The organism is Enterococcus sp. DIV0970a, assembly GCF_051711265.1.
GTDB lineage: Bacteria > Bacillota > Bacilli > Lactobacillales > Enterococcaceae > Enterococcus_D > Enterococcus_D casseliflavus.
In genome coordinates this window covers 2,177,408-2,235,078 of record NZ_JBIOMF010000001.1, presented here as the reverse complement: position 1 = coordinate 2,235,078, position 57,671 = coordinate 2,177,408, and the positions used below count along the sequence as shown (strand labels likewise).

The 57,671-nt window shown below is 41.6% G+C and carries 50 protein-coding genes and 1 pseudogene (2 of these 51 running past the window's edge); 46 read left to right on the top strand and 5 right to left on the bottom strand.

The annotated features are described in order from the left end of the window. The 9 genes from IGK14_RS10655 to IGK14_RS10615 all read left to right on the top strand — a co-directional run. A protein-coding gene (locus tag IGK14_RS10655; protein WP_010749364.1) for a lipopolysaccharide biosynthesis protein crosses the window boundary here: on the top strand, positions 1-483 show its end. 1,050 nt of this gene lie to the left of the window's left edge; the window shows 483 of its 1,533 coding nt (coding positions 1,051-1,533); its start codon lies off the left edge, out of view; its stop codon occupies positions 481-483. Between the two features lie 61 nt (positions 484-544). After that, on the top strand, positions 545-1,888 hold the full coding sequence (gene mltG, locus IGK14_RS10650; protein ID WP_194186073.1) for an endolytic transglycosylase MltG: 1,344 nt from the start codon (positions 545-547) through the stop codon (positions 1,886-1,888). Positions 1,889-2,003: 115 nt separating this feature from the next. Next, positions 2,004-2,483, top strand: coding sequence for a transcription elongation factor GreA (greA, locus tag IGK14_RS10645; RefSeq protein ID WP_005229556.1), 480 nt, complete (start codon positions 2,004-2,006; stop codon positions 2,481-2,483). Between the two features lie 152 nt (positions 2,484-2,635). Continuing rightward, positions 2,636-3,367 carry a cell wall-active antibiotics response protein LiaF gene (gene liaF, locus IGK14_RS10640; RefSeq protein WP_010749367.1) on the top strand — a complete coding sequence of 244 codons (732 nt, stop codon included), beginning with the start codon at positions 2,636-2,638 and terminating at the stop codon, positions 3,365-3,367. Beyond that, complete coding sequence (locus IGK14_RS10635) at positions 3,364-4,431, top strand: sensor histidine kinase (protein WP_005229561.1); 1,068 nt, start codon at positions 3,364-3,366, stop codon at positions 4,429-4,431. Before liaF ends, IGK14_RS10635 begins: the two co-directional genes overlap by 4 nt. Before the next feature lie 3 nt (positions 4,432-4,434). Then, entirely contained in the window at positions 4,435-5,064 is a 630-nt protein-coding gene (locus IGK14_RS10630) for a response regulator transcription factor (RefSeq protein WP_005236913.1), read from the top strand. A gap of 86 nt (positions 5,065-5,150) precedes the next feature. Next, positions 5,151-5,816: a potassium channel family protein gene (locus IGK14_RS10625; protein WP_005229566.1), complete on the top strand. Its 666-nt coding sequence runs from the start codon at positions 5,151-5,153 to the stop codon at positions 5,814-5,816. 11 nt (positions 5,817-5,827) lie between these two features. Further along, entirely contained in the window at positions 5,828-6,127 is a 300-nt protein-coding gene (locus IGK14_RS10620) for a HesB/YadR/YfhF family protein (protein WP_005229567.1), read from the top strand. Positions 6,128-6,184: 57 nt separating this feature from the next. Beyond that, on the top strand, positions 6,185-7,126 hold the full coding sequence (locus IGK14_RS10615; protein WP_010749368.1) for a glycosyltransferase family 2 protein: 942 nt from the start codon (positions 6,185-6,187) through the stop codon (positions 7,124-7,126). Positions 7,127-7,193: 67 nt separating this feature from the next. On the opposite strand, the gene IGK14_RS10610 is transcribed toward IGK14_RS10615, so the two are convergent. Both IGK14_RS10610 and IGK14_RS10605 read right to left on the bottom strand, forming a co-directional pair. Continuing rightward, on the bottom strand, positions 7,194-8,189 hold the full coding sequence (locus tag IGK14_RS10610; protein ID WP_438712672.1) for a phosphoglycerate dehydrogenase: 996 nt from the start codon (positions 8,187-8,189) through the stop codon (positions 7,194-7,196). A gap of 26 nt (positions 8,190-8,215) precedes the next feature. Continuing rightward, positions 8,216-9,025 (bottom strand): DUF1189 family protein, encoded by an 810-nt coding sequence (locus tag IGK14_RS10605; RefSeq protein WP_010749370.1) that lies wholly within the window; start codon positions 9,023-9,025, stop codon positions 8,216-8,218. Positions 9,026-9,157: 132 nt separating this feature from the next. On the opposite strand from IGK14_RS10605, the gene IGK14_RS10600 reads away from it, so the two are divergent. The 11 genes from IGK14_RS10600 to IGK14_RS10550 all read left to right on the top strand — a co-directional run bounded on the left by IGK14_RS10600 (position 9,158) and on the right by IGK14_RS10550 (position 21,305). Further along, positions 9,158-9,601 (top strand): GtrA family protein, encoded by a 444-nt coding sequence (locus IGK14_RS10600; RefSeq protein ID WP_010749371.1) that lies wholly within the window; start codon positions 9,158-9,160, stop codon positions 9,599-9,601. A 76-nt stretch (positions 9,602-9,677) separates the two neighbouring features. Next, a complete protein-coding gene (locus tag IGK14_RS10595) occupies positions 9,678-10,283 on the top strand; it encodes a superoxide dismutase (protein WP_010749372.1) in 606 nt (201 codons plus the stop codon). Positions 10,284-10,424: 141 nt separating this feature from the next. Then, entirely contained in the window at positions 10,425-10,625 is a 201-nt protein-coding gene (locus tag IGK14_RS10590; protein WP_005229578.1) for a cold-shock protein, read from the top strand. A 254-nt stretch (positions 10,626-10,879) separates the two neighbouring features. Beyond that, positions 10,880-11,905: an LCP family glycopolymer transferase gene (locus tag IGK14_RS10585; protein ID WP_010749373.1), complete on the top strand. Its 1,026-nt coding sequence runs from the start codon at positions 10,880-10,882 to the stop codon at positions 11,903-11,905. A 407-nt stretch (positions 11,906-12,312) separates the two neighbouring features. Beyond that, complete coding sequence (locus IGK14_RS10580; protein ID WP_010749374.1) at positions 12,313-14,433, top strand: peptidoglycan D,D-transpeptidase FtsI family protein; 2,121 nt, start codon at positions 12,313-12,315, stop codon at positions 14,431-14,433. Between the two features lie 188 nt (positions 14,434-14,621). Further along, on the top strand, positions 14,622-14,903 hold the full coding sequence (locus IGK14_RS10575; protein ID WP_010749375.1) for a hypothetical protein: 282 nt from the start codon (positions 14,622-14,624) through the stop codon (positions 14,901-14,903). 3 nt (positions 14,904-14,906) lie between these two features. Next, positions 14,907-16,943: a cation:proton antiporter gene (locus IGK14_RS10570; RefSeq protein ID WP_010749376.1), complete on the top strand. Its 2,037-nt coding sequence runs from the start codon at positions 14,907-14,909 to the stop codon at positions 16,941-16,943. Positions 16,944-17,148: 205 nt separating this feature from the next. Beyond that, complete coding sequence (locus IGK14_RS10565; RefSeq protein WP_010749377.1) at positions 17,149-19,056, top strand: ABC-F family ATP-binding cassette domain-containing protein; 1,908 nt, start codon at positions 17,149-17,151, stop codon at positions 19,054-19,056. 16 nt (positions 19,057-19,072) lie between these two features. Beyond that, positions 19,073-20,020: a thymidylate synthase gene (locus IGK14_RS10560; protein ID WP_010749378.1), complete on the top strand. Its 948-nt coding sequence runs from the start codon at positions 19,073-19,075 to the stop codon at positions 20,018-20,020. A gap of 44 nt (positions 20,021-20,064) precedes the next feature. Then, positions 20,065-20,811 (top strand): hypothetical protein, encoded by a 747-nt coding sequence (locus tag IGK14_RS10555; protein ID WP_010749379.1) that lies wholly within the window; start codon positions 20,065-20,067, stop codon positions 20,809-20,811. 5 nt (positions 20,812-20,816) lie between these two features. Continuing rightward, complete coding sequence (locus IGK14_RS10550) at positions 20,817-21,305, top strand: dihydrofolate reductase (protein WP_005229592.1); 489 nt, start codon at positions 20,817-20,819, stop codon at positions 21,303-21,305. Positions 21,306-21,369: 64 nt separating this feature from the next. Here IGK14_RS10550 and trhA read toward each other — a convergent pair whose 3' ends face one another. After that, a complete protein-coding gene (gene trhA / locus IGK14_RS10545; RefSeq protein ID WP_005229593.1) occupies positions 21,370-22,023 on the bottom strand; it encodes a PAQR family membrane homeostasis protein TrhA in 654 nt (217 codons plus the stop codon). A 126-nt stretch (positions 22,024-22,149) separates the two neighbouring features. On the opposite strand from trhA, the gene IGK14_RS10540 reads away from it, so the two are divergent. From IGK14_RS10540 to lepB, 7 genes are all read left to right on the top strand, one after another. Continuing rightward, positions 22,150-22,992 (top strand): DegV family protein, encoded by an 843-nt coding sequence (locus tag IGK14_RS10540; protein WP_026008095.1) that lies wholly within the window; start codon positions 22,150-22,152, stop codon positions 22,990-22,992. Positions 22,993-23,204: 212 nt separating this feature from the next. After that, positions 23,205-24,191, top strand: coding sequence for an SGNH/GDSL hydrolase family protein (locus tag IGK14_RS10535; RefSeq protein ID WP_010749380.1), 987 nt, complete (start codon positions 23,205-23,207; stop codon positions 24,189-24,191). Beyond that, entirely contained in the window at positions 24,188-24,838 is a 651-nt protein-coding gene (locus IGK14_RS10530) for a YpmS family protein (protein WP_010749381.1), read from the top strand. Before IGK14_RS10535 ends, IGK14_RS10530 begins: the two co-directional genes overlap by 4 nt. Further along, entirely contained in the window at positions 24,838-25,359 is a 522-nt protein-coding gene (gene msrA / locus IGK14_RS10525; RefSeq protein WP_010749382.1) for a peptide-methionine (S)-S-oxide reductase MsrA, read from the top strand. Before IGK14_RS10530 ends, msrA begins: the two co-directional genes overlap by 1 nt. After that, positions 25,352-25,573 (top strand): YozE family protein, encoded by a 222-nt coding sequence (locus IGK14_RS10520; RefSeq protein ID WP_005229600.1) that lies wholly within the window; start codon positions 25,352-25,354, stop codon positions 25,571-25,573. The genes msrA and IGK14_RS10520 overlap by 8 nt, the downstream gene beginning before the upstream one ends. Positions 25,574-25,641: 68 nt before the next feature. After that, the gene (locus IGK14_RS10515; protein ID WP_010749383.1) at positions 25,642-27,072 is read left to right on the top strand and encodes a S41 family peptidase; all 1,431 of its coding nucleotides are present in this window, start codon (positions 25,642-25,644) and stop codon (positions 27,070-27,072) included. A gap of 31 nt (positions 27,073-27,103) precedes the next feature. Further along, positions 27,104-27,652 carry a signal peptidase I gene (gene lepB / locus IGK14_RS10510; protein ID WP_005229602.1) on the top strand — a complete coding sequence of 183 codons (549 nt, stop codon included), beginning with the start codon at positions 27,104-27,106 and terminating at the stop codon, positions 27,650-27,652. Positions 27,653-27,781: 129 nt separating this feature from the next. Here lepB and IGK14_RS10505 read toward each other — a convergent pair whose 3' ends face one another. Beyond that, positions 27,782-29,275, bottom strand: a complete 1,494-nt coding sequence (locus IGK14_RS10505; protein ID WP_010749384.1) for a helix-turn-helix domain-containing protein — start codon at positions 29,273-29,275, stop codon at positions 27,782-27,784. Positions 29,276-29,618: 343 nt separating this feature from the next. On the opposite strand from IGK14_RS10505, the gene IGK14_RS10500 reads away from it, so the two are divergent. The 15 genes and pseudogenes from IGK14_RS10500 to IGK14_RS10430 all read left to right on the top strand — a co-directional run bounded on the left by IGK14_RS10500 (position 29,619) and on the right by IGK14_RS10430 (position 49,491). Further along, the gene (locus tag IGK14_RS10500; protein ID WP_438712200.1) at positions 29,619-33,194 is read left to right on the top strand and encodes a SpaA isopeptide-forming pilin-related protein; all 3,576 of its coding nucleotides are present in this window, start codon (positions 29,619-29,621) and stop codon (positions 33,192-33,194) included. 54 nt (positions 33,195-33,248) lie between these two features. Then, entirely contained in the window at positions 33,249-35,117 is a 1,869-nt protein-coding gene (locus tag IGK14_RS10495) for a SpaH/EbpB family LPXTG-anchored major pilin (RefSeq protein WP_154694524.1), read from the top strand. Positions 35,118-35,139: 22 nt separating this feature from the next. Beyond that, positions 35,140-36,036 (top strand): class C sortase, encoded by an 897-nt coding sequence (locus IGK14_RS10490; protein WP_010749387.1) that lies wholly within the window; start codon positions 35,140-35,142, stop codon positions 36,034-36,036. Positions 36,037-36,456: 420 nt separating this feature from the next. Beyond that, complete coding sequence (gene ylqF / locus IGK14_RS10485; protein WP_005229614.1) at positions 36,457-37,323, top strand: ribosome biogenesis GTPase YlqF; 867 nt, start codon at positions 36,457-36,459, stop codon at positions 37,321-37,323. After that, complete coding sequence (locus IGK14_RS10480) at positions 37,307-38,071, top strand: ribonuclease HII (RefSeq protein ID WP_010749388.1); 765 nt, start codon at positions 37,307-37,309, stop codon at positions 38,069-38,071. Before ylqF ends, IGK14_RS10480 begins: the two co-directional genes overlap by 17 nt. A gap of 68 nt (positions 38,072-38,139) precedes the next feature. After that, positions 38,140-39,018: a DNA-processing protein DprA gene (gene dprA / locus IGK14_RS10475; RefSeq protein WP_010749389.1), complete on the top strand. Its 879-nt coding sequence runs from the start codon at positions 38,140-38,142 to the stop codon at positions 39,016-39,018. A 142-nt stretch (positions 39,019-39,160) separates the two neighbouring features. After that, positions 39,161-41,239, top strand: a complete 2,079-nt coding sequence (gene topA, locus IGK14_RS10470; RefSeq protein WP_005229621.1) for a type I DNA topoisomerase — start codon at positions 39,161-39,163, stop codon at positions 41,237-41,239. 151 nt (positions 41,240-41,390) lie between these two features. Next, complete coding sequence (trmFO, locus tag IGK14_RS10465) at positions 41,391-42,692, top strand: FADH(2)-oxidizing methylenetetrahydrofolate--tRNA-(uracil(54)-C(5))-methyltransferase TrmFO (RefSeq protein WP_005229622.1); 1,302 nt, start codon at positions 41,391-41,393, stop codon at positions 42,690-42,692. A gap of 119 nt (positions 42,693-42,811) precedes the next feature. Further along, positions 42,812-43,237: a hypothetical protein gene (locus IGK14_RS10460; protein ID WP_010749390.1), complete on the top strand. Its 426-nt coding sequence runs from the start codon at positions 42,812-42,814 to the stop codon at positions 43,235-43,237. 13 nt (positions 43,238-43,250) lie between these two features. After that, entirely contained in the window at positions 43,251-44,687 is a 1,437-nt protein-coding gene (locus IGK14_RS10455; RefSeq protein WP_010749391.1) for a flotillin family protein, read from the top strand. 195 nt (positions 44,688-44,882) lie between these two features. Beyond that, entirely contained in the window at positions 44,883-45,821 is a 939-nt protein-coding gene (gene xerC, locus IGK14_RS10450) for a tyrosine recombinase XerC (RefSeq protein ID WP_080646982.1), read from the top strand. A 22-nt stretch (positions 45,822-45,843) separates the two neighbouring features. After that, positions 45,844-46,386 (top strand): ATP-dependent protease subunit HslV, encoded by a 543-nt coding sequence (gene hslV / locus IGK14_RS10445; protein ID WP_005229630.1) that lies wholly within the window; start codon positions 45,844-45,846, stop codon positions 46,384-46,386. A 14-nt stretch (positions 46,387-46,400) separates the two neighbouring features. Next, the gene (gene hslU, locus IGK14_RS10440) at positions 46,401-47,798 is read left to right on the top strand and encodes an ATP-dependent protease ATPase subunit HslU (protein WP_010749393.1); all 1,398 of its coding nucleotides are present in this window, start codon (positions 46,401-46,403) and stop codon (positions 47,796-47,798) included. 13 nt (positions 47,799-47,811) lie between these two features. Then, positions 47,812-48,603 (top strand): GTP-sensing pleiotropic transcriptional regulator CodY, encoded by a 792-nt coding sequence (codY, locus tag IGK14_RS10435; RefSeq protein WP_010749394.1) that lies wholly within the window; start codon positions 47,812-47,814, stop codon positions 48,601-48,603. A gap of 11 nt (positions 48,604-48,614) precedes the next feature. Further along, a pseudogene (locus tag IGK14_RS10430) lies at positions 48,615-49,491 on the top strand (aldose 1-epimerase family protein). 52 nt (positions 49,492-49,543) lie between these two features. Here the strand turns inward: IGK14_RS10430 and plsY are convergent. After that, a complete protein-coding gene (gene plsY, locus IGK14_RS10425) occupies positions 49,544-50,182 on the bottom strand; it encodes a glycerol-3-phosphate 1-O-acyltransferase PlsY (RefSeq protein WP_034695963.1) in 639 nt (212 codons plus the stop codon). Positions 50,183-50,466: 284 nt separating this feature from the next. On the opposite strand from plsY, the gene parE reads away from it, so the two are divergent. The 4 genes from parE to pflA form a co-directional block, all read left to right on the top strand. Then, a complete protein-coding gene (gene parE / locus IGK14_RS10420) occupies positions 50,467-52,494 on the top strand; it encodes a DNA topoisomerase IV subunit B (protein WP_010749397.1) in 2,028 nt (675 codons plus the stop codon). An 11-nt stretch (positions 52,495-52,505) separates the two neighbouring features. After that, complete coding sequence (gene parC, locus IGK14_RS10415; protein WP_010749398.1) at positions 52,506-54,968, top strand: DNA topoisomerase IV subunit A; 2,463 nt, start codon at positions 52,506-52,508, stop codon at positions 54,966-54,968. A 269-nt stretch (positions 54,969-55,237) separates the two neighbouring features. Then, positions 55,238-57,466 (top strand): formate C-acetyltransferase, encoded by a 2,229-nt coding sequence (gene pflB / locus IGK14_RS10410; RefSeq protein WP_010749399.1) that lies wholly within the window; start codon positions 55,238-55,240, stop codon positions 57,464-57,466. A gap of 104 nt (positions 57,467-57,570) precedes the next feature. Further along, positions 57,571-57,671: the 5' end (the start) of a pyruvate formate-lyase-activating protein gene (gene pflA / locus IGK14_RS10405; RefSeq protein ID WP_010749400.1), read on the top strand. It continues 655 nt past the right edge of the window; 101 of the gene's 756 nt are visible here — the first part of the coding sequence; its start codon is at positions 57,571-57,573; its stop codon lies beyond the right edge, outside the window.

Here is a 57,671-nt window from a genome sequence, read left to right as displayed (position 1 = left end):
ATTGTTTTAAATTTTTCTATAACAATTTCAAGGAAAAGTGCGCTTAGCTTTATTGATGCTTATGGATTGGCATGGTACCAGAAGTATAAACCGGTTTTCGAATCTATAGTGAATTTGGGACTTTCTATACTTTTCATCACAGTGTTCCATCTAGGCGTTGATGGGGTTTTGTTAGGAACCATCATATCCAGCATAACGATTTCATGTTGGTTTGAACCATATGTTTTATACAAACATGGTTTTTCTGAACCGTTTAAAAAGTTTGCAATATTAGCTGTTAAAAATTATGGCACAACAGTAATAGGCTTAATATTGGCAATTGTAACAGCTCTATTGACATCAGAGCTTAGAGGATTTCAAGGTTTTATTCTCCAAATTTTAATCACAAGTACAATATTAATATCTTCATTTATTGCTATTAATATTAAACGAAGAGAATTTCGTTGGTTCCTACACCTTGTTTTAAGAAAAAAACATAATTAATTTCTAAAACAGTTTCACAAGTGATATCATTTAATTAAGAAGAATTTAAGGAGGAGTTGTTTTGTCTAAACAACAGCATCCAGAAAAATCGTTTAAAGACGAAGTTTTAAAGTCTTTAGAGTCAAACCAAAACAAAGAACGGGATATAGGAAGCGAATTGAATTCTCAGCAAGAAGAGCGTCAATCAATCATTTCTCGGTCGAATAAAGAAAGCACAGAGAAAGAAAAAGGCTCTAGAAGCCAAAGTAAAGCTTTTGGTCACAATAATAAAATAGACCCAAATAATGACGATTTAACGGGGAAAAACCAACGCAGATTGCAGCGCAGCAAGGAAGACAAAATAGTTAATAAGATCGTGATGATTGTTGTTCTTGTTTTCTTAATAATCGGCGGAATATTAGGTTTCTCAGCTTATCGATATGTTACTTCAAGTTTGCAGCCATTAGATCCCGATGATACTGAGAAGGTGACGATTGTTATTCCAAGCGGTTCTTCGAATAAAGCAATTGGTGAGATCTTAGAGGATGAGAACATTATCAAAAGTGGAATGATTTTTAATTATTACACAAAATTTAATAATCTGACGGGCTTTCAAGCAGGAACATATCATTTTTCACCAAATATGACACTGGAAGCGATAAGTGAGCAGTTGCAAAATGGCGAAGGCTCGGTCACCTCTGATGCAAAAGTGACGATTCCAGAAGGATTTGATGTTGATCAAATCGGTGATGCTCTAGCGGAAGCAACGAATATCTCGAAAGACGATTTCTTAGCTTTGATGGAAAGCGATGAGTTCTTTGAAAAAATGAAAGAAACCTATCCTGAGCTTTTAGCAAGTGCCGGCGATGCGCAAGGTGTGCGTTACCGACTAGAAGGATACTTGTTCCCAGCGACGTATGACTACTATACAGGGAATACCCTAGAAGAAGTCGTTACCCAAATGGTGGATAAATCAAATTCAGTCTTGTCGAAATATTTCGATCAAATCGCTCAAAAAGAAATGACGGTTCAAGAAGTCCTTACTTTGGCTTCACTTGTTGAAAAAGAGGGTAGTAAGCTAGAAGATCGTAAAAATATCGCACAGGTATTTTTCAATCGTTTAGCGATTGATATGCCGCTGCAATCGGATATTTCTATTCTATACGCGTTAGGTGAGCACAAAGAGCTAGTTACTTATGAGGACACTCAAGTTGACTCTCCTTATAATCTCTATGTGCATACTGGCTACGGACCTGGACCATTCAACAATCCAAGTGAAGCAGCGATCCAAGCGGTCTTAGATCCAACACCGAACAACTACTATTATTTCGTTGCTGATATTCATACCCAAGAAGTTTACTTTGCGGAAACCTATGAACAGCATATGCAATTAGTGGAACAATATGTAAACAATACCTCAAATTAAATTTTCATAGGTTTATAGTTTACATTTAAAAAAAAGCATGGTAATCTTTTGTGGACTCATCGCAAAAGATTACCTTTTGCGATTTAATAGAAGTTACTAAAAGGAGAAAAGAACTATGGTAGAAAAAGTTTACCCAATGACACTTGAAGGAAAAGAAAAGCTAGAACAAGAATTAGAAGAATTGAAAACGGTAAAACGCGGCGAAATCATTGAACGTATCAAGGTAGCCCGCAGTTTTGGCGATTTATCCGAAAACTCAGAGTATGAGTCTGCTAAAGATGAACAAGCGTTTGTCGAAGGCCGAATCACTACTTTAGAAAATATGATTCGTTTTGCAGAGATCATTGATAATGAGGGTGTAGACTCTGATGAAGTTTCCATCGGAAAAACAGTGATTTTTGTTGAGTTGCCTGATGGTGACGAAGAAGAGTACATGATCGTCGGTAGTGCTGAAGCAGATCCGTTTTCTGGGAAAATTTCAAATGATTCACCAATCGCTCGTGCCTTGATTGGGAAAAAAGTCAATGATGAAGTGACGATCTCAACGCCAGGCGGAGATATGCAAGTAAGAATCACAGAAGTAAAGAAAAGCTAATTGCTTGATCACTCGATCAATCTAGTTGACCCTGTTGTTCATTCTCCTTTAGGGAATTTGATCAAACAGGGTCTTTTTTCGGACCAGCGACGGATGGACAAACCATTTTTTTCAGGTATGATAGAGTAGAATTACTAGGAGGAGGAGCTTGAATGAAAAGTCCTTGGCGTTTTTTCTTTATTGTTGAAGCGCTCTTACTGCTTTTTGCGGTATGGCAAATTTTATCTAATCCGCCATTATTATTTTTATTAATACTTGGTGTGACGTGCTTGGTCCTTGTGAACCGAAGTGAGCGCAAGAGCAATTTTAAAAATTTCTTGATGGTCTCAAGTTCCATTGCTATTTTGATCAGTTTGTTAAATAGTCCAGCACTGTGGCTGATGCTGATTTTTGCGATTTTATTTATTGGTTTAAAAGGAGTCGAGATTACCGGAATCGACTTAACTAAAAATTCATTCTGGCGCAAAAAACAAATGATTATCGTTGAAACTGAAGAACCCAAAGCTGATCATCCACTGAAACAAAAGCAGCAATGGTTAGGTAATGAACGGATCGGCAGTCAAGTCTATGAATGGGACGATATCAATTTAGATATCTTGACGGGGGACACTTTTATCGATTTAGGCAACACTTTATTGCCTAAGAAAGAAAACGTCGTGATCGTACGAAAAGGCTTTGGCAGAACTCGTATTTTAGTGCCTGCTGGTATAGCGATCAAATTAGAGCACAGTACTTTTATTGGCTCCGTTATTTTTGAAGGCGAAGAAACGAGCTTGAAAAATGAAAAAGTGACGATCTACAGCCCGGATTATGGCGAAAATAGTCGGCGTTTGAAAATCTTGACGAATACCCTTGTTGGTGATGTTGAGGTGATTCGGGTATGATCGGGAAATTTTCAAGAGGCATGATCGCTTTTTATGCAGGATTAGCAAGTTTTTTCACCATGATTTTGATGCTGTTTTCCTATTTATATGCCAGTGGGAAAAATAATTGGCTGATAGAAGTCTTTCAAATCAAGCTCTTCTTTATCCCAATCGTCTTTCACTTACTTGTAATATCTGCATTGATTGCTTTAGCTGTCTTTTTACTGATTTCTTTTTTTCGCAACCGTCAATACGGTCCGGTGGAAGAAAAGTTAAGACTGTTAGCCAGCGGCTATATCGATAGCCCTTTATTGGAAACAAAAATCCCCCATGCGTCTGAAAACCATTTGATTGCGAATGTGGATCGTGATATTGCCAGTATCCAATCGAAGATGAAACAGATGTCGATGGAATTACAGCAATTGAATGCGAAACCGCAGTTTGTTGATGGTCAGACGAAAGAAGAGATTTTAGAAGCAGAAAGGCAGCGTCTGGCTCGTGAATTGCACGACTCTGTTTCTCAACAGCTGTTTGCCGCCATGATGATGATGTCTGCACTAAATGAGCAAGCGATTCGAACAGATGCGCCAGAAAGCCAAAAGAAACAGTTAGCTATGGTCACAGACATTATCAATGCTTCGCAATCTGAAATGCGAGCGCTCTTGCTTCATCTACGACCTGTTACTTTGGAAGGGAAGAGTCTAAAGCAAGGAATCGAGCAATTGTTAAAAGAATTAGAGACCAAAATCAAAATTCTATTGACTTGGGATATTGAAGACTTTACGATGCCTAGTTCGATTGAAGATCAACTCTTTCGTGTGATCCAAGAACTCTTATCTAATACACTGCGTCACGCCAAGGCCAATGAGTTGGAAGTTTACTTGCATCGCATTGATAATAACGTGTTGTTGCGGGTGATCGATGACGGTGTTGGCTTTGATCCACAAGATCAAAAGGCCGGCAGCTATGGCTTGATGAATATCCGAGAACGGGTAAGTGCCGTTGGCGGAACGTTGAAAATTATTAGTTTTAAAAATCAAGGAACCAGTATTGAAATTAAAGTTCCACTGTTGAAGGAGGCATAAGGTATGATTAAAGTGTTGTTAGTTGATGACCATGAAATGGTTCGTCTGGGGGTTTCTTCTTATCTATCGATTCAAGACGATATAGAAGTAATTGGGGAAGCGGAAAATGGTCGAGTCGGGTATGAAAAGGCATTGGAATTACGTCCAGATGTGATTTTGATGGATTTGGTGATGGATGAAATGGATGGGATCGAATCTACGAAATTGATTTTAAATGATTGGCCCGAAGCAAAAATCATTATTGTCACTAGTTTTATTGATGACGAAAAAGTCTATCCTGCTATTGAAGCGGGTGCGGCAGGTTACCTGTTAAAGACGTCTACTGCTCATGAGATTGCGGAAGCCATTCGTGCAACCCAGCGAGGAGAGCGGGTCTTAGAACCCGAAGTCACCACGAAAATGATGGATCGTTTGACGAATCGGACACCGATCCTACATGAAGATTTGACCAATCGGGAACAAGAAGTGTTACTGTTGATCGCCGAAGGAAAGAGCAATCAAGAGATTGCGGATTCACTCTTCATTACGCTGAAAACAGTGAAGACACATGTGTCAAATATCTTATCAAAATTAGAAGTAGAAGATCGTACACAAGCTACGATATATGCTTTTAAACATGGTTTGATAAAATAAAGTCTTAATAATCATACCTCCTCATGGCAAGCAGAGGAGGTTTTTGTTATACTAAATTATGATCTGGTAAAAAAGGAGCGTTTGTGGTGAAGCAAAATTATGCAATAATCGGTCTGGGCCGTTTTGGTGGCAGTATTTGTCGTACGTTGATTGAATCTGGACAAGAAGTACTGGCGATCGATAGCAACGAAGATCGTGTCAATGAGTATATGAATATCGCCACCCATGCGGTGGTCGGTAACGCACAAGATGAGATGACGTTACGCTCATTGGGTATCCGTAACTTTGACCATGTCATTGTTGCGATTGGTGAGGATATTCAAGCTAGTATTTTGGTGACTTTGATGGTCAAAGAAATGGGTGTACCTAATATCTTAGCGAAAGCCCAAAACGAATACCATGCCCGTGTACTGGAAAAACTCGGCGCAGACCGTGTCGTTCATCCCGAACGTGACATGGGGATTCGCATCGCCCATAATCTAGTTTCCAAAAATATCTTAGATTATATTGAACTATCTGACGAATTTTCTCTAGCAGAGATTCGCGTGTCCAATCCACGCTTTTTCAATAAATCCCTGATTGAGCTGAATTTTCGACAAAAGTATGGTCTGACAGTCGTTGCGATTCGTCGGGGACCAGGACAAGTGATCGTTTCGCCTGATGCAGAGGCGATCGTGCGTGAAAATGACAATTTACTCGTGATCGGCAATACAGATGATGTAGATATACTTGATGAACATATGAATGATTAGGAGTGAAGAAAATGAACTTAACAATAAGTCCTGAAGCAATGCAATGGTTTAAAAAAGAATTGGTGGTAGACCAAGGAAGCGGGATTCGTTTTTTCGGAAAAATTTATGGCAAAACACAAGTGCATGACGGATTTTCCGTGGGAATGTCAGTCGATAAACCAGAACGTCCGATCGTCGAACAAACCATTGATGGCTTGCTTTTTTTTATTGATGAAGCAGACGAATGGTTTTTCAAAGGCTATGATTTAACTGTAGATTATGATGAAACGTTAGATGAACCGAAATATGATTTTAGCGAAGATAAAAAATAATGTGGATTCGGTCACAGCTGACCGATTTCCCACGATTGGCTCTAGGAGATGAAACCGATGTTATCAATTGTTGTACCTTGTTTTAATGAAGAGGCAAGCTTGCCGATTTTCTTTGAAGAAACAGAAAAAGTGAAGAAACACTTAAATATGCCTTTTGAATATATTTTTGTTAATGACGGGTCTTCAGATCAAACTCTGTCTGTTTTAAGAGACTTGTATCACGCCCACCCTGAAAGTGTTCGCTATCTATCTTTTTCGAGAAACTTTGGCAAAGAAGCTGCTCTTTATGCGGGGCTACAAGCTGCTAGAGGCGATTTTGTCACTGTAATGGATGCAGATTTACAAGATCCGCCGTCATTACTACCTGAAATGTTTTCTTTGCTAAGAAGTAAACCAGAGCTTGACTGTGTGGGTACGAGACGTGCCGATAGAAAAGGTGAGCCAAAGATTCGCAGTTTTTTTTCGAACTCGTTCTATAACATCATCAACAAAATTGCCGATACTGAAATGGTAAACGGTGCGCGAGATTTTCGCTTGATGCGCCGCAATATGGTTGATGCAGTTTTACAGCTGTCAGAGTACAATCGCTTTTCAAAAGGGATCTTCAGCTGGGTTGGGTTTGATACAGAATACATCGCCTATGAGAATCGAGAAAGAGTAGCGGGTGAGACGTCCTGGTCATTCTGGAAGCTATTCCAATATTCGATCGATGGCATCGTCAATTTTTCAGATACACCTTTGAATATCGCCTCGTTTATTGGTGCGCTTTCCTGTTTTGGTTCTCTGATTGCTTTGATCTTTATTGTGATAAGAACCTTTATTTTTGGAGATCCGACATCAGGGTGGCCTTCAATGGTCAGTATCTTCTTATTTGTTGGTGGATTGCAATTGCTTTGTTTAGGGATCATCGGCAAGTATATCGGAAAAATTTTCTTAGAGACTAAAAATAGACCCTTGTACTTCTTGAAAGAAACCGAAAAAGACCAAGAAAAACAATGATAAAATAAAAGTGTACAATTTGAAGGGGTTGCCTTCAACTGTACACTTTTTTTTCGGAAAGAATTTGTTAGTATCCCTTATCCAAGTTTATCTCATTTTTAACAAGTTCTTGTTTTGTTAAAAATTGTTGGAAATTCGCTAAGAAAATATCCATAAATGCCTTTTGAAAATGAGGCGTGTGTCCTGAGATATGAGGAGTAATCAACAGGTTTTCGGTATGCCATAGCGGATCATTTTCTGGTAGAGGTTCCTCTTCAAAAACATCTAGTGCGGCAAATGCCAGCTGCTTTTTCTCTAATGCCTTTGTTAATGCGGCAGTATCCACGCTAGGACCGCGAGCGACATTATAAAATGAAGCAGAAGGCTTCATTTGTGCAAAAAAGGCTTCATCATACAAATGTGCGGTTTCTTCTGTCAGTGGAAGAATATTGATGATGCAATCGGCGGTTTTTGCGCAAGTGTGTAAGTCAGATAACGCAAACGTTTTTTCAAAACCCGCCACCTCATGGGCGCTTGTATTAATGCCGATCGGATGTACACCAAAAAAGGTTAATGCTTTGGCTAATCTTTGGCCGATTTGTCCCGTACCAACGATCAAAATCTCTTGATCAGATAGCTTTGCATAAGGAATCGTATCCGGTGCCCATTGCTGTTTTCTTTGTTGTTGGATTGCTTGGAAAATCCCGCGGTTTTCCATAAAGAGCAAAGCCAATAAATGGTCTGTAATCGATTCTGCGTGGATGCCACTGCCATTTGATAAGAGAATGTCGTATTTTGCAAACTCTTTTAATGGCAAGGTGTCCACACCAGCCGAAATCGCTTGGACCCATTTCAAATTTGTTTTTTCGGTTAACAGGTGTTCGTTCCATGCTGGTTTCCAACCAATAGTGATTTCTACTTGTGACCAATCAATTGCTTGGTCCTTTGAGTACACGAGAAATTGATAGTCTTTTTCCATTTGTTCCACATAAGTGTCGCGAAAGTTGCGAGTGGCTAAGATTATTTTTTTCATTGCCAAGCCTCCTTGTATCTTAAGTGTAGCAAAGATTGAGAAAAAAGCCATGTTCAATGAATTGAACATGGCATAGATCATTTTTTTAATTGTATTTTTTGGGAATCTTTGACACCTTGTGTAAATAAGAATAGGGAACCAAACAAAATAAAGGTGGTAGCATCAAAGGAAGGCAGCGCTAGTTGTACAATAACACTAATGAGTGTAGGCAATGCAGCACAGACAATGAGAATCTTTAAATTTTCGAAAAAGGTATAAGAGAATAGCTTCAATTTCGTATAGATCGTTGCAATAAAGGTTCCCATGATTAAGGTGATCAGTAAGCTGACAAACGTGGGATATAAGGCGACAAAAAAGACAATGATTTTTATCAGCCATGGGATCGCTTGGTTGGATAAGGTTTCACGAATCGCCTGACCGTTAAGATTACGCAGTGCTGGTTCACTATAATCAAATTCTAATTGGTTTGAGTCTAACATAGACGTTGAGAAACCAGAAGAAGGGATACGAATGACCAGCTGATCTTTTAACAAACCTACTGCGATCACCGAGCCGGTGACATCAGATGCAATATCCGCTGGTGTACGATTGCCATCAGGATCAAAAGTAAAGATGATCGAATCGGTTTGATAGATGAATCCTTGCGTATTTGGAGCGGCAGAAAGCTGTCCATTTTCGATCGTGAAATCAGGAATTGTTTCTCCGATTTTTTGTCCATCTGCTTGCACATCACGAAAGACGCCTAAGACATTGATGGTAATTGGCAAAGCCATCATCACGGCTGCACCTAATAGAAAAACGATCACTTTGGAAAACTCTGCTTTTTTGACGAATTTTAGTTCTGGTATTCGAAAAAAAGCAATTTTAAATAGTTGGACGATAGTCATTTGCTGATAAACTCCTTTGTGGTATAACTAGAGTAATTGTAACGAAGGGTTCTTAGGATTACAAGGAATTCACAAAAAAAGAGCCAAATATCTATTGAATAAGTAAATAAAGTAATGAAAGTAGGCATATGTATGCAAAAGTTAATTGAATACAAACAAATCTTACAACAAAAAAAACTGTGGGAGCCACTCACGTATTTATTTTTTGGTGGTTTGACCACCGTAGTCAATATTGTCGTCTATCTTATTTTTCGTGAAGGGTTTGGTTTTTATTACCAGACAGCGAATGTGATTTCTTGGATCGCTTCTGTTTTATTCGCTTACTTTACAAATAAGTTATGGGTCTTCGAAGCAAAAACAAAAACGAAGCAAGAGTCTTGGGCGGCATTTGGAAAGTTCATTTTTTTTCGCGTTATATCATTAGGCTTGGACATGCTCTGTATGTATTTCTTTATCTCAGTTTTAGCTACCGGCGATCTTGTTGCCAAGCTGGTCACCCAAGTCGTTGTTGTTTTGGCAAATTATGTGTTTAGTAAATTTTTGATTTTCAATACGAAAAAAAGTGAGAAAAAGTAAGCATATTTTTTGAACAAAGTCTGATAGTCTGATAATGTTACTTATGTAAACATTATCATTGAGGAGGATTTTTTTTATGACTTACACATTACCAGATTTACCTTACGCATACGATGCATTGGAACCATATATTGATGAAGAAACGATGCATTTGCATCATGATAAACACCACAACACTTATGTAACAAACTTAAATGCAGCGATTGAAAAACATCCTGAATTAGGTGAAAAAAAAGTTGAAGAATTATTAGCAGACTTTTCTTCTGTACCTGAAGATATTCAAACAGCGGTTCGCAACAATGGCGGCGGCCATGCTAACCACACGTTCTTCTGGGAAATCTTAGGCCCAAATGCTGGTGGCGAACCTACTGGGGCAATCAAAGAGGCAATTGAAGAAACATTCGGCAGCTTTGAAGACTTTAAAGAAGAATTTAAAACTGCTGCAACTGGACGTTTTGGTTCAGGTTGGGCATGGTTAGTCGTTAAAGACGGTAAACTAGCAATCACTTCAACAGCGAATCAAGATTCACCATTGATGGATGGTCAAACACCTGTTTTAGGTTTAGATGTTTGGGAGCATGCGTATTACTTAAAATATAAAAATGTTCGTCCAGAGTACATCAATGCTTTCTGGAGTGTTGTTAACTGGGATAAAGTGAACGAATATTTCGCAAAAGCTTAATCAAACTATTAGGAAGAAGCCTGTCTAAGGGCTTCTTTTTTGTTGATGGAAAGAAATTTCGTTATTGCTAACGCTTACATATTCCGCTATAATGAAATCGACGGAATCGTCGGATTATAATTATTGGAGGCTTTACACACTATGGAACATGGGAAAGTAAAATGGTTCAACAACGAAAAAGGGTTTGGTTTTATTACAGTCGATGGTGGCGATGATGTATTTGTTCACTTCTCTGCCATTCAAGGAGATGGTTTTAAATCGCTTGAAGAAGGACAAGAAGTTGAATTTACGATCGTTGAAGGTGCCCGCGGACCGCAGGCAGCGGAAGTAACCAAAGTCTAATTACTTAATTACAGAATCGACTGAAAACCTTGCAGCTAAGCAAGGTTTTTTTCGTCCTAGCTAGTTTCTGGCAAAACCATGAAGGAAAAGAATGAGAAAATTATTTCTTTCCTTCAAGTGAGGGATACTTTCGTTTTGTTTCATTTACATTACATTTTTATTAAAACAAAAGTTTTATAACAAATGAGATTGCTGTATGATATAAATTATGCGAAAATTTAGTCGATTGTTATTTTTATCGGACGAGGTGCAAGATGCGAAAATATCAAAGAATAGTAATAGGAACATTAGGGATTTTAGTCCTGGGAATTATCGGATTAACTGTGTACGGCTTGCAAGTTTATAAAGATACAAGTTCAACTTTTGAACATATTTCTAAACCAGTAGATCGAAAAACAAAAAGGCGTTCAGAAACTGTCAACATTGAAAAAAGAGAACCTTTTTCCATCTTGTTACTAGGAATTGATACCGGAGCTTTAGGAAGGACCGAACAAGGCCGTTCAGACAGCATGATGGTTGTTACAGTAAATCCAGAAAAAAAGCAATCTACGATTGTTAGCTTGGATAGGGATATATTTACTCAAATCGTCGGGTATGGAACGCTAGATAAGTTAAATCACGCATATGCTTTTGGCGGAGAAGCCATGGCAATGGATTCTGTGGAAAATCTTTTGGATATACCGATTGATCATTATGTGACAATCAACATGCAAGGCCTGAGAGATTTGATTGATGCAGTTGGTGGGATCAAAGTAACGAATGATATCGACTTTACGCTAGAGGGGGTTCATGTTCCAAAAGGAAAAATCACTTTAAATGGGAAAACTGGTCTAGCTTATGCACGCATGCGTAAAGAAGACCCAGAAGGAGATATTGGTCGGCAGAAAAGACAACGTGAGGTCGTAACAAAAATTCTAAAAAAAATAATGAGTTTGGATGGAGTCAATAATTATCAGAAATTATTAAAAGCAGTTGAGAAAAATTCAAAGACGGATCTGACATGGGACGATATGCTGGATATCGGAAAAAACTATTTACCGGCTTTTACGACGATTCATCAAGAGCAGCTGCAAGGGGAAGGGCAAATGTTGAATGATGTCTACTATCAGCTTTTAGGGGTCAATCAGCTCTTACACATGCAAAATACACTCAGAGAACAACTGGCCCTCCCTCCAAACAATCAGCTTTCACAAGGAGATGAACATACGCAAGGCTATGTGAACTATCAGTTCTATGATGACAGTGCAGTGTTTTCCGATGGTGAGGATGCGAGTGAATAAAACCATATAGCTGTCTTTCGATCATTTGAGGGTGTGTCGCTTTACACATCTCCTTCAACTGTTTGATAGGATAGCGGAATCGATGCATGGGCAACTGCTTGTGTGTCGATTTTTCGTTTATATGAAAGATCCCATCGCTTCAATCGATCTAGTTTTCCACAAAAACTGAAATGTATATCTTGTTTCACGAAATCAACAAATGAAAAAACATAAGAAAGCTTAAAAAAACAATTTTTTCATGAAAGAGTGAAAATGAAACAATCTATCTGTGAAACATTCAGGCAGATATCGTTGAGTTTTTATAGTTTTTTCTAAGGATTAATGGATATTTTTTGTTTTTTCTGTTTCAGATCGAATTTTTTGGTAAAATAGGACAGTAGTCATTATAGATTGGAAGGATAGATGAGATGAAGAATTTGAAAGATAAAGTTGTCCAAGGGATACGCAAGGGGCCAGAAGAACCAAAGGCCAAATCGTATCGCAAATCTCATGTTCCATTTCGATTGAACTTTTTGTTTTTTATTATTTTTGCTTTGTTTGTGTCCTTGATCGTTCAATTAGGCTATCTACAGATCGTCAATGGCGATAATATTGAGCAGCAGTTGAAAGCCTCATCTGTAGTGGAAGTAAAAGGAAGTGCCCCTCGTGGGATGATTTACGATGCTTCTGGGAAAGCGTTAGTGGAAAATCAAGCCAATGCAGCAATCACTTTTACCCGGGGAAACAAAATGACCGCTCAAGATCTGTTAGAAACGGCCAAAAAATTGAGCGAGTTGATCGAAGTTCCTGTGGACAAAAACTTGTCTGATCGTGATCTTAAGGACTTTTGGCTGGCCGATGAAGAAAATCTTGAAGCAGCAACTGACCGATTGAGTGATGAAGAGCGTTCTTTAGGTACTTCTGAACAATATGCGGCAACCGTTGATAAAGTGACAGAAGATGAAATCAATTTTTCTGATGCAGAATTAGAAGCAGCCACGATTTTTAAGCGGATGAATAGCGCCCAATCTTTGAGTACGGTCTTTATTAAGAGGTCGGATGTGTCTGACCGTGAATTGGCAGTTGTTGCTGAAAACATGGTCGATTTACCAGGAATCTCCACCGGGACCGATTGGACACGAAAGATCGTTGAAGGAAGTTCTCTGGCTAGTTTGATCGGAACGGTGACTAGTGAAGAACAAGGAATACCTGAAGAAGTTCTAGACGAATTCTTAGAAAAAGGTTACGCACGTAATGATCGCGTTGGCCGTAGTTATTTGGAACAACAATATGAAGAAGTTTTACAAGGAACAAAATCCATCTCTGAAATATCGCTTGACAACAACAACAATATTGAAAGTCAAAAAGAAACCTTTGCAGGCGCAAAGGGGGATAATCTGGTTCTAACACTCGATGCTGAATTTCAAGCGAAAGTTGACAAGATTTTGCAAGACAATTTTCAAAAACTGATTGATTCTGGTGCTGCAGAGTATTCCCCAGGGGTATACGCAGTGGCGTTAAATCCGAAAACCGGCGGTGTCCTTTCCATGTCCGGGTATCATCATGACACGGGATCAAATGAAATGCAGGAAAATGCCATTGGTACCTTTATTAATTCCTTTGTACCAGGGTCCGTCGTCAAAGCAGGAACCTTGGCTGCCGGTTGGGAAAACGGCGTCTTAAACGGCAACGAAGTGCTGCTGGATCAACCAATCAGAATCGGCTCCGATGTAAAAGCTTCTATTTTCAACCCAACTGGGGCAAATAATCGCAATCTTTCTGCGGAGCAGTCATTGGAAGTTTCTTCTAACTCCTATATGATGCAAGTCGCTTTACGTTTGATGGGCATCAATTATCAGTCAGGCATCTCGATTCCAACAGTGGATCGTCAAGGGGATGTCTACGAAAAACTCCGTTCCTCTTTTGCCTCTTTTGGTATGGGAACTGAAACAGGGATCGATTTACCAGGAGAAGCAACTGGTATCAGCACATCCATTGAGAACATGGACCCTGTCAGTGATGGCGGAAAGATCCTCGACTTAGCATTCGGCCAGTTTGATACTTATACGACACTGCAACTGGCACAATATGCAGCAACTGTTGCTAATGGTGGCAAAAGATTGCAGCCTCACATCGTTGACGGAATCTACGACAATGATGAAACAGGCGGACTAGGTTCGCTGATTGAGGACATCGAACCAACGGTATTGAACGAGGTTGGTTTATCAGATGCGCAAATGCAAATTATCCAAAATGGCTTTTACGATGCGGTTCATGGAACGGATGCTTGGGCAACTGCCAAAGGCTTGGCTTCTGCGAAAATGGAAGTCTCTGCCAAAACAGGTACTGCCGAAACACCCATCGTGGATAGTAATGGCAATACCATCAGCTTAGTTAACTTAAACATCGTTGCCTACGGGCCAAGCAGTGATGCGGATATTGCGATTGCGATCGTGATGCCTCAATTAAAAGGAGACACCAATACGCATCCCAATATTCAAATCGCGAAAGAGATCATGGATGCTTATTACGACTTGTATATGAAATAAACAAAAAATCGCAGTGAAAGCTGCGGTTTTTTTAGTTTATAAGAATGCGGATAGAAAACCATCTTTTAGTGAGAAAGACTTGCTATTTTTGAATGATTGGCTTAGAATACTAGCGGTCAAGAGATAATTTTGATTTATACGATAAATAAAAAGATAAACTGATAATAAAAGGGGCCCAAAGCACAATCATGAACAAGGAATGTTTAAGCAAACAAGAACTGATGAAACAGTTGGGACAATTTACACCAGCTGAAAAAAAAGAGATTCGTGAATACTTGCAGCGGAAAAATCCATTGCTCTTCCGTAAATTTGAGCGAATGAAACACGATCTTTACCGCTTGGAATCACGGCGTGTCCAATGCGAAATTGAAAATAACGAAAAGGAGTTAGATCTTTTAAACGATAAGATCCTTTTGAAAAAAGAAGATTTTCTTGAGCTGTTATTAGCTATTCGAAAGAAAAGAGGGTAATGGATGGAATTTATTGAACTCGTCATTATCATTGCAATTCTCGTCACGTTATCAAATGTGGCGAGCAAAATATTACCCTCGGTACCGATCTTTTTTATTCAAATCATCTTAGGGATTTTACTAGGTTTAACAGAAATGGGACAGGAAATCGCTTTTGAACCGGAAATGTTTTTAGTAATGATCATTGGACCATTGCTGTTTCGTGAAGGAGAACGAGCAGATGTACCTGAAATCCTCAAAAACAGCAAGATCGTGTTGTTTTTGGCTTTTGGCGGCGTTCTAATGACACTGTTTGCTGTCGGCGGAACGCTCCATTGGTTGATGCCCACGATTCCTCTGGCTGCTTGTTTCGCTTTTGGTGCTGCGTTAGGACCAACTGATGCAGTGGCAGTCTCCTCATTAGCAAAACGTTTGAAAATTTCCAAAAACATTATGCACATTCTGGAAGGCGAGGGCTTACTGAACGATGCTTCAGGGGTTACCGCATTGCAGTTTGCTATCGTAGCTTTGACCACCGGGAGCTTTTCAGCAGCCAACGCAGGGTTCCAGCTCCTATTCTCTAGTATCGGCGGCGGGCTTGTCGGTTACTTGATCGTGTGGCTGAAACGTCGAATTTTGCGCTTTATTGAAAAAATCTCGGCACAAGATGTCACAGTATACTTATTGATCGAACTGCTCTTGCCATTTGCTGCCTATTTGCTGGCCGAAATGATCGGGGTCTCAGGCATCATCGCAGCCGTTGTGGCAGGTGTAGCCCAAGCCCAAAGAAAACGACGGATCTCGTTGTTTGATGCAGAGCTGGCGAATATTTCAGAAAGTACTTGGTCGACCATTGTCTTTACATTGAATGCATTGGTGTTTCTTTTTCTAGGAATCGAGTTGTCACAAGTATTTTCACCAATCTGGGAGAGCAATAATTATGCAAACTGGCATCTAGTGATTACGATTTTGGTGGTCACGGCGGTGATCTTCCTCGTTCGTTTTCTCTTTTTGTTGTTTTACTATTGGTTTTTACAGTCAAAAAAACAAGTATCTATGAATCAAGTCGCCTTGTTGACTTTTGGTGGAGTCAAGGGAACAGTCAGTTTGGCAGCCATCTTTATTTTGCCAGTGATGGTGCATGATGCACCCTTTCATGAAAGAGGCTTGCTTCTGTTTTTGACCGCTTGTGTGATCTTGCTGACATTGATCATAAGTGTGATGGTCTTGCCATACTTGGCAGATGGGGAAGCTGCCGAAAGCGTCGACTTCAATCACTTGCTGATCTTAGAAGACGTCATCGAACAATTGGAAGCAGAAGAGAAGCAGGAACTCTCGGATAAAGGCCGTTTAGCGATCGATGCTGTCATCAATTCTTATGAAAATCGGCGCTGGGAATTGTATCGCAATAGTCTGACTGATTCAGAAAAACAAGAAATCCAAGAGATTCAAGGATTGATCCTATCGATCGAACAAGACGGCTTGGATGAAGCTTATCGAAATGGGAAAGTCAGCTTAAATGGCTACCGTTTTTATTCACGGTTTATTTCTCAGCAGCAGCATTCCCTCGCAAAACAAATTCTCTCATTCTTTAGTTTTTGGCTCTTCTTTATTCAGCGATTTATCCGTATTTTGATTCATCCTCGCTTGTTTTTACAGCGACAGCAGCAGCTAAAAGCTGCCTTGAAGCAACGAGACATTTCTGAAGTACAAAAAATCTACTTAAAGAACAGTGAATATATTTTTCACAGTTTGAGCAATTTAGAAGATGTCTATGATTCCTCGCTGATCAATTTCTTTATTCGTCAACGAGAAATGAGCATCAAACGGTTTGAACACAGCAATTTCATTGAAACGATCATGATCGAGCAAGACCCGATTTTTGTTAAGAAAGTCCTTTGGGGCTATTACCTTGAGCGCAAGACGATCGATGAATATGAAGTGGCTGAAAAAATCTCAACGATTTCGGCAAATGAATATCGACGCAATGTCAATCTGTTAGAATCGTATGCGATGTCTCGAGCAGAAGAACAGCCGAAGCAGCGAATGTTTCGCCGATAATACGTCTCAAGAGGCGCACAACTTGAGGCACGTTTTATGGAGTGTCTTCGTCAGGTTATTTTCCTAAACAATGATCAACATCGATGATCAGAGGGAGTAGACTGACGAAGGCATTCTTTTTTTACAAAAATTGATTTTTTTCTCTCATCGTTTCCGCTGATGAAATGTGGTACAATGAGCGAAGAAAAAACTCAGGAGGGATTCTGTGAAAGAATTAAAAGTAAGTGAATTAACCAAAACATATGGTGAAAAAACACTGTTTGATCAGCTTTCTTTTCTGATACATGAAAAAGATCGAATCGGTTTGATCGGTGTCAATGGCACGGGTAAATCGAGTTTGTTACGGATCTTGGCCGGTTTGGATCGCGGTGATGGCGATCGCCAAACGGTATTTGCCGCCCAAGATTATCGCATCGGTTTCTTGACTCAAGACAATCAGTTACAAGAAGAATTATCTGTTGTAGATGCTGTTTTTCAAGGCACCAGTCCGCTGATTCGCGTTGTTCGTGACTATGAAAAAGCGCTGATTGCCTTAGAGAATAATGGCTTGGATCAACAAACGCAACGGAATTATCAGTTGGCAGAAGAAGCGATGAATAAAGCCGATGCTTGGAATACAGATACAACTGCCAAGATCATTTTACAAAAACTTGGGATCAATGAGTTAGAAAAAAAGGTCAGTGAGTTATCTGGAGGTCAAAAGAAACGAGTGGCTATGGCTCAAGTATTGATCGATGAACCAGACTTGTTGTTATTGGATGAACCGACTAACCACTTGGATTATGATGCGATCCAATGGTTGGAAGGCTATCTAAAAAATTATCGGGGTGCGTTACTGATGGTGACCCACGATCGCTACTTTTTGGATCGAGTCGTTAATCGGATTTTTGAATTGTCTTTTGGCAAGCTACATGAATATCAGGGCAATTACGAGACGTATCTTCATGCTCGAGCAGAAAGAGAACGTGTGGAGGAGACGCAAGAAGACAAGCGCAAGCAGTTGTACAAACATGAGTTGGCTTGGATTCGCACTGGAGCGAAGGCCCGTACAACGAAACAACAGGCACGGATCGATCGTTTCGATGATTTAAAAGAAAACCTACATCAAGTAAAACGAAACGGCGAAGTGGCCATTGATGTTGCTACGACACGCTTAGGCAAACAAGTCTTAGAGCTAAAAGATGCGAGTTATCAGATTGAAAACAAAACGATTTTGTCTCACTTTGATTTGTTGATTCAATCAAGAGAACGCTTAGGGATCACAGGAGAAAACGGTGCGGGCAAATCGACGTTGCTCAATATTTTAGCTGGTCGCCTGCCTTTAGAAGAAGGGGAGCGTACGATGGGCGTGACTGTGAAAATGGCTTATTATACGCAAACGATTGAAGCGATGAACCCTGATCAGCGAATGATTGCTTATTTGCAAGAAGCAGCCGAGGAAGTGCAAAAAGTGGATGGCTCCCAAGTCAGTGTCGCCGAAATGCTGGAACAGTTTTTATTTCCGCGATCCATGCATGGCACCAAGATCGGCAAGCTGTCTGGCGGGGAAAAACGACGACTATTTTTACTCAAGCTATTGATTGGACAGCCAAATGTTCTCTTGTTAGATGAACCGACCAACGATTTGGATATTGATACCTTGACGATTTTGGAAAGTTATTTGGAAACATTTCCAGGTGCAGTCATCACTGTTTCCCATGACCGCTACTTTTTAGATAAAGTTGCCCAAAAATTGCTGATCTTCGAAGGAAATGGCAGGATTACGTCCTACTTTGGTTCCATCAATGAATATCTAGCAGCCAATACCAATAAAGCTAGTTCGAGTGTACTAGAGCCAAAAGAAACAAAAACCGATTCACTTTCTGCTGAAAGTGAGGCGTCTGCTGCAGCGCCTGTCAAAAAGAAACTGAGTTATATGGAACAAAAAGAGTGGGCGACGATTGAAGATGATATCGCAGCATTAGAAGAAAAAGCAGCCGCCTTGACCGAAGAAATGAATCATCAAGGCGCGGACTTTACGAAGCTGCAAAAATTACAGCAAGAAATCAGCGAGGTTGAAACGCAACTGGCAGAAAAAATGGATCGTTGGGAATATTTGAGCGAATTTGTGTAGAGTAAAGGAGAGAACGATGGAACAAGCATATTTAGATCTAGGAAGAAAAATATTAGCAGAAGGCAATGATAAAAGTGATCGTACAGGAACGGGAACACGCAGTGTCTTTGGTCATCAAATGCGTTTTGATCTGTCCCAAGGCTTTCCTTTGCTGACAACAAAAAGAGTTCCTTTTGGCTTGATCAAGAGCGAATTATTGTGGTTTCTAAAGGGAGATACCAATATCCGCTACCTGCTGGAACATAATAACCACATTTGGGATGAATGGGCGTTTGAACGCTACATTAAAAGTGATGCTTACACAGGTCCTGATATGACAGACTTTGGTCGCCGTTCATTAGTGGATGAAGCTTTCAATGAACAGTATCAACATGAGTTGAAACTATTTTGTGAAAAAATCTTAGCCGATGATGCTTTCGCTGAAACTTTCGGCGATTTGGGCCATGTATATGGGTATCAATGGCGGCATTGGGAAAAAAGTACCGGCGGGTTTATCGATCAAATCAAAGAAGTGATCGACATGATCAAAACGACGCCGGATTCTCGCCGTCTGATCGTCTCCGCATGGAATCCTGAAGATGTACCGACGATGGCGTTGCCACCTTGTCACACAATGTTTCAATTTTATGTTCATGAGGGTCGCTTAAGCTGTCAGCTGTATCAACGCAGTGCCGATGTCTTTTTAGGCGTTCCCTTCAATATTGCTAGTTATGCGCTATTAACGCACCTGATTGCTCATGAAACTGGACTAGAAGTCGGGGATTTTGTCCATACATTAGGCGATGCTCATCTGTACAGCAATCATATGGAACAGATGAAGGAACAGTTGACTCGTTCGGTACGTCCTGCGCCAACCTTACAGTTAAATCCTGAAAAACAGTCGATCTTTGATTTTGAAATGGAAGATATTACCTTGGCAGGGTATGATCCGCATCCAACGATCAAAGCACCGATCGCAGTTTAAGTGGTTGTTTGGGTTTCATTTCATAAAGAAAGGAATGAGGCGTAATGGTAAATACCCACAAGCGAGGCTTTGCGGCGACCTTTCATCAGAGTCATGCTGGATCGATTACTGTAGCGCTCATTGAGCAAGTCATCGATTTCTTGCATCAGCACTATGCTGCAGTTTGGCTATCCGTATCCGAAGAAACAGTGCCAGAGCTAAAGGAAGCCATTCGATCAAATCAGCAGTGTACTGCCATTTTTATACCAGCAAAAGGAGCAGCGGATGCCCGCAGAAGGCTTGTTTTTGCTGCCCAGCACCACCTGCCAGCTCTGGATTCGCTGCATATTTGTGATTTTGATCGCGTGGTGACGTGGATTCAGACCTATCCAGAAGAACTAGTGGCAATAAGCAAAAAGCCTTTACCTGCGAATACGTATTGTATCCTTGGACGAACTGCAAGGGCGTTTGCGAGTCATCCGCAAACGTGGCAAAGAACGGAGCGCCTGATCAACGAGATCGCTGCTGACTTCTTTCAAATAGAAGAAGTTGATGTCGCAGCTGGCAGTGCTCTCTTTCCAATCTCCCTGATACCGACCTTGCTGAAAAACAACAACGCGCATTTAAACGATGGGGAATGGCCGCGAAATGTCCAAAGAAGCGGCGGCACAATTGTTTACCAAGCCTGTGATGGCTTGCGCTTTGAGGAGCGCAACAAAGATCCATTTGAGCATGAATCAGCTTTTCAGCTGATGCAGCGGCTGCAGGTTGCTGCTATTATTTCGGAATCATTTTATACAGAAGGGATGTAATTTTTATGTTGATCGCACTTTGGGCACAAGATCAAAAGGGGTTGATCGGAGCGGATGGTACACTGCCGTGGCATTTGCCGAATGATTTGAAATTTTTTAAAGAGCAAACTATCAATAATACGATTATAATGGGGCGCAAAACCTTTGAAGGCATGGGAAAAAGATTACTGCCACAGCGTACGACGATCGTTTTGACGAGTGATCGGGATTATCAAGCCAACGGCGCCTTAGTGATGCATGACCGTGAGGAAATTTTGGCGTATGTGAAGCAGCAAGAGCATCCCGTTTTTTTAACTGGTGGAGCAGGTGTTTTTGAAGCGATGATTGACGATTGTGATCAATTGTACCGTACAGTGATCGCTGCGGAATTTAACGGAGATGTGTATTTCCCAGAGATTGATTGGACGCAATGGAAACTTGATCATGTGATTGATGGGATCGTCGATGAAAAGAACCATTATCCCCATCAATTTGAATTTTATCGTAGAAAATAAAAGAACAGGAAGCTTTCTGCAGCGAAAGTTTCCTGTTCTTTTTTTTGTAAGCAGTGCTTCATTTTTAGGTATACAACAAGACGGAAAAGTACATCAATCCAGCACCTAACATAACGAATAAGTGCCAAACCACATGCATGAACCGAACGGATTTTAAACTATAGAATAGCGCACCTACAGTATAAGAAACACCACCGCTTGCTAGTAAAAATGTTCCCCAGTAGCCTAAATGTTCGATCAGAGGTTTAAAGGCAATAACACATAACCAGCCCATGATGATGTAGATCAGGGTGGAGATTTTTGAGACGGTCTCTTTTTTATGAAGAGTCAGTGACTTATAAACGATGCCGCTAATTGCTAGTAGCCAAATCAAGACAAAGAGTGACCAGCCAAGCCAGCCTTGGATACTAAGCAAGCAAAAAGGTGTATAACTTCCAGCAATCAGCAAGAAAATGGAGGCATGATCAAAGACTTGGAAGACCTTTTTTGCTTTGGTAAAAATCAAACTGTGAAATAAGGTAGAAAAGAGGAAGAGCAAAATCATCATCGATCCATAAATGGCATAGGAAACGATGTGGATAGGTGACCCTAGATTTGCCCCCTTGATTAAGAGAATGACCAGTCCTGCGATACTCAGTCCTAATCCGATCCCGTGGGTTACTGCATTTAATACTTCATTGACGATCAAATATCTGCGACTAAACTTCATGTGCTGCATTCGGCACCGTCCTTTCGAATCGAAATTAGATGAAAAAAAATTTTCTCTCTGTTATACTTAGTATAAATGGTCTGTGGTTATTTTACCACGAAAAAAGACTTGATTTAAAGAGAGAGTGAATATATGATGGCAAATCTTAAAATTGTGACAGATTCTTCCAGTACGATGGAACCAAGTGTCCGTGATGCTTTGGCTATCCATGTCGTGCCTTTATCTGTAATGATCGATGGTGTCGTTTATCCAGATGATGAAACGCTGCCGGGAGAAAAATTTATGCAAATGATGGCGCAAGCCAAAGAATTACCTAAAACTAGCCAGCCGCCGATCGGTCATTTTGTAGAACTGTATGATGAATTAGGCAAAGATGGCAGTGAAATACTATCGATTCATATGACCAAAGGTCTTAGTGGAACTGTGGAAGCGGCTCGTCAAGCAAGTCATTTATCAAAAGCCAAAGTCACCGTGATCGATAGCGACACGACAGACCAAGCGTTGGCTTTTCAAGTGATTCGGGCAGCAGAATTGGCTAAAGCCGGTAAGACATTAGAAGAAGTTTTACCAGAAGTGGATCTGGTGCGTGAGCATACGAAATTATTTATCGGCGTTTCAACGTTAGAAAACTTAGTAAAAGGTGGGCGCATCAGTCGCGCCAAAGGTCTTTTATCGAGCTTACTGAACATGAAAGTGATCATGGATTTTGATCATTCAGAACTGATTCCAGTCGTCAAAGGACGCGGCGTCAAGACGTTCAATAAATGGTTTGAGGAATTAAAAGCAGAATTGAAGAATATGCCAAAAGTGACGAAAATTGGTATTTCTCATGCAGAAGGGTTAGAAATCACGGAACGTTTCCAAAAAGAACTAGCAGAATTGTTTCCTGACTTGGAGATCCCATTGCTTCACACAACACCGATCATCGCCACTCATACAGGTAGAGGTGCGTTTGCGATCACTTACAGTACGGAATAAAAAAGGTGCTTCCTTTCAGCGATTCGTTTGACGACGAATCGCTTTTTGGTGTATGAAAAGCTGAAAGGAAGAAAAAGCAGAATGAAGCTGCGATTCTTTGTCTATTCAGAGAGTAGGGAGCTGTTTTCTTTCTTAAGTTTGAAGGATTGCGACTAGGAATTTTATGAGAATTTTGTTAAAATAGCAAAGATTACAAAGGAGTTTGAATACCTGTGAAATGGAAGAAATTAGTAACTTATTTGATCGTTGTGGGACTGATAGCCGTTGGAACGGGTGTACTGTTTCATTTAGCTGTTCCCAAAGCGCAACCACTGCTGACCCCTGTGGATAAGCTAGCAGCCAATGATTCGAAAAAATCCGCCATTGAATACCTCGCACTTGGGGATTCATTGACAGAGGGTGTTGGGGATGAAACAGCTCGGGGCGGCTTTGTGCCTATTTTGGCAGGAGATCTAGAGGACCGCTATGATCTGAGCAATTTAGTAACCAAAAATTATGGGGTCGCTGGTGAACGAAGCGACCAGATTTTAAAACGAGTCAAAAATGATGAAGACTTGCGCCAAGACCTTAGTCAAGCGGACCTGATTACTTTGACCGTCGGCGGAAATGACGTCTTAAAAGTGATCCAAAGCAATTTCTTCGGTCTGAGTATCGAGACGTTTACGGAACCGATGGCAGAATATAATGAACGCTTAAAAGATTTATTCGCTCAAATCCGTGAACTAAATAGCGATGCCCCAATCTATGTTTTGGGTATTTACAATCCATTTTATCTGAACTTTCCAGAGATCACCGACATGCAGACGATCATTGATAACTGGAATAAACAGACGGAAACGTTCGTCAATCAGCAAGAAAATGCCTTTTTTATTCCTATCAACGATTTGCTCTATAAAGGGTTAAGTGATGAGGTCGGTATTGCGGATACAGAAGAAGACGCAACTGAGGAAACAACACAAACAACCGACACTGGAAGTTTACCTGAGTCATCGGCGCCAAATGCTGATGAGACACAAAGCAGCACGTCGGCGACTACCGACTCATCGCAAGCTGTCGGGAATAATATCACCAACAATGTTTTGTATGAAGGCGACCGCTTCCATCCCAATAATCTTGGGTATCAACTGATGGCGAATGCCGTTCGCGATGAAGTGATCAAAACACAAAACTATTGGTTGCTAGAGGAGGAAGCAAAATGAAACCAAGCGAATCAACGAAGCAGCCGGAAAAAACAGCTGCAAGCACTAAAAAATCGATCAACTACTGGAAAATTGCTTTTCTAGTTCTGGTCGGCATCCTTTTGGGGACAACGGTTTTCTTTGCTTCAAGAATTTTTCAGCAGCGAGAAACTGGCTTAAATGAAAGTGCTGAACTTGTTCAACGGGAGGGCAGTCCTGTTCTGACCGTTAACAGCAACAAAAGCCAAGTCAATCAATTGATTGATTTTTATCTATCTGATTTTCAAAAGGATCAAGAGGTAAAATATAATTTTGAGCTGAGAAACGAAGCACTCTTAACAGGCGAGTTTCAAGTATTAGGGTTTCCTATCACGTTTTATCTCTATTTTGATCCTTATGTGACAGAAGAAGGCAATGTCCAATTAAAAGCCAAAAGTCTATCGATTGGCACCTTGGATTTGCCCACCAGTGAAGTAATGAAAATGATCAAACGTAGTTTTAAATTTCCCGAATGGATCGATGTCAATGCCGATGAACAAATTATACTGATACGATTGGATCAATTCCGCATGCAAAACGGATTGTTCATCAAGGCAAACAAAATCAATCTTGTAGATGATGAAATTCAAATGAGCTTATATTTACCAGCTGAAACGGAGGATGAATAATGGAACGAGCAATTTTTGCAGGTGGGTGTTTCTGGTGTATGATCCAGCCCTTTGATGAACTCGAAGGGGTGCATTCGATTTTTTCTGGCTATACCGCAGGACATACCGAAAATCCAACCTATGAAGAAGTCAAAAGCCATCAAACAGGGCATACCGAAGCAGTAGAAATCATTTTTGACCCAGAAAAAATCAGTTTTGAGGAGCTCTTGACGATTTATTGGCAGCAAACAGATCCAACCGATGCTTTTGGCCAATTTGAAGATCGCGGCGACAATTATCGTCCGGTTATCTTCTATTTTAACGAAGAGCAGCGAAAAAAAGCCGAAGCCAGCAAAGCAGCACTTCAGGCTTCCGGTCGCTTTACCGATCCGATCGTGACTACGATCGAACCAGCGCAACCCTTTTATTTAGCGGAAGAAGAACATCAAGAGTACTACAAAAAGAATCCTGAAAATTTTGCTCGCAATCATTCCCGTCGAGCAGCCTTTTTAGAAGATCATTGGGAGCAAGAACATGCGTAAAAGTTTTTATAGCTATTTAATGGCAGTCAAAGGTCCGAGTCATACAGATGAGGCTCAGATCTTTGCCACTCATGCGAGTCATGATATTCAGTTTCCAAAGCACAGTGATGATTATGATGAAGTCTCTTCTTATCTGGAACTAAACGTTGATTATTTGCCATCCATGGATATTTTTGATCGTATCTGGGCAGAGTATCTCGAAAATAACAAATAAAAACGTCCTTCGTTTTGCCTGCACAAATGCTCAGAACGAAGTTGTTTTTTCTCAGAGAGGTGTTGTGAATGAAAAATGTAACGACAAGCCGATATATCGTTTCTCTTGTCTGTGTCGCGATTTTGTCGGGAGGCGGTGTCTATTTATGGCAAACAGCCCAGCAAAATCAGCAGACGACACAGCCGGCGACAGAAACGACGACAGAAGCCAGCGGGATGGAGAAAATCCAGTCGTTGTATGACCAGATCCTTGCGAATTATTACCAAGAAGTCGATGAGGATGCATTGATTGAGGGTGCTCTTCAAGGGATGACCGATGCGCTTGACGATCCTTACACGACGTATCTAAACCAATCAGATGCGGATAACTTGGATCAGTCCCTCTCAGGAAGTTTTGAAGGGATCGGTGCTACTTTGTCGATCGTGGAAGACTATCCCGAGGTCGCACAAGCGCCAATCAAAAACACCCCTGCAGAAAAAAGTGGTCTGCGCATGAATGATCGAATCGTCAAAGTCGATGGGGAAGATACGCAAGGACAGGAATTGTCTGAAGTCGTGAGTAAGATTCGAGGGGAAAAAGGCACGCAGGTGACCTTAACGATTCAGCGTGGAGCAGATACCTTTGATGTGGAAATCACTCGGGACGTGATCCCAATCGAAACGGTCCATGGTGAACTGGTTGAAAATGATGATACGATCGGTCGAATTGATATTACCTCCTTTGCCGAAAACACAGCAGCTGAGTTGAAAGAAACGATCACCGAGTTGCGGGAAGACGGTGCGAAATCGTTTGTTCTTGATCTAAGACAAAATCCTGGTGGATTGCTGGATCAAGTCCAGATCATGGCAAGTATGTTTTTAGAAAATGGTCAAACGATCGTGAAGTTTGCCAACAATCAAGGGGTTGTCAGTGAGACCAAAGCGAGCGAAGCATTGGATGAAGGATTCAAAGTCACAGAGCCAGTCGTTGTTTTAGTCGACGGCGGCAGTGCCTCCGCAGCTGAGATTTTTGCGGCAGCCTTGCAAGAATCAGCGAATATCCCAGTCGTTGGTACGGAAACCTTTGGTAAGGGGACCGTTCAAAATGTGAAAGATCTGGGGGATAATAGTGAATTAAAAATGACGGTCATGAAATGGCTGACACCAAATGAAAATTGGGTCAACGATCAAGGTGTGATGCCGGACTATGAAGAGGATTATCCAGAATATGCGTATTTCCCGCCATTACCTCGTGATAATGCCTTAAAAGCTGGACAATCGTCAACGGCTGTCAACAATCTGAATCAATTTCTTAAAGCGTTAGGGTATGCCACGAGCAGCGATACCTTCAATGACGAGACGACTGCAGCTGTGAAAGCCTTCCAAGAAGCTCATGACCTAAAGGCAACTGGTGAAGTCGATGCCGATACTGCCCAAGCAATTGAAAAAGAAGTAGCAGAAAAACTCAAAGCAGAGGACCCAGCGTACTTAAAAGCACTGTCCTTGCTTTCAGAAAAATAAGTAAGGAAAAAATCGGAGAGGAGGTAGATTTGTGAATGCCAAGAAACAGTGGATCGATCGTTTTTGGCTAGTTGTGAAATATGCCTTGATCGCCTTTGCAACAGCCTTCTTGATTCGGGCATTTTTACTGATTCCGGTTCCTGTTGAAGGGAACTCCATGGAAGGAACGTTGCAACAAGGAGATATGGTAGTCATCGAAAAGATTTCACCGATCCAGCGTTTTGATGTCGTTGTTTTCCAGCTGCCAGATGGTTCGACCTATATCAAGCGGGTGATTGGCTTGCCGGGTGAGTCGGTGAAATATGTCAATGATCAGCTTTACATTGATGATGAACCGGTAGATGAAGATTTTCTAGTGAAAAACCGCAGCAACGATCATGAGTCTGCCTCTTATACCAATGATTTTGATTTGGAATCTTTATTGGGCGTTGAGAAATTAGGCAAAGACAGTTATTTTGTCATTGGTGATAATCGACGTGCCTCTAAAGATAGCCGCTCCTTTGGTCCTATATCAGGCGATGCGATTTTAGGCAATGCCCGCTTTGTTTATTATCCATTGACTCATATTCGGCTGATTTAGACTGAGAAAAATAGAATGTTCCTAACTAAACATCCCCCCTTGGAATCATCTGTTGATTCCAAGGGGGGATTTTGTATAGCAATGATCCTTTTTCAAAAGGATGTGGTTTGTATCGAGAAAAGGGTGGACTTAGGCGCTATTGGCAGTTATTCTTTTTATTTTTTCATTAAAAGCAGCCAAAAGTTTCTGACACAAATTCGTTTCAAAATCACGGTAACGGCAAAAATCAATGATCGCCGTGTTTTCCTCAGTTGTAAAAGGAGGTAAAAGCTGTGGGGAACTCAGAATATAAAAGTCAAAAGGTTCCTCTGTTGGCAGCGTGATCCGTTCAATTTCAACATAGGGCAATCGTTCACATATATTAAACACTTCCATTGAGACCAAGTAATTGGATACATAGACAAAAGCAACTTTAAGCTTATATTTCTGTTCCTTTTCGATGTAAATGGGGTAAAGCAAACACGCTTGATAAAAAGCAAGATCCGTATAACAGGCTTTTAACCACTCGTAGCCTTTGCGGTTTGCTATTTTACGCCAAAAGCTCTGAATCGTATTTGTCAAAATCGTATGTAATGGGTACTTATCTTTGATTATAGTAGCTTCAAAAAAATTTAAAAGAGGAACTTTTTGCTTGAATATGCAGAACTTCAGCAATGTAAGATATGTATTCATATAAAGAAACGATTGATGGTCGAAATCAAAATCACAGAGAAATTTTTGGCAGTGTGCTTCAAATTCAGCCATCAGTTCCTTTAACTCCGATTTTTCATGCTTGTAACAGTCTTGAATGATCGGAAGGCGCACGTCTGCCGCTGAAGTTAGCATCGGCCAGTAATAAAAAAGGAAAAACAAAGCATTGATCTCAAGAATATCTATAGCTGAATCAATGATTTCAAAAAACGCTGAAAAGAAATCAAGATTTTCACCACTGGGAATAAAGGACTGGTTCGTTAACTGATAAAGATTTGTCGCGTGGCCATTCTTGATACGAAATAGACAGATTTTGCAATGAAGCAAGGCTTCTTTTTTGCCAATCTCATACTTGCTTTTGTACTTCGTTCCTTCGTAAGTCACAAAAAGTTCTTCGATCTCTTGATCAAATGCCTTCGCCAAACTATCTCCTAAAGAAATGTGCCAGATAAAATTAAACAATAAGATGCGAATCACCATCTCCGAACCTGTAAGTGCCATAGCGGACTGATTTAACGTCACGTTGAATTCTTTCAAATGGTCTTGCAGCTTCTTTGTTTGCCGAAAGCAAGTCGAACGACTGATATAGTTTCTTTGGCAAAATGCCAGTAAACTTTCATCTTGATTGGTCAAGATGCTTAACAATAATTTGTAAGAAATGCTTTCTTGCGCTAAAAATTGCTGATATTGGTTGTATTCAATCAAATTTTTAGGAAGATTCAGGGTGTTTTTATGTAATGAAAGATTCACTGGGGAGAGGTTTTGCAAGTCGAGTTGGATCGAGGAAAGTAAACTTTTCAATCGTGTTGCACTCAAATGGGTCAGATTTTTCACGAACTCTAGGTTGTATTCACCCGGAGCAATTGATAATAGTTTTCCGTAGAGTCCGATTTTGTCTAACGCTCGGGTATCTAAGAGTATTTTTTCAATCAAATGATCACCTTCTTGTTTTATTAATAACGTATTTATATAACGGTGTAAAGACACGTCTCAAAACTTTTGCTTTTTTTTAGAAAAATTGAGACAAATTTTTCATAGAACTGTCTCATAAAGAACAAAAATAGAAATCGCAGGTGAAAAACGATAGTTTTTTTACATTATTAAATAACATTTAGATAATGAATTAACTTTAAAATAACCAACTTTTTTTCATTATGAATAACTACAGGTGTGCCAATTAGTTCTATTTTTCAGAAAATAAAAAAAAGAGGTGTCTTTTGCTTCTTTCTTGTATGATCAGCTTGTAATTTTTGATTCTTTGAAAGGAGGTCTTTTTATGTTTTTGACAAAGAGACACCACTGGTTCTCTTTCATTTTCTGTATGTTAGGGGGGATACTATTTTTCATTTATTCGAGTTTGCAAACAAACGGGACTGCAAGTGCACAAGAAGAACATACGATCACTATTGCTGAAACGAAGCAGATCAAACTGACTGGTCACCAAGAGGACCATCAATTTTCTTTATGCTATCAACTACCGCAAAAAAACAAACAGCAGCGTCTCTGGGTACAACTATACGCGATCGATGAAACGAAGGAACAGTCGTTATTAAAAACAAGCAATGAAGAGATGACTCAAGTCAAGGATGATTCCGCACAGTCTTGGCTTACAACCCAAGCTTTCTTGCAAACACCAACGGAACAAGAACTAATCTTTCAGCTGCCTGAAGAAACGAAAAAGCTAAAATTGATGATTCAGATCGAAGAATATGACAAGGAACGTGAAGAATCGTACAACCTACTGTCTTTGAATGAATCAGTTTTTGAAATCCCACTTGCCACAAATTCTGCTTCTTCAGAAACGTCAGAAGTCAATTCTGGCACTGGATCCTCTTCAGAAGCCGTGAGTGAGTCGACCTCGGAGCAAGCGTCGACTGAAAGTTCAAAAGAAGTTTCGAACGAAGAAACGAAGGAAGAGACAAACGAGACAGGAACGGCGACAAGTGCTTCTGAAGAGGAAACGCTCATTGAACCATTTAAACAAGAACATCTTTATCAAAAAACGACCGTTTCACAGGCTTTTGCTTCGATTGAACCAGATTATACGACAGACCAAAGCGGGACGTATCCTGTGGCGAACTGGAAAACTGATGAAAACAGTAACGTCTTAAATCATCAGGGGAACAAGGATGCAGGCGAAACGTGGGACGGCATAACTACATGGAATGGCGATCCAGCAAATTTGACCCATTCATATATTGAATATGGTGGTGTAGGAGACGAAGCAGATTTCGCGCTACGAAAATTTGCCAAAGAGACGAATACTCCGGGACTATTCGATGTCTACCTAAATGTACGAGGGAATGTTCAACGTCAAATTGATCCTATCGATGTCGTGTTGGTGGTGGACTGGTCAGGCAGTATGAATGAGATGGGACGGATCGCAGAAGTGAAAAAAGGCGTGGATCGCTTTTTGAATCAAATTGAAGGAAGCGGCATTCAGGATAGTGTCTACATGGGCTATGTCGGTTATTCCAGTGATGGCAGCAATTATCAAAACAAAACCTGCCAATTAGGAAAATTTTCTGAAGTCAAAGAGACGATCCGATCGATGACGCCAGAAACAGCAGCTGGGGGAACCTTTACACAAAGGGGGCTACGTCAAGCAGGGGATATGCTAACGACGCAAAATGGACATAAGAAAGTCATCGTTTTGCTAACGGATGGCGTTCCTACTTACAGTTATCATGTGTCTAAAGTGCATACCCAGGCAGACGGCAGTTATTATGGAACCGCCTTTTCTCTTACTCAAGACCAGCCGATGAATACATCGTTTCTCTACAATGGCTATTTTGCGTTTGATCAACAGAACAATTATAAATGGATCAACAATACCTTTATCGCCACGATTGGTGAAGCGATGGCGTTAAAAGAACGTGGTATCGAGATTCATGGGTTGGGGATTCAACTGCAAGGAGATCAAACCGCTGGGTATACAAAGGCCGATGTCGAGAAAAAAATGAGACAGATGGTTTCTGCTGATGAAGACGGCCATCTTTATTATGAGTCAGCGAATGAAGCAGCGGATATTGCCGACTATCTCGAGAAAAAAGCCCTTCACATTTCGGCAACAGTCACCGATGGCGAGATTACTGACCCCATTTCGCAGCCATTTGTCTACGAAGAAAATAGCTTGTCCGTCAAAAGTGTCGGGTCTGCTGCTCTAACGGTGCAGCCTGACATTTCGATGTCTGACAATACAATCCATGCTTCTGGTCTTTATTTAGGCGAAGGACAAGAACTGCAAGTTCATTATCAAGTGCGGATTCAAACAGAAGCAGCGGATTTTAAACCAGATACTTGGTATCAAATGAATGGCGAAACGGTATTTTATCCGAATCATCAGTCCGATCAAAAGGCATTGTTTGGTGTGCCATCCGCCAAAGCACCTGGGAAGGAAGTGACGATCAAAAAACACTGGGAAGAATACGATGGCGATACCTCCAGTCGTCCCGAAACGATCTATTTTGAAATAAGCAGGAGTCGTGTCAGCAATGAGAATAGCTGGCAAACAGGGTATCTCAAACTTACTGAGACCGATGCCCAAGATCAGACAACTTGGGAACGAAGCAAGGTTTACGCGCTTTCTGAAAAGGATGGGACGGAGTACGAAGAAACCCGTTTACTGCCGCTGTATAACAATCAAGGAGAAACTTTTGATTATCAAGTCACAAATGAGCGAGCAGTGGCAGGTTATGAAGCGACAAAAGTGGACGCTTATACATGGAAAAACACAAAGGCGTTTGTGCCCTTGGCATTAAACCTGATCAAAAAATCCGCTGTAGGAGAGGTGAAGCTGACAGGTGCCGTTTTTGAATTAACGGGGGCAGGAGAGACAGTGACCCTTGTGGATCAAGGGGATGGAATGTATGGGCTGCCAGCAGATACTGTGTTGCAAAAAGATCAGACCTATCGTTTGGAGGAAGTCACTGCACCGGCGGGACATCATTTGTCTAAGCAGACAGAGTGGCTAATTCATATCGATGCGCAAGGGAATACGACGATCGATGGGCAACCCGTCACAGTGGACGATCATACGATTACGCTGGAGATCACCAATCCGTTTACAGAAATTCCAGTTGCTATTCGAAAATATACGGTACAAAAAGAGCAGCAAGTACTGTTAGCTGGGGCTGTCTTTTCTCTGCAACAAAAAACAGCAGCGGGGGATTATCAAGAAATTGCCTCAGAAACATCGAATGATGTGGGGACGGCTGAATTTACGATCCTTGAGCCGGGCGCTTATCGCATCTCAGAAACAGCTGGTCCGCTTGGATACGATACGATTGCTGGTGATTATGAGTTTGTCGTTGGTTCAGACGGAAAGATCCAGTATCAAGGGGAAAACGTCGCTGCAGATGCCAACTGTTGGACTCTTACCCATGGCAATCAGTTAAAACCTTTTGATTTGGTGGTCAATAAACAGGATGAACTGGGACAAGCGCTTGAGGGAGCCAAATTCCGCTTAAGCGGAAACGGTCAGACGATAGAATTACCAGAATCCCAAGAATCGCTAGCGGTATTTCATTTCCATGATCTAACACCAGGCAGCTATACCTTAGAAGAAATTGTTACGCCTACAGGCTATGCTGGTTTAACAGCACCTGTGAAAATTAGGATCGAAGAGGATGGCAGTGTCTTGATTGACGAAAAATTGCAGCCGAATCTTCTTGTTTCTGGAGAAAAGAACAATCAAATAGAATTGATCGTCGCCAATCAAGTAAAAGTGTCTCTTCCTGAAACAGGAGGGAATTGGCATGGGTGGCTGGCGATTCTTTCAGCAGGTCTACTAGTCCTTTTAACAGGTAGCTATCTGTACGTTACGCGCAAAGATAAGCCTTCATTAAAGTAATTTGACCATTCGTGAAAAAACGAAAATATCAAACATAGAAGAGAGGAAAGAACAATGAAAAAGATTTTTAATCATACGAAAATGGTTTGTCTCCTATTTTTACTTCTGCCATTTGTCTTTTTTGGAACGAAAAATCAGCAAGTATCCGCAGAGAGCAATTTGGCACAGGTCCATCTGCATAAAAAGAAAATGGTCAATTTGCCAGGTTCATTGATTCAAAATAGTGGGACTGAGATGGCAGAGTTTGATCAATACCAAGGCTTAGCCGATGTCACTTTTTCTGTCTATGATGTGACCACAGCATTTTATGAAAAACGATCTGCAGGGGCATCCGTTGAAGAAGCTAAGCGTCAAGTCCAAACCTTGACGCCTGGTTCCCCTGTAGCTAGCGGGAAAACAGATGCAGCCGGTGATTTGGTTTTTGAATTGCCGAAAAAACAAGCCGATCGGGATGCAGTTTACACCATTGTAGAAGACCCTAAAGACGGTGTTACCACTGCTGAGAACATGGTGATCGCCTTTCCTGTTTACGAAATGATCCAACAAGCAGACGGGTCGTATGCTTACGGGGAAGAAGAATTAGACACGATTCATCTTTATCCTAAAAATATTGTCACAAATGAAGGAACGCTCCTTGTGAATAAACGAGGAACGGGGGAAAACGAACCACTGAATGATGCGGAATTTGTCATCTCAAAGCAAGAAGGAAACGCACAGACTAAGAAATATATTTTAAGTGCAGCCGATGGACTTTATACGTGGACGACTGACAAACAAGCAGCGTACCGCTTTTTAACAGGTAAACAATATGCTGCTGGAGAAACGACCATCGATGTTGAAGAAAACCAAAAAGGACAGTTAAAAGTTGAGCAGTTAGAAGCAGGCACCTATCAATTAGAGGAAACGAAAGCCCCAAGTCAAGCCGCCTTGATCGAGCAAGAAACCATCAAGGATTTTTCGATCGCAGCAGGCAATGACGTCACGGTTGAGTTAACAGTCAAGAATGACACGACAAATGTTACCAAAACAACACCACAATTAGACGGCAAAGACGTGGGAATCGGCGAAAGAATTCAATATCACCTAACGGTCAATATCCCATTAGGTATCCAAGACAAAGTAGGAGCAGAAAACAAATACAAACATTTCCAATTGATCGATGCGCACGATCCAGCGTTGACTTTTGAAAATACAGCAGAGGGAGAAACTGGCTATGCGTTGTATGATGGAGAAAAGAAAATCGATTCAACGAACTATCAAGTAACGGAAAAAGAGCATGGCTTTACGGTAACCATCAATCCAGAATTTGTGCCGCAACTAACGCCGGGAAATCAATTGCGCTTTGTGTATTATATGTATTTAAATGAACAGGCTATGCCTATCAATGGCTTTAAGAATGAAGCAAATGTAGAAACAGATTTCATGACGGATCAAACGCCGCCAAGCGTGGAAGTTTTGACAGGGGGCAAACGCTTCTTAAAAGTCGATGGGGCTGTGACCGCTACCGAAGCGCTGGCAGATGCAGTTTTTGTTGTACGAGATCAAGACCGTGATGATGCCAACTACTTGAAAATCGAAGAGGGAACCAAACAGGTATCTTGGGTACAAACAGCGGATGAAGCGACGAAATTTACCACAGGTACAGATGGATTGGTTGATATCATCGGGTTGAAATTTGGCACGTACTATTTGGAAGAAGTAAAAGCACCGAAAAATTACGTGCTGCTAACAAATCGCATCGCTTTTGAAGTCCATGAAACGTCTTATGGAACGAAAGAGCAATTGGGAGAGCCCGAAAAAGTTCCTAACCGCCGCAAAGGAACCTTACCAGCAACTGGTGGTGTCGGCACGTATTTAATGGGCGCAATCGGAGTGGTGATCGTTGGTTTAGCAGGGGGTTATTTTGTAAAACGGAAAGGGTAAGTAAATGAGATGAAAAAGCACGATGAGTATCAGACGAAGAAATGGCGTAAAAGCACCAACTAGAAAAGTAACTTTATTGGATTTTTTGATGGGTGTTCTGCTGCTGCTAGGGGTTTTGATCATCAGTTATCCTTTTGTAAGTAATCAGCTCAACACGATTTTGGATCAACAGTTGATCAGTTACTACCAAAGCCAAGCCAAAAAAATGAGTGAAATAGAAAAACAACAAAAAAGGAACCAGTTGGAACGAGCAAATCAAGAGCTGGCACAGCAGCCAAGCAATCCTGGAATCAAAGAAACGCAAGATTTATCAGAAACAAGGGACTCAGAATCAGTTGATACACCTGATTACTATGAACGACATACGATCGGCGTCTTAAAGATCCCGGTGATTGGTGTCGCTCTCCCGATTTTTGATCAAACCACCGATACGTTGTTAAAAAGAGGCGCAACATTATTGGAGGGCGCTTCGTATCCAATAGGTGGTGAAGATACCCATGCGGTTCTTTGTGGGCACCGTGGGTTAACGAGTGCAACGCTCTTTACTGATCTGCCTAAGCTGCAGATCGGTGATGAGTTTTATATCGAAACGTTTGATGATACATTGGCGTATCAAGTAGATCAGATAAAAACGGTCGACCCTGATGATACTCAGGCATTAAAAATTGTGAAAGGCAGCGATTACGTCACGCTGTTGACCTGTACCCCCTATATGGTCAATAGCCATCGTTTATTGGTACGGGGCAAAAGAATTCCTTATGTTGAAGAAAAAGAAACAGCCGCCGCCAAAAAAGCACAGCAGCAAAAAGTAGGATTGATGCTAGGCGTGATCACTGTTCTTATCCTCCTCTTGGTGATTAGTAACAGGATTCAGCGGAAAAAACGTCTTCATTCGAATACTTCCATTGATGAAAAGTAAGGATCGTTCGTTTTTCTCAATAAGTAGAAGAAAATGACTTTTTAACCTTAGTCAGAATGAAACATGTCGTGTGAAATATGGTACAATAACTAAGATAAAAGATAGCAAAAAAGCAGTCAGACTATTGTGAGTGTGTTAGGAAAAACCAAAATAAAGCGGTAAGGATGCTTCATTCAACCACTTCCCCAAAATTAAAAGTCAAGGAGCGTTGAAACAAACGCGCTCGAAGCTTTTCCTATGCATCAGGTTGGAAAAAGAACATTGATCCGCAAACAGTTCAGCTAGTTTGCTGCACTGATGGGTCTCTCTGACTCAAAAAAAGCAAGCAGCCTTCGTTCTTGTCACCTATAGACTACAAGGATATAAAAACGACTGTCTTTTTTATCAATTCGAAGAAGTACCAAGGAGGAAAACGTTCAAATGACCATTCAATGGTTTCCAGGCCATATGGCGAAAGCCAGACGTGAAGTAAGTGAAAAATTAAAGTTCGTGGATATCGTTTTTGAACTCGTGGACGCACGCTTGCCGATTTCATCCCGCAATCCCATGTTAGATCAATTATTACAACAAAAACCACGATTGATCTTGATCAATAAAGCGGATCTCGCAGATCCCGTTCAAACCAAAAAATGGGAGCATTATTTCCAAGCACAAGGCTATCTAGCACTGGCAATCAACGCCCAAGACAATCAAGGGGTTAAAGCCATTGTTCCTACAGCGAAACAAGTCTTGAAGGAAAAAATTGCTCGCGACAAAGCGAGAGGCTTGAAGCCTCGTGCGATTCGAGCAATGGTGATCGGCATCCCAAATGTCGGAAAATCGACCTTGATGAACCGTTTAGTAGGGAAGAAAATCGCTCAGACGGGCAATAAACCCGGCGTGACGAAAGGGCAGCAATGGCTGCGTTTTGGGACTGATCTAGAGCTTCTAGATACGCCTGGGATCTTATGGCCAAAATTTGAAGATCCTGAGATTGGGAAGAAACTGGCATTGACCGGAGCGATCAAAGACCAGCTGATCCATTTGGATGATATCGCATTGTATGGACTTGATTTTTTTGCCCGCTATTATCCTGAAAGAATCGCGAATCGTTACCAACTAAAAGCGGAAGAAGAGGCGTTGTTAGCGCCCGATCTGTTGATGAAAATCACGGAAAAACGAGGCTACAAAGACAATTACGATCGAGGAAGCGAACTCGTTGTCTTCGACATTCGGCAAGGAAAATTGGGCCGATATACACTAGATCGAGTGGAGGAAATGGAAAGCCAAGATGAAACAACCGATTAAGACAATCAAAGAGCGATTATTTGATCCAGCTTTCAATGATCAAGCGTATTTACAGGCGCTGCAAGCAGATGAACGAGCGGGGGTCCAAAAGCTGCTGCAAAAATACGAGAAACAGCGAGTGAAACACCAGCTATTGCAGGAAAAATACAAAGAAATGATGCGTTTTGAAAACGAAGCATTTCAGCAAGGCGCCCGTTTTATTGCTGGTTTAGATGAAGTGGGACGCGGACCATTAGCAGGACCCGTGGTATCAGCTGCGGTTATTTTGCCTAAGGAATGTCAGATCTTAGGTCTAAATGATTCCAAACAGCTTTCTGCGAAGAAAAGAGAAGAGCTGTTTATCGAAATTCAAAACAAAGCCATTGCTGTCGGTATCGGTGTGGTCAGTCCAGAAGAAATCGATCGGATAAATATCTATCAAGCCAGTCGTCTAGCAATGAAAGAAGCCTTGATCGACTTAGCAGTCAAGCCCGAGTATTTACTGATCGATGCGATGACGATCGACACGGAAATCCCTCAACAAAGCTTGATCAAAGGAGATGCCCGTTCCATTTCCATTGCCGCAGCAAGTATCATCGCCAAGGTATATCGAGACAATTTAATGAAAGATTTTCATGATGTCTATCCTTTTTATGGGTTTGATCAAAATGCTGGGTATGGAACCAGAGTCCATTTAGAAGGGCTAGCTGCCCATGGAATTTGTCCCATTCATCGAAAAACATTTGCGCCAGTAAAACAATATCTATAAATTTCATCCATCCCTCTTTTTTTAGCGAATCTTATAAGTAAGATTACTAAGAAAAGAGGGCTTTGTTTATGAAGTATCAACAAGCAACAGATTTTGAAAAACAGTTGATAAAACTGTACTACTGTCAGGGAATTGGTCTGCAAGGTTGTTGGAAGATCATTTGGCATTGGTTGGAAACAAAAGAGATGAATTGTTCGCTGGAAGAGATGATTGCCATCGGGGTCCTTCCACAGCACCGTGCGGTTTTTCGGCGATCATGGGAGCAATTGACGGACGAACACATCGCACAAAAGATGGGCGCACAAAACTACCTCACTTTCTTCTCGGCGGAGTATCCGATGCTTTTACGACAAATCGCGGACCCGCCATTGATGCTTTTTTATGAAGGGAATCTGCAATTGCTACAAACGACCATGATTGGCTTTGTTGGTGCAAGAACGGCGTCCTTATACGCACGAAAAGTTTGCGAAAAGCTGATTCCACCTCTAGTGACGGAAAATTATACCATCGTTAGCGGATTGGCCAATGGTGTCGACAGCTTTGCCCATGAATCAGCCATCAGAAATCGTGGACAAACCATTGCTGTGATTGCTTCTGGGATGGACCATTGTTATCCGTCATCTTCCTACCGTTTGTTCCAGCAGATCCGTCAAGAACATCTGGTGCTAAGCGAATATCCGCACGATACCAAACCGCAAAGATACCACTTTCCGCTGCGCAATCGCATTATTGCGGGGATCTCAAAAGGGGTCTGCGTAATTGAAGCCAAGGAAAGAAGCGGTTCTTTGATTACGGCACAGTTAGCGATGGAAAATGGACGAGAAGTTTTTGCAGTGCCTGGTGAAATGATTTCGGATCAGTCAAAAGGTTGTCACCGCTTGATTCAAGATGGTGCAAAATGTACGATTAGCGTGTCGGATATTTTACAAGAGTTAGCCTTTTTTTGATTTTTCCAATCAACCTTCCTTGACAAACCTTTTCTTGAAAGCTATGATAAGCTACGATTTGTATGTTTCATCTGCATACGATAGGTTCACTGATTGATAGAATATAATAGTAGGAAAAATTCAGGAAGGAGCCATTCTTTATATGGCATATAAATATTTAGTAATCGTGGAATCGCCCGCAAAGGCGAAAACCATTGAAAAATACCTTGGACGAAATTACAAAGTCGTCGCAAGTGTCGGTCATATTCGTGATCTCCCTAAAAGTAAGATGGGGATCGATGTCGAAAATGATTATGAGCCTCATTACATTTCGATCCGTGGAAAAGGTGACGTGATCAAAAGTCTCCGTTCTGCTGCGAAAAAAGCTGAAAAAGTCTACCTCGCAAGTGACCCGGATAGAGAAGGAGAAGCTATTGCTTGGCATTTAGCTTTTCTACTTGGACTAGATTTAAAAGATAAAAATCGTGTCGTCTTTAATGAAATCACTAAAGATGCGGTCAAAGCAGCCTTCAAAGAGCCAAGAACGATCGATGTGGATCTCGTCGATGCTCAACAAGCACGGCGGATCTTAGACCGTTTAGTCGGGTATTCATTGAGTCCGATCCTTTGGCGCAAAGTCAAAAAAGGGTTAAGTGCTGGACGTGTTCAATCGGTGGCGCTTAAGATCATTATTGATCGTGAAAAAGAGATCCGTGATTTTGTTCCTGAAGAATATTGGAGCATTGATGGAAACTTTAAAAAAGCCACGAAGAAATTCAAAGCCAATTTTTGGGGCTTAGATGGCAAAAAGAAAAAATTACCGAATGCTGAAAGTATTAAAGAAGTCACCGATCGCCTTTCTGGTAAAGACTTTCAAGTGACAAAGGTTGAAAAGAAAGAACGCAAACGGAATCCATCTGCACCATTTACCACCAGTAGTTTGCAACAAGAAGCAGCCCGCAAACTGAATTTTCGAACACGGAAAACCATGATGGTCGCACAGCAGCTCTATGAAGGGATCGCCCTTGGCAAACAAGGGACTGTCGGTTTGATTACCTATATGCGTACCGACTCGACGCGAATCGCTGACACAGCCAAAGGGGAAGCAGCCGAATTTATCGAAAACACCTATGGTTCAGAGTTCTCCGCTCACGGTGGCAAAAAACGCGCCAATGCACAAGGGGCGCAGGATGCCCATGAAGCAGTAAGACCGACCAGTGTTTTGCGTACGCCAGAAGCCATGGAGAAATTCTTAGACAAAGACCAATTAAAATTGTATCGCTTGATCTGGTCTCGCTTTGTGGCTAGTCAAATGACGCCTGCCATTTTGGATACGATGAAAGTTACTTTGGATCAAAATGGTGTCATCTTTATTGCTAATGGTTCAAAGATCAAATTCAAAGGATTTATGCAGGTCTATGTGGAAGGACGCGATGATGGCAAAGAAGACAAAGAGAACATCTTGCCAGAGTTAGTCGAAGGGGATGTCGTTCAATCCGTATCGATCGAACCGAAACAGCATTTCACCCAACCACCTGCTCGTTACAGCGAAGCAACGTTGATCAAAACCCTTGAGGAAAACGGTGTGGGTCGTCCTTCAACCTATGCACCGACGTTAGAAACCATTCAGCGGCGTTATTATGTGAAATTGACGCAAAAACGTTTTGAGCCAACTGAACTTGGTGAGATCGTCAATTCGTTGATCGAGGAATTCTTCCCGCAAATTGTTGATATGCATTTTACTGCTGAAATGGAAAATAGCTTGGATAGCATTGAAGCTGGGAAAGAAGAATGGGTCAAAGTTGTCGATCAGTTTTATCGCCCATTTGAAAAAGAATTGACGACTGCAGAAGAAAGTATCGAAAAAATTCAAATCAAAGATGAACCTGCAGGCTTTGATTGCGATCTTTGTGGTCATCCGATGGTGATCAAATTAGGCCGCTACGGAAAGTTTTATGCTTGCAGTAATTTCCCAGATTGCCGCAACACAAAACCAATCGTGAAAGAAATCGGCGTTGAGTGCCCGGTCTGTCATCAAGGGCAAGTCGTTGAACGCAAATCGAAGAAAAACCGGTTGTTTTATGGTTGTACCCGCTACCCTGAATGTGACTTTACTTCTTGGGACAAACCAGTGGGTCGTAATTGTCCGAAGTGTGATAATTATTTAGTCGAAAAGAAAGTCAAAGGCGGGAAACAAGTCGTTTGTATCAAAGGCGACTATGAAGAAAATGTGCAAAAATAACTAGCAGGATATCCTGTTAAAAAAGAATCGGCGTATTCTCTTGAACGGTCAGCCTTATTGTTGGCTGACAAAAGAAAGCGCCGGTCCTTTTGATTAATACAAGCTGTTTCTTATGAAAAGAGACGAGCTTTTGAAATAAAAGGAGAGCACTATGAAAGAAATCAATGTTATTGGTGCCGGTTTAGCCGGAAGCGAGGCTGCGTGGCAAGCAGCGCAAGCAGGTGTCGCAGTAAATCTTTATGAAATGCGTCCTAAGAAGTCGACAGAAGCCCATCACACAAATAATTTTGCCGAGCTTGTTTGTACCAATTCACTACGAGGCAACAATTTAACGAATGCGGTCGGTGTCTTGAAAGAAGAAATGCGTCGCTTGGATTCAGTGATTATCACTTCTGCAGACAAAACAGCGGTTCCAGCAGGTGGTGCCTTAGCTGTGGATCGCGATGATTTTTCAGAGTTGGTCACCAAACGTGTCAAGGAGCATCCTTTAGTTACAGTCATCGAAGAGGAGATCACTGAAATTCCAGAAGGGATCACTGTGATCGCAACAGGTCCATTGACTTCTGAACCGCTCTCAAAAGCGATCCAAGCCTTTAACGGATCTGAAGGATTTTATTTCTATGATGCCGCAGCACCAATCGTTGACAAATCAACCATCAATATGGATAAAGTTTATTTGAAATCTCGTTACGATAAAGGTGAAGCAGCCTATCTGAACTGTCCGATGAATGAAGAGGAGTTTTATGCGTTTCGTGAGGCCTTGGTCAATGCAGAGGTGGCTCCTTTGAAAGAATTCGAAAAAGAAAAATTCTTTGAAGGGTGTATGCCGATCGAAGTCATGGCTGGTCGTGGGCCGAAAACCATGTTGTTTGGTCCGATGAAACCAGTTGGGTTAGAAGATCCGAAAACTGGCAAGCGTCCTTACGCAGTGATTCAGCTGCGTCAAGACAATGCGGCGGCTTCTCTTTACAACATCGTTGGCTTTCAAACACATTTGAAATGGGGCGAACAAAAACGGGTATTCCGGATGATCCCTGGCTTGGAAGAGGCTGAATTTGTGCGCTATGGCGTGATGCATCGGAATAGTTTTATGAATTCACCTGAGCTTTTGCAACAAACCTATCAATCGAAAAAACGTGAGGACCTCTTTTTTGCTGGACAAATGACAGGGGTCGAAGGGTATGTGGAAAGTGCAGCCAGCGGGTTGATGGCTGGCATCAACGCTGCCAAACTTGCAAAAGGCGAAGCACCGATCATTATGCCACAAGAAACGACGATTGGTAGTATGGCGTATTATATCACCCATGCTGAAGGCAAACACTTCCAACCAATGAATGCAAACTTTGGGTTGTTGCCAGAACTTCCAGAGCGAATCAGAGACAAGAAATCCCGTTATGAAGCATTGGCAAATCGAGCGTTAGCTGCGTTAGAAAAAGCCAAGGAACAATTATAAGCACGATGATCGAAAACTTTCTTACTGATAATTGGTGAGAAAGTTTTTTTTTAATTTGTCTTGAAACTTTAATCAAGGTGACTTATGATAGACAGTAACAATGACAGAAGGTGGTGAAGATGGTGATCGGAGAATGGATTCATTTGATTCAAAACTATTTACAGCGTTTTCCTACAGTGATCCAATTTTTAGGTTGGCTGATCCTCTTGGTCGGGGTCATTTTTGTTGTCTTTGTTGCATTTAGTTTGCTGTTGGGGCCCTTTATGTGGCTCTACAATCGCATCACAGACAAAAACCGCAGCAATGTCATTAGCCGCAATGAGTTTGTGATCGGCGAACTGACGGAAAAGATTGTCGGAGATACAATCGGCGAAGTCATGGAAATAGGGAGTCAAGGTGCACGTTCTGTTTATCCTGCTCGTTTTTTTCGAGAAGAAGATCGTGAAAACAATGTTCGATTGCCAGTCGGCACCAAAGTCATCATTGTCGATTTTGATAAAAAAGGGATCGCGTTGGTGGTTGAAAGTAAAAATTTTATAGAATAGGAAGTGTTAGGTTATGGTGGATACAGGATCAGCAGTTGATTTTTTAAGTAATCCGATTTTATGGGGCGTTGTCCTCGTAGTTTTATTGATCGCCTTTTTGATGATACGCTACCGAATCGGAAAACCCGATGAAGCGTTGATCGTCACGGGGTCGTTTTTAGGAAAAGAAGGCATCAAGATTTTAAAAAACAGTGGGACGTTTGTGATTCCTATTGTTCAAAAGGCACATAAATTAAGTTTACTGACCCACAAGTTAGAGATTGGGACACCAGAAGTTTATACAGAACAAGGCGTACCGATCAAAGCCAGTGCCACGGTATTAGTGAAAGTCGGCAACAGTACCGAGTCGATCAAGACAGCCGCTGAACAATACTTGGGTAAATCCACTGGTGAACTGGAAGATGAAGCGCAAGAAGTCTTAGAAGGTCACTTACGGGCAATTCTAGGAACGATGACGGTGGAAGCCATCTACAAAAATCGCGATGATTTTGCGGAACAAGTACAAGAAGTTGCCTCTACGGATTTGAAAAAAATGGGGCTGGAGATCGTTTCATTTACGATCAAAGACGTTAGCGACAGCAATGGGTACCTGGATGCTTTAGGGCGTCCCCAGATTGCTGAAGTGAAGAAGAATGCTGAAGTAGCAGAATCCAATGCCTTAAGAGAAACGCGGATCAAGCAAGCCGAGAATGAACAGTTGGCACAGCATGAAGAGATCCGTCGCCAAACAGAAATCGCAGAAGCGACAAAAGATATGGCGTTGAAACAAGCGCAGTACAAACAAGAACGTGAAGTTGCGGATGCGAAAGCAGAGCAAATCGCGGTCGGTGAGCAAATGAAAGTACAATTGATCGAGCAAGAAAAAAATATTGAGATTCAAGAGAAACAAGCGGAATTGACAGAAAAAGAATTGAATGCAACTGTCCGTAAAAAAGCCGAAGCAGATAAATATGTCGTTGAACAAAACGCATTAGCAGACAAAGCACGTGAAATCGCCCGAGCACAAGCCGAAGCGGAAAAAGTCAAATTGGCTGCACAAGCGGAAGCGGAACGAATTGAAAAATTAGGTAGTGCCGATGCGGAACGAATCGCAAAAGTCGGTCAAGCCGAAGCGGAAAGCCGTGAAAAGATGGCGATTGCTTTGACCAAACTGAACGAAGCGGGTATTTTGATGGAGTTCATCAAAGTGCTGCCTGAAATCGCAAAAGAAGTCAATGCGCCCCTTAGCAATATCGATAAAGTGGTCAGCTTTGGCGGCAACGATGGGCTTCAATCAATGGGGGAAGCTGGTTTAGCGCGAACCTTTGATACGATCAAAGAAACCACCGGATTAGACTTAGTGGCGTTGATCAATGACACGATGTCCACAAAACAAGGAAACAAAGAGCTAGTTCAAGCTGTTTCAAAAAGCAATGGTTCGCCTCAGCCAACAACTGGTCCAATCGAATAAAAGCAAATAAGTGGAAACGTATCAGTCCCTCTCTATTTTGAGAAAGGGATTGGTACGTTTTTATGGCTCTTTTGAGTGATCTTTCTGAAGAATGATAAGAATCTTACGAAGATTCTTAGAAAGTTTTCACAATTATGTCTAAACTTTGAAATATTGATTAAATTCTGACAATTCATTTGTTTTTTTTTGTGGTCTATGCTAAAGTTATTTCGAATCATGAAAAGGGGGGTTACTTTGCAAACGGATCAATTACAAGAAGAGTTTTTTCGTTATCTTATTGTTGAAAGAGGGTATTCGGAAAAGACAAAAAAAGCGTATCAAGAAGATATGAGCGATTTTTTTCACTTCTTGAAAGAGTCTGGCAATGAAGACCCGTTAGCGGTGGAGTATCGTGATGTTCGTGTCTATTTGAGCTACTTGACGGAACGAGGGTATAGCCGTAATTCCATCAGTCGGAAAATGGCTAGCTTGCGTTCATTCTACCAATTTCTAACCAAGCATGAGATCGTCAAAGAGAATCCCTTCGCCTACATTCATTTAAAAAAGAAAAACGCTAAATTGCCGCGTTTTTTTTATGAAAAGGAAATGTATGCTCTTTTTCAAAGTGTCGCTGGTGATGAGCCATTACAACAGCGCAATCAAGCATTGTTAGAAGTCCTTTACGGTTCAGGTCTGCGGGTCAGCGAGTGTAGCAGTCTGACGCTGGGCGCGATCGATTGGGAAAGCGGCGTTTTGCTGATCCACGGAAAAGGCAACAAAGATCGCTATGTTCCTTTCGGCAGTTACGCACAAGCGGCAGTCAAGCGCTATCTTTCCTCAGGACGCAAGCAACTGATGGAAAAGCAGAACAAGGAACACGAGGTTCTTTTCGTGAATCATCTAGGTGATGGGATCACTGCAACAGGGATCGAGTATGTGTTGAATCAAATCATCCGAAAAAGCAGTTTGGACAGTAAAATCCATCCTCATATGCTGCGGCATACGTTTGCGACCCATCTATTAAACAACGGAGCCGATATGCGGACCGTTCAAGAATTATTGGGACATGCCAATCTATCGACGACACAGATTTATGCGCATGTCACCAAAGACAGTTTACAAAAAAATTATCGCCAATTTCATCCACGTGCGTAAAATTGGTACAGGAGGAACGTAAATGAAGTCAGAATTTCATTCAACCACCATCTGTGCGGTTGAAAAAGATGGCAAGTTTGCCATGGCTGGTGACGGTCAAGTAACGATGGGAGAACAGGTCGTTATGAAAGGAACCGCTCGGAAAGTCCGTCGAATTTACAACGGTGAAGTGATCGTTGGCTTTGCCGGTAGTGTGGCAGATGCCTTTACCTTGGAAGAAAAATTTGAAGGAAAACTAAATGAATACAACGGAAACTTGCAACGAGCTGCAGTAGAATTGGCACAAGAATGGCGGACGCAGCAATCGATGCAAAAATTAGAGGCGATGCTGATCGTCATGAATGACAAGGAGATGCTCTTAGTCTCAGGTACAGGTGAGGTCATTTCGCCAGATGAAGGGATTTTAGCTATCGGTTCAGGTGGAAACTATGCCTTGGCGGCAGCCCGTGCGATGAAACGTTATGGTGGTGAACTATCTGCCAAAGAAATCGCTGAAGGTGCCTTGAATATCGCAGCAGACATTTGTGTCTTTACGAATCACAATATCATTGTAGAAGAGTTTTAAAGAGGGATGACGATATGACAAACCAAAACAAATCACCACGAGAGATCGTGAAAGAATTAGATGAATACATCGTTGGACAAACCAATGCCAAAAAATCAGTGGCGGTTGCATTAAGAAATCGTTACCGCCGACTGCAATTAGATGAAAAAATGCAGCAAGATGTCACACCAAAAAATATTTTGATGATTGGACCAACGGGCGTTGGGAAAACGGAAATTGCGCGACGCTTAGCGAAAATCGTTGATGCGCCTTTTGTTAAGCTAGAAGCAACGAAATTCACAGAAGTCGGTTATGTCGGTCGAGACGTAGAATCGATGGTTCGTGACCTTGTAGAAAACGCGATCCAAATCGTGAAAAAAGAACAATATAAAAACGTGCGGATCCAAGCAGAGAAAAAAGCCAACCGTCGTTTAGTAAAAGTCTTAGTCCCTGGTATTAAAAAGGAACAGAAAAAGAATACCAATCCTTATGAACAAATGATGAATATGTTCAACGCCGCACAACAACCAGAAGAGCCAAAAGAAGAATTGACGGATGAGATTCGCAGCAACCGTCAAGCCATTTTTGAGCAATTAGAAAAGGGCCTTTTAGACAACCGAGAAGTGACGATCCAAGTCGATGAGCCGAAAAATCAAGCACCGATGATGAACAATGGCTTAGAACAAATGGGGATCGATTTGAATGAAACATTAGGAGCATTGAAACCGCAAAAGAAAATTGAACGCACAGTAACCGTAAAAGAAGCCCGGGAATTGCTGATTCAAGAAGAATCCTCCAAACTGGTCAACGACGCGGATATTCATAGTGAAGCATTACGTTTAGCGGAATCTAGCGGCATCATTTTCCTTGATGAAATCGACAAAGTATCTTCGAAATCACAGCAATCAGGAGAAGTTTCTCGTGAAGGGGTACAAAGAGATATCTTGCCGATCGTTGAAGGCTCACAAGTCAATACGAAATATGGCACGTTACAAACCGACCATATTCTCTTTATCGCTTCAGGCGCATTCCATCTATCAAAACCAAGCGATTTGATCCCTGAGTTGCAAGGACGTTTCCCAATCCGCGTGGAACTGGATGACTTGACGAAGGAAGACTTTGTTAAAATTTTAACGGAACCAAACAATGCCTTAGTCAAGCAATACGTTGCCTTGTTAGGAACCGAGAATGTCAAAGTGGTCTTTACGATGGAAGCCATCGAAAAAATTGCCGAAATCGCGTATCAAGTGAATCGCGATACCGATAATATCGGTGCCCGTCGTTTGCATACGATTCTAGAGAAACTACTTGAAGATCTATTGTTTGAAGCATCTGAGATGCAAATGGGAGAAATCACGATCACAGAAGCGTATGTGGAAGAAAAACTTGCGTCAATCGCAAAAGATGAAGACTTAAGCCGGTATATTTTATAAAGGGAGCGGACCAATGAAAACATTATTAGAAAAGACAAGACAAATCAACGAATTATTGCAACAAAAAAACACCTTTAATTTAGCTTCTGATTTGCCTTACGACAAAATGGCTGTCATTTTAGGAAACATCCTAGACAGCAATGCGTATATTATTAGCGTCGACGGTAGTGTGTTAGGTTTTGTTGAGAACCATGATGTCAATAATGAGCGCATCAAAAAAATGTTTGTCGAAAAACAGTTTCCTAAAAATTATACAGATTTAGTCGATCATCTGACTTCCACAGAAGCTAATGTGCCGATCAGTGACGATATGACCGCTTTTCCTGTGGAAGGCCGTGAGTTGTATCCTAACGGACTAACAACCATCGTACCGATTTACGGTGCAGGAGAACGCTTAGGGACGATCATTCTTTCCAGAATCGATAAGTCCTTTGATGATGATGATTTGGTATTAGCGGAATACAGTGCGACAGTTGTTGGTATGCAATTCTTGTACCAAAAATCCCGTAGTATCGAAGAAGATGTTCGCAGTACCACAGCTGTTCAAATGGCGATCAACACGCTTTCCTATAGTGAGCTAAAAGCTGTTCAAGCAATTTTTGAGGCATTAGAAGGAGACGAAGGTCGTTTGACCGCATCCAGTATCGCTGACCGTATCGGCATCACCCGTTCGGTGATCGTGAACGCTTTGCGTAAATTAGAGTCTGCCGGTATTATTGAATCCCGCTCTTTGGGGATGAAAGGCACCTATTTAAAAGTGCTTAACAGCCGCTTTAAAGAGGAATTGACGAAACATCAATATTAGGAGATGAGACCATGACAGTTACCATCACGGCCGGTCATCTGCAAGCAAAAATTGCAGAAAAAGGGGCTGAGTTGCAAAGCTTAGTCGATACGAGCAATGACCTTGAATATATTTGGCAAGCTGATCCAAACCACTGGGGAAAGCATGCACCGATCTTATTTCCGATCGTGGGTGCGTTAAAAGAGGACACCTATCAACATGAGGGCAAGAGTTATCATTTGCCTCGTCATGGATTTGCCAGAGACATGTTATTTACTGTCGTTGAACAACGCACAGATTACGCTTTGTTTTTACTAGAAAGTTCGACTGAAACCAAAGCAAAGTATCCGTTTGATTTTCAGCTGTATGTCAGTTATGAATTAGGCGGTGATGGCTTAGTCGTCAAATACCAAGTGAAGAATAGCGGTCAAAAAGAACTATTCTTCTCCATTTGGTGGACACCCTGCATTCAACGTCCCTCTTGAAAAAGGGCTGACTTTTGAAGACTATTATCTTTCTTTTTCTCCAAAGAAATCACGAGTGAAATTGCCGTTAAAAGGCAACTATATTGATTATGAGCAACGCACACTCGGTCAAACGAATACGGATCTACGCTTGACCCATGACATGTTTGCAAATGATGCGCTAGTTTATGAAACGAAAGGATTACATTCCTACTCGATTCGCAGTGAAAAATCGCCTCATAGTGTCACGTTAAGCTACAATAATATGCCGTATGTCGGTTTTTGGTCCACGTATCCAGTGAAATCGCCATTTCTATGTATTGAACCATGGTGCGGCATCGCAGATACGCTAGAAGCCTCCGGTGAGCTGTCAGAAAAGCTGGGGATTCAAGCACTTCCGCCTGAAGAATTATTTGAAACAAAGTACTCCATTACAGTCAAATAAACGTATGAAAAAAGAAGCTGGGAAAAGCGCAATGACTTTTCTCAGCTTCTGCTTATTTGTTCGTTTGACGTTTATTCAGTCCAAAGGGTACCCGACTTTCGGTCCCATCTTTGATGCGGGTAATGTTTTCACGATGGCGAATAAAGATAAAAATCGTTACGCCGATCGCAATGAAGGTCAGCAGCCAATTTTGCTCAGGCAAGATCGCAGGTGCGATAAAAGGCAAGACGATCGTCGATAAGGTGATCAAACACGCCGCGATCATACTGGTCAGGCTCACCATACTTGTCACATAAAGACAGATAACGAAAATCAATGAAGAATAAATGAAAAAGAGCGGATTGTATCCTAAGAGCATCCCAGCACTTGTCGCCACTGCTTTGCCGCCTTTAAATTTGGCAAAGATCGGGAAGGTATGACCTAAGATCGCACAGACCCCAAACCAGAGCGGATTGACAGTTTGGAGACCAAAGATGACTGGCAAGCTGGTCGCCAAAGTTCCTTTTAAGATATCCATCAATAAAACAACGATGCCGGCTTTTTTTCCTAAAACGCGAAATGTATTGGTCGTTCCCGTATTGCCGCTGCCGAATTGGCGAATATCTTTTTTGAAAAACAGTTGGCCAATCCAAACACCAGAGGGGATCGAACCTAAAAGGTAAGCAACAATAAATAAAAGAATCGTATTCATAATAACCAACTTTCTTTGCAAGGCTAGGGCAATTTTAGCATGAAAACGCCTTTCCAACAATAAGAAAATCTTTCGTTGATCAGACAAAGAAGAAAAACAGCTTTTCTCAGAGCTGTGAAACACAAACAAGCCATTTTGCGACTCTAGCTTGTGCAAACAAAGGAAAAAGGATAAGATAGTTTAGAAAAATGTTCGCTTGAAAAAAGCGTATTTTGTGTTAAGATTTTTTTTGCAGTCCTTTCAGCATTAGAAAAGGACTGATCAAGATTAAAGGAGCGGTGGGTTTGGCAAAGAAAACCACAGAATATAATGATGCTTCCATTCAGGTCTTAGAGGGCCTGGAAGCAGTAAGAAAACGGCCAGGAATGTATATCGGCTCGACCGATAGCCGCGGCTTGCACCACTTAGTGTATGAAATCGTCGATAATGCGGTTGATGAGGCACTCTCAGGATACGGCAATGAAATCGATGTTACGATCCATAAAGACAATAGTATCAGTGTTCGAGACAATGGCCGAGGAATGCCGGTCGGGACACATGCATCTGGAATCCCAACTGTTGAAGTGATCTTCACAGTGCTACATGCTGGCGGAAAGTTTGGCCAAGGCGGCTACAAAACTTCTGGCGGCCTTCATGGGGTTGGTGCCAGTGTTGTAAATGCCTTATCCAGCTGGCTAGAAGTGGTCATCGTTCGTGACGGTATCGAATACAAACAGAGCTTCAAAGACGGCGGGAAACCAGCAGGTACTTTGAAAAAAATCGGCAAAACCCGTAAACCAACGGGAACAACCGTTACGTTTAAACCAGACGATACGATCTTTTCTGCAACCAAATTCTCCTATGAGATTCTCGCTGAACGTTTGAGAGAATCCGCGTTCTTGTTGAAAGGGGTCAAAATCTCCCTGACGGACGAACGTGGGGAAGAACCGATTCATGAAGTCTTTTTATATGAGGAAGGCATCAAAGAATTTGTTGATTATTTAAATGAAGAAAAAGATACCTTGACCCAAGTGGTTTATTTTTCTGGCACGAAAGAAGCGATTGAAGTAGAACTTGCCTTTCAATACAATGATGGGTATTCAGAAAACGTCTTGTCTTTTGTCAACAATGTACGTACCAAAGATGGCGGTACCCATGAAGTTGGTATGAAGACGTCAATGACCAAAGCCTTCAATGAGTATGCCCGCAAGGTCAATTTGTTGAAGGAAAAAGATAAGAACCTTGAAGGCAGTGATTTCCGTGAAGGGTTAGCGGCAGTGCTGTCGATCCGCGTGCCAGAAAATCTTTTGCAATTTGAAGGACAGACCAAAGGAAAATTAGGGACACCCTTAGCAAGAAATGCGGTAGACAATGTGATTGGTGAGCAGCTAGGCTATTATCTACAAGAAAACAGTGAAATGAGTCAAATGCTGGTTCGTAAAGCGATCAAGGCAAGAGAGGCCCGTGAAGCTGCCAGAAAGGCGCGAGAAGAAAGCCGTACTGGAAAGAAACGCAAAAAAGGCGAGTCACTGCTTTCTGGAAAATTAACGCCTGCTCAGTCTCGTAATCCTAAGAAAAATGAATTGTATTTGGTGGAGGGGGACTCAGCCGGCGGGTCAGCGAAGCAAGGCCGTGACCGCAAGTTCCAAGCCATCTTGCCATTGCGAGGCAAAGTCATCAATACCGAAAAAGCCAAGATGCAGGATATTTTGAAAAATGAAGAAATCAATACGATGATCTATACTATCGGTGCCGGTGTTGGCCCAGAGTTTTCAATTGAAGACTGCAACTATGATAAAGTGATCATCATGACCGATGCGGATACCGATGGGGCGCACATCCAAGTGCTGCTTTTAACCTTTTTCTACCGGTATATGAAACCTTTGATCGAAGCGGGGAAAGTATACATTGCTTTGCCACCTTTGTACAAAGTGTCTAAAGGGTTAGGGAAAAAGGCAGTAGTCGAATACGCTTGGACCGATGATGAACTAAGCAAACTGACCCAAAAAATCGGAAAAGGCTATATGCTTCAGCGCTACAAAGGGTTAGGGGAAATGAATGCCGACCAATTGTGGGAAACGACCATGGACCCAGAAACGCGGACACTGATTCGGGTACGGATCGATGATGCTGCCCAAGCAGAACGTCGCGTCACCACTTTGATGGGGGACAAGGTAGAACCTCGTCGGAAGTGGATCGAAAGTCATGTTCAATTTAGTTTAGAAGAAGATGGCAGTATTTTGGATAAAAAAGAAGATACGGTACCTGAATTAGTTGATGAAAAATTAATGGATACCGAACAAGCAGACAGCAAACAGTTAGTTAAGGAATAGGAGGTGGTCTCTTGGAACACAAAAGCAATATACAAGAATTGACATTGGAAGAAGTGATGGGAGATCGCTTCGGTCGATATTCCAAATACATTATTCAAGAACGGGCATTGCCAGATATTCGTGATGGGTTAAAACCGGTTCAGCGGCGGATTTTATTTGCCATGAACCAAGACGGCAATACCTATGACAAAGGCTTCCGCAAATCAGCAAAATCTGTCGGAAATATCATGGGGAATTTTCACCCCCATGGCGACTCGAGTATCTATGAAGCAATGGTCCGCATGAGTCAAGACTGGAAGCTACGTCAGATTTTGATTGAAATGCACGGGAACAACGGGAGTATGGATGGTGATCCGCCAGCTGCCATGCGTTATACGGAAGCACGGCTTTCAGAATTAAGTGGTGAGCTATTAAAAGATATTGAAAAAAACACCGTCGAATTGGTTTGGAACTTTGATGATACTGAAAAAGAACCAACTGTTCTACCAGCAAAATACCCGAATCTGTTAGTCAATGGCTCAACTGGGATCTCAGCTGGCTATGCAACAGAGATCCCTACCCACAATTTAGGGGAAATCATCGATGGAACGATCTATTTGATCGACCATCCGCAAGCTTCTTTGGATCAGCTGATGAAGTACATTCCTGGCCCTGATTTTCCAACAGGGGGCATTTTACAAGGGAAAGAAGAAATCAAAAAAGCCTATGAAACAGGCAAAGGCAAAGTGATTCTGCGTTCGAAAACCAAGATCGAAGACATCAAAGGCGGCAAACAGCAAATCGTCATCAATGAGATCCCATATGAGGTCAATAAAGCCAACTTAGTCAAAAAAATGGATGAGATCCGTTTGAATAAACGCATTGATGGGATTGCTGAAGTACGAGATGAAACAGATCGTACTGGACTACAGATTGTTGTCGAGCTGAAAAAAGAAGCAAATGCGCAAGGGATTTTAAATTATTTATTTAAGAATACCGAATTGCAGATCAACTACAACTTCAACATGGTGGCTATCGACAATATGCGCCCCCAACAAGTCGGTTTGAAACGGATTTTAGAAAGCTACATCAAGCATCGGCGTGAAGTAATAGAAAAACGCAGTCGTTTTGAACTGCAAAAAGCCCAAAAGAGACAGCATATCGTCGATGGGTTAATCAAAGCTTTATCGATTCTTGATGAAGTGATCGCCACCATTCGCGGCAGTAAAGACAAAAAAGATGCCAAAAACAATCTGGTGGTTCAGCACGGTTTTACGGAAGAGCAAGCAGAAGCCATTGTGAACTTACAGTTGTACCGCTTGACCAATACGGACATCACACAATTGCAAGCAGAAGCAAAAGAACTTGCAGAAACGATTGCTGAGTTGACAACGATTTTGAATGAAGAAAATGAGTTGCTGAAAGTGATCAAGAAAGAACTGCGGGAAATCAAGAAAAAATATACGACGCCGCGGTTGACTGAGATCGAAGCAGAAATTCAAGAAATCAAGATCGAAACACAAGTCTTGGTCGCCCAAGAAGAAGTCGTCGTGACGGTCACAAGAGACGGCTATGTCAAACGCAGCAGCTTGCGTTCTTACGGTGCTTCAAAACCAGAAGAGATCGGGATGAAAGAAGGCGACTCTTTACTTTACAGTAGCCAAATGAACACGTTGGATCATCTGTTGTTGGTTACCAATAAAGGGAACACGATCTATCGACCGGTCCATGAATTACCTGATTTAAAATGGAAAGATTTAGGGGAACATATTTCGCAAACAGTCATGACACTGACGCAAGATGAAATGATTATTGGGGTCTTTGCCTACAAAGAGATTGATCCATTGAAAAATTTCGTGCTGATCAGTAAAAACGGCATGATCAAACAGACACGAATGACGGAATTTGAACCTTGGCGCACTTATAAAACACGGCCAATGACGATCATGAAACTGAAAGACGAATCCGATGAATTGATCAACGTCTTTTTGACGGATCAAACGGAACAAATGGATGTATTCTTAGTTAGTCATCTTGCCTTTGGCTTGCGCTACCCGCTTAATGAAGTGCCTGTTGTGGGACCAAAAGCAGCTGGGGTCAAAGCGATGAACCTTAAAGCGGATGATTATCTTATCAATGGGTTGCTCGTTTATTCAGAAGGGGATACACCGATCGTTTTGATCACCCAACGTGGCGCAGCAAAACGAATGTTGGCTCAAGAAATCAACCAATTAGGTCGGGCGAAGCGCGGATTGATGGTCTTGCGGGAATTGAAGAAAAATCCTCATCGCGTCGTCTATATGGGCAGTGGGGAAAATCAGCAACTGCTAGTGACGAATCAAAAAGGACAATCCTTTGAAGTGATCACCAACCAAATCCCGATCAATGATCGGACCTCCAACGGCTCATTTATCATGGATGAGAAAACAGGGGTACAAATCTACGAAGTGAAAACTCAAATCAGTCCTGCAATCGCAGAGGATTCTGTACTATAAATTATAACAAAGCAACCCTTCTGTACCAGTACAGAAGGGTTGCTTTTTGTCTCATAATTAATCTTTCACATTAACGAAAAAGGTACTTTAATAAAAGTTTCACATTTATTAAACGCCTATAAATAAACGTTTTTAGTAATTAATATCTTAAAAAAAAATAAATTGTTAAAAATAATTCTTGAAAATGCTTGCAATCATTAAGGTGTGTGTTATACTGTTCACGTAAAGCTGTTACATTAGTGAACAGAAAATTTAAGGAGGTCCATCAAATGGAACAATGGAATGGATTTAAAGGAAAAACTTGGAAAGAAGAAGTAAACGTACGCGACTTCATCCAAGAAAACTACACACCTTATGACGGAACAGATGAATTCCTAGCAGATGCTACTGAAGCAACGACGAAGCTATGGGATCAAGTCATGGAACTGAACAAGCAAGAGCGTGAAGCTGGCGGCGTATTGGATATGGATACAAAAGTCGTTTCAACGATCACTTCTCATGGACCTGGCTACTTAGACAAAGACTTAGAAACAGTTGTTGGTTTCCAAACGGAAAAACCATTTAAACGCAGCTTGCAACCATTTGGTGGCATCCGCATGTCAGAACAAGCAGCAGAATCTTATGGCTATGAAATTGATGCGGAAGTCTCTCACATTTTCCGTGACTACCGTAAAACACATAACCAAGGAGTTTTTGATGCTTATACACCTGAAATCAGAGCAGCGCGCCGTTCTGGTGTAATCACAGGTCTTCCTGATGCTTACGGCCGTGGCCGAATCATTGGTGACTACCGACGTGTGGCATTATACGGTGTGGACTTCTTGATCAAAGAAAAACAACAAGACCTATTGTATTGCGGAAACGGAACGATGTCTGAAGACATTATCCGCCAACGTGAAGAATTGAGTGAACAAATTCGTGCGTTAAGCGAATTGAAAGAATTAGGAAACATTTACGGATTTGATATTTCTAAACCAGCTCAAACGGCGAAAGAAGCATTCCAATGGTTATATCTTGGTTACTTAGCAGCCATCAAAGAGCAAAATGGTGCAGCAATGTCATTGGGACGTACGTCAACTTTCCTTGATATTTATGTTGAACGCGATTTGAAAAATGGCGTGATCACTGAAGAAGAAGCACAAGAAATCGTTGACCATTTCGTCATGAAACTACGTCTTGTGAAATTTGCTCGGACGCCTGATTACAACGCACTGTTCTCTGGTGACCCAACTTGGGTAACTGAATCAATCGCTGGTATGGGTGAAGACGGACGTCACATGGTAACGAAAAACAGCTTCCGTTTCTTACACACTTTAGCAAACTTAGGTCCAGCGCCAGAACCAAACTTGACTGTTTTATGGTCAACACGTTTGCCTCATAACTTCAAAACATTCTGTGCGAAAATGTCGATCCAAACATCAGCGATTCAATATGAAAATGATGATGTGATGCGTGGACATTGGGGCGACGACTACGGAATCGCTTGTTGTGTATCAGCAATGCGCATCGGGAAACAAATGCAATTCTTTGGTGCTCGTGCCAACTTAGCGAAAACATTGTTGTATGCAATCAACGGTGGGGTCGATGAAAAATCAAAAGCACAAGTTGGACCAAAATTCCAACCAATTACTTCTGAATACTTGGATTACAACGAAGTAATGGAAAAATATGACACAATGATGGACTGGATTTGTGATCTGTATGTGAACACATTGAACATCATTCATTACATGCACGACAAATATTCTTATGAACGCATTGAAATGGCGCTACAAGATACAGACATTTTACGTACGATGGCTACTGGTATCGCTGGTTTCTCTGTTGCAGTTGACTCATTATCAGCGATCAAATATGCCAAAGTTCGTACGATCCGTGATGAAAACGGCATTGTTGAAGATTACGAAATCGAAGGCGATTATCCGAAATACGGAAACAATGATGACCGCGTAGATGATATCGCAGTCAACTTGTTGAAAGCCTTCATGAAAAAAGTAAAACGCACGAAAACATACCGTGATTCAAAACACACAACGTCGATCCTTACTATCACTTCTAACGTGGTTTATGGTAAGAAAACAGGGAACACTCCTGATGGACGTCGTGCAGGCGCACCATTTGCTCCAGGTGCAAACCCAATGCATGGTCGCGATACGCATGGTGCTTTGGCAAGTCTTTCATCAGTTGCGAAATTACCATATGATTACTCATTAGATGGTATTTCAAACACCTTCTCAATCGTACCTAAAGCATTAGGACGTGACGACGAAACACAACAAGAAAACCTAGCAACAATGCTAGATGGCTATGCAGCAAAAGGTGGTCACCACTTAAATATCAACGTATTTAACCGTGACACATTGCTTGATGCGCAAGCTCACCCAGAAAAATACCCACAATTAACGATTCGGGTATCTGGCTATGCAGTAAACTTCATTAAATTAACAAAAGAACAACAAGATGACGTGATTGCTCGTACAATGCACGAAGCAATGTAATAAGCAACAACTTCAGGCGGCGGACGGGAAAATCCGCCGCCTCTTGTTTTGAAAGTATCAGACGGAGCGTGGTCATCCGTCGTTTCGAAGAAAGGAAGAGCATTATGGCAGTAACAGGACAAGTACATTCAACAGAAAGTTTTGGATCAGTAGATGGACCAGGTATCCGTTTTATTGTATTCATGCAAGGATGCCGCATGCGTTG

Excerpts from the sequence above, each read along its gene's own strand:
- greA (WP_005229556.1), top strand. The coding sequence starts at position 2,004 with ATGGTAGAAAAAGTTTACCCAATGACACTTGAAGGAAAAGAAAAGCTA.
- liaF (WP_010749367.1), top strand. The coding sequence starts at position 2,636 with ATGAAAAGTCCTTGGCGTTTTTTCTTTATTGTTGAAGCGCTCTTACTG.
- IGK14_RS10635 (WP_005229561.1), top strand. The coding sequence starts at position 3,364 with ATGATCGGGAAATTTTCAAGAGGCATGATCGCTTTTTATGCAGGATTA.
- IGK14_RS10630 (WP_005236913.1), top strand. The coding sequence starts at position 4,435 with ATGATTAAAGTGTTGTTAGTTGATGACCATGAAATGGTTCGTCTGGGG.
- IGK14_RS10620 (WP_005229567.1), top strand. The coding sequence starts at position 5,828 with ATGAACTTAACAATAAGTCCTGAAGCAATGCAATGGTTTAAAAAAGAA.
- IGK14_RS10615 (WP_010749368.1), top strand. The coding sequence starts at position 6,185 with ATGTTATCAATTGTTGTACCTTGTTTTAATGAAGAGGCAAGCTTGCCG.
- IGK14_RS10610 (WP_438712672.1), bottom strand. The coding sequence starts at position 8,189 with ATGGCTTTTTTCTCAATCTTTGCTACACTTAAGATACAAGGAGGCTTG.
- IGK14_RS10605 (WP_010749370.1), bottom strand. The coding sequence starts at position 9,025 with ATGACTATCGTCCAACTATTTAAAATTGCTTTTTTTCGAATACCAGAA.
- IGK14_RS10600 (WP_010749371.1), top strand. The coding sequence starts at position 9,158 with ATGCAAAAGTTAATTGAATACAAACAAATCTTACAACAAAAAAAACTG.
- IGK14_RS10595 (WP_010749372.1), top strand. The coding sequence starts at position 9,678 with ATGACTTACACATTACCAGATTTACCTTACGCATACGATGCATTGGAA.
- IGK14_RS10590 (WP_005229578.1), top strand. The coding sequence starts at position 10,425 with ATGGAACATGGGAAAGTAAAATGGTTCAACAACGAAAAAGGGTTTGGT.
- IGK14_RS10585 (WP_010749373.1), top strand. The coding sequence starts at position 10,880 with ATGCGAAAATATCAAAGAATAGTAATAGGAACATTAGGGATTTTAGTC.
- IGK14_RS10580 (WP_010749374.1), top strand. The coding sequence starts at position 12,313 with ATGAAGAATTTGAAAGATAAAGTTGTCCAAGGGATACGCAAGGGGCCA.
- IGK14_RS10575 (WP_010749375.1), top strand. The coding sequence starts at position 14,622 with ATGAACAAGGAATGTTTAAGCAAACAAGAACTGATGAAACAGTTGGGA.
- IGK14_RS10570 (WP_010749376.1), top strand. The coding sequence starts at position 14,907 with ATGGAATTTATTGAACTCGTCATTATCATTGCAATTCTCGTCACGTTA.
- IGK14_RS10560 (WP_010749378.1), top strand. The coding sequence starts at position 19,073 with ATGGAACAAGCATATTTAGATCTAGGAAGAAAAATATTAGCAGAAGGC.
- IGK14_RS10555 (WP_010749379.1), top strand. The coding sequence starts at position 20,065 with ATGGTAAATACCCACAAGCGAGGCTTTGCGGCGACCTTTCATCAGAGT.
- IGK14_RS10550 (WP_005229592.1), top strand. The coding sequence starts at position 20,817 with ATGTTGATCGCACTTTGGGCACAAGATCAAAAGGGGTTGATCGGAGCG.
- trhA (WP_005229593.1), bottom strand. The coding sequence starts at position 22,023 with ATGCAGCACATGAAGTTTAGTCGCAGATATTTGATCGTCAATGAAGTA.
- IGK14_RS10540 (WP_026008095.1), top strand. The coding sequence starts at position 22,150 with ATGGCAAATCTTAAAATTGTGACAGATTCTTCCAGTACGATGGAACCA.
- IGK14_RS10530 (WP_010749381.1), top strand. The coding sequence starts at position 24,188 with ATGAAACCAAGCGAATCAACGAAGCAGCCGGAAAAAACAGCTGCAAGC.
- msrA (WP_010749382.1), top strand. The coding sequence starts at position 24,838 with ATGGAACGAGCAATTTTTGCAGGTGGGTGTTTCTGGTGTATGATCCAG.
- IGK14_RS10520 (WP_005229600.1), top strand. The coding sequence starts at position 25,352 with ATGCGTAAAAGTTTTTATAGCTATTTAATGGCAGTCAAAGGTCCGAGT.
- IGK14_RS10515 (WP_010749383.1), top strand. The coding sequence starts at position 25,642 with ATGAAAAATGTAACGACAAGCCGATATATCGTTTCTCTTGTCTGTGTC.
- IGK14_RS10500 (WP_438712200.1), top strand. The coding sequence starts at position 29,619 with ATGTTTTTGACAAAGAGACACCACTGGTTCTCTTTCATTTTCTGTATG.
- IGK14_RS10495 (WP_154694524.1), top strand. The coding sequence starts at position 33,249 with ATGAAAAAGATTTTTAATCATACGAAAATGGTTTGTCTCCTATTTTTA.
- IGK14_RS10490 (WP_010749387.1), top strand. The coding sequence starts at position 35,140 with ATGAGTATCAGACGAAGAAATGGCGTAAAAGCACCAACTAGAAAAGTA.
- ylqF (WP_005229614.1), top strand. The coding sequence starts at position 36,457 with ATGACCATTCAATGGTTTCCAGGCCATATGGCGAAAGCCAGACGTGAA.
- IGK14_RS10480 (WP_010749388.1), top strand. The coding sequence starts at position 37,307 with ATGAAACAACCGATTAAGACAATCAAAGAGCGATTATTTGATCCAGCT.
- dprA (WP_010749389.1), top strand. The coding sequence starts at position 38,140 with ATGAAGTATCAACAAGCAACAGATTTTGAAAAACAGTTGATAAAACTG.
- topA (WP_005229621.1), top strand. The coding sequence starts at position 39,161 with ATGGCATATAAATATTTAGTAATCGTGGAATCGCCCGCAAAGGCGAAA.
- trmFO (WP_005229622.1), top strand. The coding sequence starts at position 41,391 with ATGAAAGAAATCAATGTTATTGGTGCCGGTTTAGCCGGAAGCGAGGCT.
- IGK14_RS10460 (WP_010749390.1), top strand. The coding sequence starts at position 42,812 with ATGGTGATCGGAGAATGGATTCATTTGATTCAAAACTATTTACAGCGT.
- IGK14_RS10455 (WP_010749391.1), top strand. The coding sequence starts at position 43,251 with ATGGTGGATACAGGATCAGCAGTTGATTTTTTAAGTAATCCGATTTTA.
- xerC (WP_080646982.1), top strand. The coding sequence starts at position 44,883 with ATGCTAAAGTTATTTCGAATCATGAAAAGGGGGGTTACTTTGCAAACG.
- hslV (WP_005229630.1), top strand. The coding sequence starts at position 45,844 with ATGAAGTCAGAATTTCATTCAACCACCATCTGTGCGGTTGAAAAAGAT.
- hslU (WP_010749393.1), top strand. The coding sequence starts at position 46,401 with ATGACAAACCAAAACAAATCACCACGAGAGATCGTGAAAGAATTAGAT.
- codY (WP_010749394.1), top strand. The coding sequence starts at position 47,812 with ATGAAAACATTATTAGAAAAGACAAGACAAATCAACGAATTATTGCAA.
- plsY (WP_034695963.1), bottom strand. The coding sequence starts at position 50,182 with ATGAATACGATTCTTTTATTTATTGTTGCTTACCTTTTAGGTTCGATC.
- pflB (WP_010749399.1), top strand. The coding sequence starts at position 55,238 with ATGGAACAATGGAATGGATTTAAAGGAAAAACTTGGAAAGAAGAAGTA.